Source organism: Mesorhizobium sp. LCM 4577 (assembly GCF_001854795.2).
GTDB lineage: Bacteria > Pseudomonadota > Alphaproteobacteria > Rhizobiales > Rhizobiaceae > Mesorhizobium > Mesorhizobium plurifarium.
This window is the reverse complement of record NZ_MDDU01000013.1, coordinates 342,516-400,186: the sequence shown is the minus strand read 5'-3', so window position 1 is coordinate 400,186 and position 57,671 is coordinate 342,516. Positions and strand designations below refer to the sequence as shown.

The following is a 57,671-nucleotide window of genomic DNA, read 5'->3' as shown; positions in this document are numbered from 1 at the left end:
TCTGCGCCACCGTCATCGACGGCACCAGGCTGGTCTCCTGGAACACCATGGCGATGCCCGCTTCAAGTGCTGCATGCGGCGAGGCGTAAGCCGTCTCGACGCCCTTGTGGAACATCCTGCCCGAAGTGGCGTCGACGACGCCGGCGATGATCTTGGTCAGCGTCGACTTGCCGGCGCCGTTTTCGCCGAGCAGGGCATGGATCTCGCCTTTCCTCAAATCGAACGTGACGTTCTTCACCGCCGGCACGCCGCGGTAGGTTTTCGTCACGTCCTCCAGACGAACGATCGGTTCCATCAGAAACCTCCCGTGATTGCGTCGAGCGCCAGCACGCAATCGCCGCCCTTCGAGCCGACGAACAGGCGGCCGTCCTTTTCCGCGACGCTGCAGATGCCGTGGCGCGTGCCGTTGGCGCGGCTGTGCAGGCTGAATTGCGGCTGCATGTCCCGGTCGAGCCTGACTACGAGCCCGTAGGAGCGGCTGGGCGACCACGGCTTGTGGATGCCCATGGTACGGATGCCGCCGCATTGCAGCGGCTCGAGGAAGCTGCGGTTGGAGGCCAGCGCCGGCGCGATCCAGTAGGCCGGCGGCACCTGGTCGATCATGTCCTGGCGATAATGCGTTTCCTGCAGCACGAATTCGATCAGCCGGTTGCGCGGCGCAAACAGCGTCAGCCACGCCCCGCCGTCGCCGGCCGGCGCCAGTCGCGACGGATAGCCGGGAAGATGCGTCAGCACCGTGGCGCGATTGCCGGTCGCGCTGAAGCGGACCAGCTGATGGCGCCAGCTCTCGCTGACCACCACATCACCGCCGGCAGGATAGAGCCCGTATGGGAAAGCGATGCCGTCGGCCGCCTTGCGAAAATCTCCGCCGGCCGGCCGCGCCCAAAGCGAGCCGGACGCGCCCTTCTTCATCAAGTCGGCCGCCCATTGCGACGGCGCGTGCTCACTGGAGCCATTGGCCAGCCACAGCGTGCCGTCATCCGCATAGGCGAGCGCCGTGATGCAGCGGATCCCGGCCGGCAGCGAAACCTCCTTGCCGGCAATGAGCAGCTTGCCGCTTTCCAATCCGACCGTGAGTTCGCCCGCTGGCGACAGCGCCAGCGCGGTGACGGAAGATTGAAAGGTCTCGACCACGATGGGCTCGGAACCGGCCGCAACAGTCAGGATGGCGTTGCCGCTGGAGACAAGCAGACGCCCGCCGGCCGCCAGCAGATTGTCCGGTTCCGTCAGTTCGGCGAAAGCAGGCAGGTCGTCCAGCCGCGTGTTGGGACGGAAGGCGCCGTCGAGCGGCGGTATGGTGACCGCCTTGCCGCGGAAGACATCCAGGATCGGATCGAGGATCATGGCTTCGCCCCCCAATAGGAAGCGGGGCTTGTCCAGTTCGGGTCCGCGCCGGCGATCTTGTAGCGCCCGATGCGGTTGTTGAGGATGCCGCCGACGAAAAGATAGCCCTTGTGCTCGCGCATCGAGGTCACCATCGGATGCGCGTTGCCGGAAAGATCGCCGAGCGTCTCGACGATGCCGCCCTTTTCGTTGAACTTCACCACGCCGCCGGTGTTGATGTTGGGAAACAGCCATTCGTCCTTCGGCAGGCGCCGCGTCATGCGTTTGCGCATGTCGGGATGGCGCAGCGACAGGTCGAAGCTCGGTGTCCGCATGCCGAGCCATGCCATCCAGTAATTGCCGTCCGACGCCCGGTTGATGTTATCGGGATAGCCCGGCATGTCGCGGATGACGCATTCGGCTGTGCCGGCCTTCGGCCCTTCCAGCCAGTAGCGGTGCACGCGGCAGGCCCAGCTTTCGGCGAAGAACAGCGACTTGYCGTCATGCGCCATGCAGACACCGTTGGTGTAGCGATAGCCGTCGAGCAGCGTCTTGGTCGAACCGTCCTTTGGGTCATAGACCAGAAGGCGACCGGTGGCGCGGTTCTCGATCGAGTCGAGCGCCCAATCGTGGGCGTCGTACCGCTTGGTGGAATCCGTGAAATAGATGCGGCCGTCGGGGGCTATGTCGCAATCGTTCGGGTCGCGCAGGCGCGCATCGTCGACGATCGAGGTCCAGGAGCGCGCCGTCTCGGCCGACAGCCGCTTCACATCCCGGTCCGGCGAGACGGAATAGAGCCCCATGGCGCCGACACAGCTGATCAGGTTGCCGTCCCGGTCGAAGGCCAAGCCCAGCGGAAAGCCGCCGATATGGGCAAAAACCTCGGAGCGCTTGTAGTCCGGCGCGAAGAAGCGGACGATCTCGCCATGGCGGGTGCCGCAATAGAGATGGTCGTCGCGGTCGAGGATGACGTCCTCGGGCCCTTCCAGCTCGCCCAGCCCGATATGGTCCGCGGCCGAGAGCCGATTGTCGAGTTCGTAGGATGTGCCGGAGCCGGGCGCGGCCGATTGCGTCTCGCCCATCTTGAGGTAGACCGGCGCGACATAGACCTCGTTCAGCACCTTATGGCGGTTCTTCAGCCAGCGGATGTCGATGGTGACGGCGACGGCCAGGAGGATGCCGAGCACCATCTGGTTGGTGCCGGTGCCGTAGCCCAGCCGAATCAGGCCGTTGGTCATGGTGAGCACGATGATCGCGCCCATCAGGCCCTTGACCACCGAGCCGCGTCCGCCGCCCAGGCTGACGCCGCCGACCACCGCCGCCGTCAGCGCCATGATTTCCAGATTGAGGCCGGTGCCCGGCCCTGCCCCGCTCAACCGGCAGGCGATGAGGAATCCGCCGATCGAGGCGCAGAAGCCGGAAAAGACATAGGTCATGAACACGGTGCGGCGCACCCGGATGCCGGCATTGTGCGCCGAGCGCCGGGAGCCGCCCACCGCCAGCACATGCCAGCCCGGCCGTGAGCGGGTCAGCGCGACATGCGTGACGATGGCAAGGATGATCGCCAGCCAGACCGAAACCGACAGGCCCCAGAACGTGCCGTCGCCGATGAAGTCGAGCACATCGGAGCTCGCTTGGGAAAGCTGCACGTCGGCGGCATAGGCAGTGACGAGGATGTCGAACAGCGCCCGCCCGAAGATGAAGGTGACCAGCGTGGTGAGGAAGGCGCGCAGCCTCAGATATCCGACCAGGTATCCGTTGATGGCGCCGAAGACGAGCCCGGCCGCAAGCGCCGCGGCCAGCGCCAGCCAGATGGATTGCTCGAGGATGAAGAAGACGTAGACGGCTGAGAAGCAAGACAGCGCGAAGATCGAACCGACCGAAAGGTCGATGCCGCCGCCCAGCATCACCACGGTCATGCCGATGACGACCAGCGAGAACTCGCCGAGCTGGCGGGTCGATTCCTGCAGCGAGGTGAGCTTGAAGAAGCCCGGAATGATCGAGCCGAACACGCCAAGCGTCGCCACCAGCGCCAGGAATGGGATGGCGTTGTCGGTCCAGCGTTTGGTCAGGATCTCGCCGACCAGATGGTCGGGCACGAGATTGTAGCGCCAGGCCTGGAGGCGTTCACGAAAAGTCATCGGCTACTGCTGTCACTCAATGGGAAAAGAGGTGGCCGGACCGATCCGGCCACCTCGTGGGATGCTCTCGGGCGGCGCGGCTTATTTCGCCGCCGCTTCGGCCTGCAGCGCCTTCAGGTCCCAGCAGCTGTCGGGCTTGAGATCGGCCTTGGTCGTCGCCTTCTCCAGCGTGTAGATGTAGGTGTGCGAGGTGCCGGCCGGCTGGCCGCTCTGCAGCAGGAACTTGATGATGGCGTTCATGTCGCCCGACTGGCGGGCAAGGTCGGTCATCACCACGGCGCCATAGGTGCCGTCCACGAGCTTGTCGCAATCGGCGGCCTTTTCGCCGCCGCCGGTGGTGACCAGGAACACCTTGCCGTCGAGCTTGGCGTCGCGGATCGCCGCCGAGGCGCCGGTGGCGTCGCCGTCCCAGAAGTCGATGATCGAGCAGATGTCGGGATGCTGCTGCAGCATCGTCGTCGTCACGTTGCGCGAGGTGGTCGCGTCCCAATTCGAATCCGGCTTTGCCACCACCTGGAAGTCGGGATGCTTCTCCAGCACTTTCATGATGCCGGCATACTGGTAGAGGCTGGACGAGTTCGCCTGGTCGCCCTGCACCAGCCCGATCTTCTTGGACGAATTCTCGCCGCAGCCCTTGATCGCCGCTTCGGCCTCGAGCTGGCCGAGCTTGTCCCAGTCGCTGCCGACAAATGCGTCGGCCGGGAAATTGGCCGGGTTGTCGACCAGCAGTACATAGGTGCCGGCGGCCTGCGCCTTCTTCATCAGCTTCGAATAGGAGTTGAGGTCCGGCGCGTGGATGATCAGAACATCAGGCCGGGTGTCGGAAGCGATCGCATCGGTGATCGCCTGCGCGCCGGCATCGACGACCCAGTTCGGGTCGCGGGTCTCGAACGTGCCGCCCCAGGCCTCCACCTCCTTCTTCAGGTAATGCGCCCAGCCCTGCGCCAGGTCGAAGCCCATCGCCAGCGGCACCAGCATGACGCGCTTGCCGTTGAGCGCCTTGGCATAGGCTGCGGGGCCCGGATCGTCGGCGGCAAAGCTCGGCGCCACGAAGGCGGTAACGGCGAGCGCCGTGGCGGCCGCCATCAATGTTCTGAGTAGTTTCATGTCACATCCTCTGGTTCGGTTTTCATTGCCGGCCGATCGTCGCGATCGCTCCGGGTACCCCCAGAGCAGATGGGCTGGCCCATCTGCTCTAAATGTCGCCTTGTTGCGCGGTCTGTTCGTCGCGCGGATTGATGATGCCGTCGACGATGATGGCCCCGAGCAGGATCGCCGCCTTGATCAGGTTCTGGTAGAGCAACGGAATGTCTATGATGGTCATGGCGTTGAGCAGGATGCCGATCAGCGCCGCCCCCACCAGCACGTTGCGCACCCCGCCCCTGCCGCCCGAAAGGCCGATGCCGCCGATCACCGCCACCAGCACGATGTCGTAGAGCAGCGTCGAGTTGACGATGCGGGTGTTGATCGAATGCAGGCTGGCCGCCGTCAAAAGCCCGGCGATCAGGGCCACAAAAGCCGAGAGCACGTAGCGCAGCACCAGCATGGGCCGCACCGGAACGCCGATGTTGCGGGCGGCGACCGGATTGTCGCCGGCGAAATAGATGAAGCGGCCCCATTTGGTGTAGCGCAGGAACAGGAAGACCAGGAAGGCCAACCCGGCGAAGACGAACACCTCGACCGGAATATCGAGGAAGCGGACGCCGCCGAGCAGCTCGACCCAATGTCCCCCAGGCACCGGCACGGCATCCTGCGTGATCAGTTGCGAGCGCACATAGCCGAACACGAAGGAGCCGGTGGCCAAGGTCACGAAGATCGCCGGCACGTCGGCATAGGCGACGAGGAAGCCGTTGAGCAGGCCGATGGCTAAAACGCCCGCCAGCACATAGAGGAAGGCCAGCCCATCCGAGGTTCCGGTGTTGAGCAGTTGCAGATACCAGGCGACCGACATCGCCATGATCGCCACGGCCGACAGGTCGATGCCGCGGCCGATGATGACGACCGCCATGCCGAGCGCCAGAATGCCGAGCACCGAGACCGAACGGACGATGGCGACCAGATTGTCGGCGGTCAGGAACCCGGGCAGGCCCAGCGCAGCGGCGGCGAACAAAAGGATGGCGATGGCAAAGACGATGCCCTCCTGATTAAGGCGCCTCCAGTTCGGCCAGCCGATCGCATTCATCGCTTATGTCTTTCGCCCCGATGGCAAGGCCTTGGCGGCCCCCATCCCGCACGAAAGCTAATCGGCTCAACAGCGGCTCGTCAAATGAATCCGCGTTCAAGACCCGCGCCTCTCCGACTATTTTCCGAGTGGACGCATCGATTGCCGTAACTGGCGCAATAGGCGGAAACTCTTGCGCTTTTTGGCAATACGTTGCCGCGATCGCGCGGCCGGCGGAAGAGCCTGTTCGACGTCGGCGGAGCCGACGCAATTTAACTCCGCGAAATACGCCCGGCGCGACGTCATTCGTTCGTGGAATGACTTGAAACTTCGGCCCGGATATCGGCCGGCAGAACCCGGAGAGGCATCGCCGCCGCGCGGAATTTGCGGGTTGGGACACGGCTACGTTGTCGGGAATGTTGGTCATGACGCTTTGGTTGAATAGCGTAAGGCCGAACCAGCTCAGAGCTTATCCAACAAACTTTCGTGTCGCCTCGCCGCCTGTTATGGAAGAGCGCGGGCCGGCCGAGGGAGATGCATGAAGCCCATCTATATCGACTACCTCAATGCTCTCGACATCGAGGCACTTGCCATGACCGACGCCGAGATCATCGGCGCCGTCGAAGCCGGTCTCATCGCCCAGGGCAATGGCCGGACCGTTATCGAGCCGCGCGTCCATCTCGAGCCGGATCCCTCCTTCCGCGGCCATTTCAACGTCCTGCGCGGCTATGTGGCGCCGCTCGACGCCGCCGGCGTGAAGATCGTCGGCGACTATGTCGACAACTACATGCATGGCCTGCCGTCGGAATTCGGCATCCTCAATCTTTTTGATCCGCGCACCGGCGCGCCGCGCGCCATCCTCGACGCCACCGTCATCACCGACATGCGCACAGGCGCCGTCACCGCCATCGGCGCCAAGCATCTGGCGAAGAAGTCGTCAAAGGTGCTCGGCCATATCGGCGCGCGCGGCACCGCCTACTGGAACGTGCGCCTGCTCGACCATCTCTTCGATTTCGACGAGATCCGCGTCCACTCACGCCGGCCCGAAAGCCGCGATAGCTTTGTCGCGAGGCTGGCCGCCGACCTCGGCAAGCCGGTCATGGCCGTGGCTGACTGGAAAAGCTGCGTCGAAGGCGCAGACATCGTCGTCGAAGCCTCGCGGCTGCCGGAACCGCAGCCGTTGCTCAAGACCGAATGGATCAAGCGCGGCGCGCTGGTCGTGCCCTACGGCACGATGAGCGCGGTCGAGCTGTCGCTTACCGACATCATGCAGAAGATTGTCGTCGACGACTGGGGCCAGTGCAAGGGCGGCAAATTCGGCTCGCTGCGCGCCCATGTCGAGACGGGGCGGCTTAGCGAGGCGACGCTGCACGCCGAACTCGGCCAGATCGCCGCCGGCCTCAAGCCAGGCCGGCAAAGCGATGGCGAGACGATCCTGTTCTGGCATCGCGGCCTCTCGCTCTCCGACATCGCGCTCGGCAAGGCCATGCTCGCCAAGGCCGGCGAAAACGGCATCGGCCAGAGGCTGCGCTTCGCATGAGCCCGCTCGTTCTCACCGGCGCCGGCGTCAGCATCGAGGATGTGGTTGCGGTCGCACGCAACGCCTGCAAGGTCGAGGTCACGCCGGCTGTCCTCGAAAAGCTCGACAAGGCTCGCCAGATCCTCGATGCCGCCGCGGCCGGCGGGCAACAGATCTACGGGCTGAACAGGGGCCTCGGCGCCAATCTCGTCACCGCGGTAGAAGGCGACGCGAGCGCCTTCCAGCGCCAGCTGATCGAAGGCCGCAGCGCCGCGGTCGGCGAGGTCCTGCCCGTGCCGGTGGTGCGTGCGGCGATGTTCGCCCGCCTTGCGATGCTCGCCGCCGGCGGCTCGGGCCTGTCGCCGCGCGTGTTCACGGCACTGGTCGAAGCGCTCAATGCCGGCGTGCATCCCGTGATGCCGTCGCTGGGCTCGATCGGCGCCGGTGACCTTCTGCTGATGACGGCGATCGCCCGCGTGCTGATCGGCGACGGCGAAGCCGAGTATCAGGGCCGCCGCATGCCTGCCGCCAAGGCGCTGATGATGGCGCGGCTTGCGCCCGTCACACTCTCGCCGAAGGACGGCCTATCGCTGATCAACGCCTCGGCGGTTTCCACCGGGACCGGAGCGCTGGCGCTCACCGATGCACTGTCGGCGCTCGACCAGCAGCAGCAGGCCGGCGCGCTGACGATGGAAGGCATCGGCGCCAACCGCACCATCCTCGACCCGCGCCAGCACCAGGCGCGCCCGGGCGCCTGCCAGCAGCTTGCGGCGAAGGCCCTGCGTGACCTGCTGGCGCGCGATGAAGCGCCGGCGCCGACCACCATCCAGGACCCTCTGTCGATCCGCTGCATGCCCTCGATCCACGGCGCGCTGATCCAGGCGATCGACCATGCCAGGCTTGCCGTCGAGATCGAGCTCAACGCCGCCGCCGACAATCCGCTTGTGCTGGCCGAGGACGAGCTGGTCATGTCGACCGGCAACTTCCACACTGCGTCGCTGTCGCTCGCCTTCGAGACGCTCGGCCTGGCGATCGCGCAATGCGCGGCGGCGTCCGCCGCGCGCTTCGTCCAACTCACCGGCTCGACCCGCCACGGCCTGCCGAAATACCTCTCGCCGGTTGGCGGCGCTTCTGCCGGCTTCGTTCCGCTGCAGAAGACGGTGACGGCGATCCTGGCCGCGATCCGTCACAAGGCCAATCCGGTGATGCTCGATTTCCTGCCGGTGTCCGAGGGCGTCGAGGATCACGCCACGCAGACGCCGCTCGCCGTCGCCAAATGCGCCGAGATGATCGTGCTGTGGCGGCGGCTGATCGCCTTCGAGCTGATGGCTGCGGCGCAGGCCGTCGATTTGCGCGAGGGACTGACGCTCGCGCCGGCCACGGGCGCGATCCACGCGGCCGTGCGCTCGCATGTGGCGATGCTCAAGGAAGACAGGCCGCTCGGCATCGACGCCGAAGCCCTTTATGCCGCTCTCGTCAGCGGAATTTGGCAAAGCCCACCGGCAACCGGTTGAAAATATTCAGGGCTTTGCATCCACCTTCTTCATGAAGAGGGTGAGCTCGTCCGGATCCATGTGCACGATGTGCCTGTCTTCCGGATAGGCGCCGCTGTTGACGTCGGCGACATATTCGGAAAACGCCGCGATGCGCTCCTGCTGCAGCCGGTCATATTCGGCGGCGAAGTTGCGGTAGACCTTCGAATGGCGCGGCATGTGACCGCGATTGGCGCCGAGAATATCCTCGGCGAACAGATATTGCGCGTCGCAGCCGGTGCCCGCGCCCATCGACAGCATGATCAGCGAAGTGCGCTCGGAGATCGCCTTCGCCACCTCCACCGGCACTACCTCGATCTCGGCGCCGATCGCGCCGGCAGCCTCCAGTTGCTTGACCGCGTCGAACACCTGCATGGCGGTGTCCGCGGTCTTGCCGACCGCCTTGAAGCCGCCGGTCCAGGTCGCGCGGGAAGGAATGAGGCCTACGTGACCAATCACCGGGATGGCGTCGTCGGCCATGCGCTTGATCGTCGCGTAGCCGGCGCTGCAATAGACGGCGTCGGCGCCGGCCTTGTAGAGCCGGAACGACCAGCGCACGAAATCGTCCGCCGTGCCGATCTCGAAGAAGTTCTCGCCCGGCATGGTGAAAAGGCTGGGCGCGGCATCGCGGTATTGCGGGTTGAGCACCAGTTCCGGCGGCACCGAGACGATGTCCACCCCTGCCCGCTCGGCGGCCTCGGCTTCCTCCAGAGTCAGCACGCGCAGCATTGTAAGCTGCCGCTTGCCCTTCATGGCGCGCAGATCGGCAACGGTCGGTCTCTTTCGGCTCATCGGTACATCCTGTTTTGTCTGGCGGCTTTCAGCCGATATCGATCATCACCTTACCGGCCTCGACCCTGACCGGATAGGTCTTGAGGTTGACGCAGACGGGCGCGCCCTTGGCCTCGCCGGTCTTGTAGTTGAACCGGCCATTGTGCTTGGGGCATTCGATGATGTCGTCCATCACCAGCCCGTCGGCGAGATGGGCCTTTTCATGCGTGCAGTACCCGTCGGTAGCGAAGAAGCCATCGTCCGGCGAGCGGTAGATCGCGAAGGTGCGGCCGCCATGATCGAAGCGGATCACATCCTCCTCGTCCACGTCGTCCACCGCGCATGCTTCGATCCACTCCGCCATCGTCCTTCTCCGGCCTTTCTTTTGGATTGCCGCGCGACGCCTATTCGGCGGCCGCGGCCGTTATGTCGAGATCATGGAATTCGCCGCGATAGGGCTTGGCCGTCGGCGGCAATTCACGCTTGAGATAATAGTCCTCATATTTCAGCTGCCTGAGCAGCACCGGCCAGACCTCGCGATAGGCATGCCACATCGACGGGTTCGCCACCGGCAGATCGTGCTTGATCAGTTCATGTAGCTTCGGCAGCGCGTGGTAGGGGACCATCGGGAACATGTGGTGCTCGACATGGTAGTTCATGTTCCAGTAGATGAACCGGCTGATCGGATTCATATAGACGGTGCGGGTGTTCAGCCGGTGATCGGTGACGTTGTCGGCGAGCCCGATATGCTGCAAAAGCCCCGTCARCACCATGTGCCAGGTGCCGTAGAGGCGCGGCAGGCCGATCAGCACCAGCGGTATCCATGATTTAAGCGCGATCGCGACAGCGATCGTCGCGACGTATACCGCCATGTGCCAGCGCGCCGCGGTCACCGCCTTGTGCTGCTCCATCTCTGGGATGTAGCTCTTCTCGTCGTCCGACAATGTGCCGAAGGCCTGGCGCACCAGCGTCGGCAGCGAATAGCGGAAGTCGAGGATGCCGGTGAAAGCCAAAGCCGCCTTGATGAGGTCCGGCGGCCGCATCACCGCGATCTCGGCGTCGCGGCCGACGATGATGGTGTCGGTGTGGTGGCGCGCATGGCTCCAGCGCCATTGCACCGGGTTGCGCATCAGCATGAACGAGGCGATGTGATAGACGACGTCGTTCATCCAGCGCGTGCGGAAGGCGGTGCCGTGGCCGCATTCATGCCAGCGCGAGTCGCTCGACGAGCCGTAGAGCACGCCGTAGACGAACAGGAACGGCACGATCCACCAGCTGCCCCAGAACCAGATGATGCCGGCCGCCGAGCCTAGGATCGCGGCGATCCAGATGATGGTGTCGCGGATCGCCGGCCCGTCGGAGCGCTGCATCAATTCCTTCATGGTCTTGCGCGCCACGTCGGTGTGGTACCACTCGGCCGACGCAAGTCCGGTCTCGATCGCCCGGCGCGTGCTTTCGCCGACAAGGCTGTAGTCGCGCTTCTTCGCCATCGTCACATCGGCCTCCAATCTTCACTGAGCGCTGGCAATCCGGTCCGCCGGCCGGAGGGCTTGCTATGGATAAATGTCGCGCTCATGCCCTGCCCGCCAGTCTTGGGAAATTGCCGGAGGGCTGAGGATAATCCTGCTCGGGCTGGCGGGCGATGGCCGCGATCCTTCGTTCCGCATCGGCAATCGCATCCTTGCCGTCGAGGACGCGGAACACCGCGTCATAGGCGCGGGTCTCGCCATGCTCCAGCCAGATCATCTCGCCGCGCTCGCGCGCGGCTAGATTGCCGAGCACATGGTGCGTCGAGGGCTCGATGCCAAGCGCATACTGCCCAGCCTCGAAATTCTGCCACTCATAGCAGCAGGGCAGTTGGTCCTTGCGGGTGACGACCTCGAAGCCGAGGCCAAGCCGGTCGTTGACGACGGCGACCGGCACCTCGCCCTTGCTGTCGGCGCCCATCTCATGCTGCCAGACCTGCTCGCTGAAGCCCAATTGCGGCGCCGGCACCGTGCGGTAGCCAACCTTCTGCGCTTCGTAGCGCTCGCCGGCATGCGCGGCCCAGACCACGTCGCGGATCGGCGCCAGATAGCGCGAGCCTTCGTCGAGCAGCGGATGCCCGACATTGACATGGTAGAAATACATATGCGGCGTGCGGTGGAAGCCGTGGTTGACGACGCGGTCCGAGAGCCGGATCTCGCTGCCGCCGACATCGGCCTCGATGCGGCGGATGAGATGCAGGTCCTCGCCGAACACGCTCGCCTGCTGGACGATCCCTTCCGCCCATAAGACGCAGCGGTCGCCGTCCCAGCTTTCGCCATAGCCGGAGAGCCGCGCCGGAATGGTGCCGATGCGCCCGTGCAGCGAATGCGTCACGGTCTTGCGTCCGGGATAATTGTAGTTTTCGGCCGGCACCTCGTTGCGGCCGAGAATATGGTCGAGGCCGCAGGTGACCAGCAGTCCGGAAAAGGACCGCCCCCAGGCGAAGCCGTCCTCGCCTTCATAGTCATGCAGGCCGGGGTTGCGGAAACCGCTCGGCGAATGCCAGCCGATCGCCTGGCCCTTGTACTCGCAATCGGCGATGTCGAGCGCGCGATCGACCAGCACGGTGAAGCGCAGCCCAGAGCCCGTCCGGAATTCGAGCATGCGGATGCCGCGCTCGACGCCGTCGCCGAGTGTCATCAGCCGCACCCCGGCGAATTGCGACAGCATGCCGGAGCGTTCGGCGACCTGCCGGCGCGAAAGCGTCTGACCGTAGAGCTTCACCATGCCGTCACTGCGCCCTTTTCATCAGGGCCGAAAGGTCGGCGCCGGTTATCAGGCTTTCCACGGTCAACAGGTCGGTGTCGGCGACGGTCTGCTCGGCGACGATCTCGCCGCGGCGCATGACGATGATGCGGTCGGCGACCTCGAAGACATGGTGGATGTTGTGGGTGATCAAGAGCACCGAATGCCCGGCCTCGCGCATCTCCTTGACGAAGCGCAGCACGCCATGCSTCTCCTCGACGCCGAGATTGTTGGTCGGCTCGTCGAGGATGATCACCTTGGCGGCGAACTGCATGGCGCGCGAGATGGCGATCGACTGCCGCTCGCCGCCTGACAGCGTCGAGACCAGGGCGTCGGCGTCGAGCTTCTTGGAGATGCCGACGCGCTTCAGCAACGCCGAGGCCGCGTCGCGCAATTTGGCGAGGTCGAGCGGCGCGAAGACGCCCAGCCATTTGAGATTGACCGGCTCGCGGCCGAGGAACAGGTTGCGCGCAATGCTGAGGTCGGGCGCAAGCGATGTGTCCTGATGGATGGTCTCGATGCCGAGGTCCATCGCCTCGCGCGTCGAGCGGATCGAGACCTTCTCGCCGCGGACATAGATATCGCCGCGATCGATCGGGAAGACGCCCGAGATCGCCTTGATCAGGGTCGACTTGCCGGCGCCGTTGTCGCCGAGCAGCGCCACCACCTCGCCTTCCTTGAGCGTCAGCGAGGCATTCTTCAGCGCGCGCACGCTGCCGAAGGATTTTTGCAGGTTCTGCAGCCGGAGCACTTCCTGCATCGTCGTCAGCTCCTTGCGGCGTTTTTCTGCAGCAAAGCGTGCAGGATGAGCATGGCGAGGATGATGACCCCGACGAAGATGTTGTAGGCGAGCCCGGGCACGCCGACGAGCACGATGCCGTTGCGGATCGCGCGCAGCATCAGCGCGCCGACGATGGTGCCGAGAATCGTGCCGCGCCCGCCCGTCAGCGCCGTGCCGCCGACCACGACCATGGCGATCACCTCGAGCTCATAGCCGGTTCCCGCCACCGGCGAGGCCGCCGAGATGCGGAAAGCGCTGATCATGCCGGCGAGACCGGCGAGCACGGAGGTCGCGATGAACAGCCAGATCTTGACCGCATCGGCCGGCACGCCGCGCGCCACCGCCGCGTTGCGGTTGGAGCCGATGGCGCTGATCCAGTTGCCGAGCTTCGCATAGCGCAGCACATAGACCGCAAGCAGYGAGAGCCCGATGAACCACCAGAGCGAGGTGTAGAAGCGGAAAGCGCCGATATTGAAGCTGCCGGCGAGCAGCGTCACGAAGAAGYCGGGCTGGTCCCAGGACTTCAGCGGAAAGCCCTGCGTGATGTAGAGCGCGGCGCCGCGCACGATGAGCAGCATCGATAGCGTCACCAGGAAGGAGGAGATGCCGATCTTGGTGACGATCACGCCATTGATCGCGCCGATCGCGATGCAGAGCAGCAGCCCTGCGAGCAGCGCCACGCCGATATCGACCCCGGTATTCTGCACCAGCAGCATCACCATCACCGGCGCCAGGCCGAACACCGCGCCGACCGACAGGTCGAATTCGCCGGCGGTCAGAAGCAGCGTCATGCCGAGCGCGATAATGCCGAGCTCCGGCAGGAACGCCATCATGTTGGAGATGTTGAGCGGCGACAGGAAATTGCCGTCGGCGACCGCGAACACCACCAGAAGCACGACGAGGATGACGAAGGAGGAGAATTGCGGCGAGCGCATCAGGCTCGACCTGCCTTTCGCGCGCCCCGCGCCATCTTCCGCTGTAACTGTCATGACTTGCTGAACCATGCTTTTCTGCATGGCGCCCGACGCTCGCGCGACGGGCGCCAGTTCTCTCACTTCTTGTCGTAGAGCTTCAGGATCGGCTCGACGCTGGAGGCGTCATAGAGGCCGAATGTGTGGATGTCGTAGCCGATCGGTTCGCCCGAAGCGGCGAGCCCGAGCAGCGCGACCGGCATGAAGCCTTGCGCCGAGGGGTATTGCCAGGCGGCGGCGTTGACGAACCCGTCCTTGACCGCCTGCGCCGTCTCCTTCGAATTGCCCCAGCCGACGACCGGGATCTTGCCGGCCGGGATGCCGGCGCCGTCGAACACCCGCTTGACGCTCGCCGCCACGGAATCGCCCAGCGCGATGATCGCCGGCGGATTGTTGGCGACCATGTAGTCGGTCATCTTGGCGATGATGCCGGCCGGATCGGTGCCRCAATCGACCACGTCATATTTGATGCCGAGCGGATCGAAGACGCTGGCGATGCCTTCCGTCTCGAGCTGCTGGTAGCTGGCGCCGGGCACCTCGACCGGCAGGAACACCTTGGCGCCCTGCTTCACCATCTTATGGTCGACGAGATATTTCGCCCAGATCGCGCCGGCTTCCCTGAGGTCGGCGCCGACATAGGCCTGGCGTCCGGTGGCCGGGTCGTCCGTGTTGAAGAACACGATCGGGATGCCGGCAGCCTTGGCGGCCTTGACCTCCTCGGTCCACAAGCCCGGTTGCGCCGAGGTGGTGGCGATGCCGTCCGGCTTGGCGGCAAGCGCCGAATTGAAAGCTTCCTTCTGCGCCGCCATATCGCCGCCGCTGAAGGAGATCTTGCAGGTCACCTTGAGCTGGTCACAGGCCTTCGTGGCGCCGGCGTTCCAGTCGATCCAGAACGCGTCGGACGGGCCGCCATGCGACAAGAGATAGAACGTCTTCTGGCCATCCGCGGCCTGCGCCGCCGAGCCGAACGCGACGCCCGCGAACACGGCCGCCGCGGCCGCCAGCTTCAATCCGAATTTCAACATCTCGTTTCCTCCACTCCCTATCTTGCGAATGCGGGCGCCGCCCCCGAAACGGGGCGGCGCCCGGCGATCTTAGAGGCCGTTGGCGCGCAGCTTCCCGTCGAGGAACTTCTTGGCGCGTGGCACGTCGTCTTCCGACAGATGCTCGATGATCATCGGGATGTTCGGATGCTTTTCGGCGAGACGCTGGAGGTAGAGGTCGTAGTTCAGCGAGCCGAGGCCCGGAGCCGGTAGCTCGATCTCGCCGACACCGCGGAAGGTGTGGCTTTCCATCGCGTCCGCATCGCCGATATCGGCATGCTTCTCGGACTTGTCGTCGCCGGAACGCTTCACGTCCTTGGCGTGCGCTATTTTGATCTTGTCGGTCAGCGTGTCGAAGACCTGGTTCAGGATCTGGTCCATCCGGTCGATGTTGTGGGTCTCGAAATAGTTGGTCGGGTCCATCAGCAGGCCGAGGCCGGGGTGGTCGACCTGCGCGAACATCTTCACCGTCTCCTCGACCGAGCCGACGACGTTGTTGACATAGGTTTCGAGCAGGAACACCGCGCCGTGGTCGTAAGCCGTCTGGGCAAGGTCGGCGATCACCTTGCGGCACTCTTCAAAACCTTCTTCGGTCTTGTTCTTCGGGTGATGCACCCAGTCGGACTCGGTGTTGTAGGTGCCGGTCTCCGAGATCACGTAAGGCGAGCCGAAATGGCGCGCGTTGCGGATGATCTCCTTGAGATAGCCGACGCGCTTCTCGCGCTCCGCCTTGTCCGGGTGGATGATGTTCGTATAGCCCGACACGCAGCAGACCGGCAGGTTGTGGTCGCGGAAGGTGTCGCGCACCTTCTTCGCCTTGTCCTTGGTGATCTGGCCGGCCGACAGATCGATATCCTTGAAGTGCAGATCGAGCTGCACCGTGTTGAAACCAAGCCCGCGGATCTTCTTCGCCGTCTCCTCGAGGCCGTAYGGGAAATAGCCCGTGAAAATACCTGCCTGCATCATGGTGTGAATTCCTCCCTGTAAGCGATTCAGTTGTCTGGTGTTTCGGTTGCGGTGATCAGATAGAGATTTCGGAAAGCTTGACCGTGCGGCCCGCCGCCATCGAGCGATAGCCTGCCTCGACCAGCGCCATGGTCTTGACGTTGTCTGCGACGGAGAGCGCCGGCGGCGTACCGGTCTTCACCGCGTGCTGGAGCTGCTCCATCACGCCGATGAAGGCATGCGGGAACCACATCGTCTCCCAGCTCGGGCTCATCCACTCGCCGCCAGTCGTCTCGGCCGAAGCGTAGGTCAGCGTCGAGGCCGCACCGGTCGGCCAGCCGATCGTGCCCTTGGCGACGCCCTTGGTGCCGTCGACGCGCCAGTTGATGTGCTGGTCGTCCTTGTAGCCCTCCTGGCGGGGGCCGGACCAAACGTCCTCCAGCGACACCGCAAGCACGCCCGACGGGAAGCGCAGTGTCGACACGGTGATGCCGTCGGAATGGTCGAACCGAGTGCGCGGGTCCTTGCGCGTCAGCGTCGTGATCTCGTCGGGATCGCCGAACAGGAAGCGCAGCACGTCGAGGTGGTGCACGCTCATATTGGCTAGCGTCAGCCGGTCGTAACCTTGAAGGAAGGTCTGYCAATGCGGGATCGCATGCATGTCGATCTGCGCGAAGACGATGTCGCCGAGCGCGCCGCTGTCGATGATCTGTTTCAGGACACGCATCGACTGGTCGTAGCGCATGTTCTGGTTGACCGAGAGGATCTTGCCGGACTTCGCCGCTTCGTCGCGGAGCTTGACGGCTTCCTCGACCGACAGCGCCAGCGGCTTCTGCGCCAGGATCGCCTTGATGTGCTTCTGCTTCAGCGCATGGCGGATCAGCGCCGGCTGCTGGTCCGGCGGAAAGGCCAGATCGATGATCTCGACGCTGGGATCCTCGATCAGCTGTTCCGGCGTGTCGTGAACGGTCGCAATGCCCCAGCGCGTCGCCACCTTCTCGGCATTCGCCTTGGTGCGGGAGGCGATCGCTACCACCGGGAAACCGGCTTCCTTGTAGGCCGCCAGATGGCACTCGGCCATGATCATGCCGGCGCCGACGCAACCGATCCGGTATTCCCTGGTGCGAACCTTGACGTCCGGCTCGAAGCCTTTTTCTGCCATCACTTCCTCCCGAAATTCTGTCCTTGCGGCCGCCGTCACAGCGCRCCTCCGTCCTGGTCGAAATAATGCACGCGACCCGGCTCGCAGGATATCGCCACCATCGCATCCGGCCTGATGTCGGGCTGGCCGCGCAGCAATGCTCTCAGCCGCGCCTGCCCGGCTTCTATGGTCACCACGGTGTAGCCGCCGAGCGGCTCGACCMCGAACACCCGCGCCGGGCGGCCGTCCTTCGTCCCGTTGTCCGTCCAGGGCCGGACCTTGATGTCCTCGGGCCTGAGTCCGATCTCGATCGCCTCGGCCGGCGCTTTGTCATCGGCGATGCGGATTGCGCCCTCGGCCGCTTCGATCGCACCCGCACCGCGCACCGACGGCAGGATGTTCATCATCGGCGAGCCGAGCATGCGCGCTACATAGGCGCTTGCCGGACGGTCGTAGATCTCCGCCGGCGCGCCGATCTGACGGATCCGGCCGTTTTCGAGGATGGCCATGCGGTCGGCGACCGACATCGCCTCTTCCTGGTCGTGCGTGACATAGATCAGCGTCTTGCCGAGCTCGCGCTGGATGCGCTTCAGCTCGACGCGCGTCTCCTCGCGCAGCCTGGCATCGAGCGCCGAGATCGGATCGTCCATCAGATAGGCGGCCGGGTCGCGCACCAGGGCGCGCGCGATCGCCACGCGCTGCCGCTCGCCGCCGGAAAGCTGCGCCGGCGGCTTGTGCAGGATATGGCCGATGTGAAGTTTTGTGGCGACGTCCGCCAGCCGCTTCTCGATCTCGGCTTCCGCCACTTTCCGCTCGACCAGCGGGAAGCGGACATTGTCGCGCGCGCTCATATGCGGGAACAGCGCCAGGTTCTGGAACACCATGGCGACGTTGCGTTCGGCCGGCGAGACGCTGTTGACCGGCTTGCCGCCGATCAGGATCTCGCCCTGATCCGGGGCTTCCAGGCCGAGCACAAGGCGCAGGATCGTCGACTTGCCCGACAGCGGCGGGCCGAAGAAGCAGAAGAACTCGTTGTCGTTGACGGTGAAGGAAGCATCGTCGACGGCAAGCGTGTTGCCGTAGCGTTTGGTGACATTGCGGAAAACGATATCGGCCATGGCTCAGCCCGCCTTCACTGCGAGGCCGGTGGAAGCATCGAAGACGCGCACCGACGAGGCCGGCGGCGCAAAGGTCGCCGTCTGCCCGACCGACAGCCCGACATCGTTCTCGAACACCGCCTTCACCGCGCTCTCGCCTTCGCCGAGATGGACGATGGTGCGCGCGCCTATGCGCTCGACGAAGCTCACCGGCATCGAGAGCCCGCGCTCGGCAAGCGCCACTTGCTCGGGCCGGAAGCCGTAGAGCACGTCGCCGCGCGCCGCGCGCACGGCCGAAGCCAGTTCACCCGGCAAGGGCGGCGTGACGCCAAGCGGTCCGAGATCGATCACCAGTCCGCGGTCACTTTCCGCCGGGCTGCCCTTGAGCAGGTTCATGCCCGGTGCGCCGATGAAGCGCGCGACGAAGACATTGGCCGGATTGTTGTAGACCTCGAGCGGCGTGCCGACCTGCTGCAGCACGCCATGGTCCATCACCGCGATGCGGTCGGCCATGGTCATGGCCTCGAGCTGGTCATGCGTGACATAGACCATCGTCTGCCTGAACTGGCGCTGCAGCTGCTTGAGCTCGGTGCGCATCACCGCGCGGAAGGCGGCGTCGACATTGGAGAGCGGCTCGTCGAGCAGGAAGATCGCCGGCTCCATGATCGCCGAGCGGCCGATCGCCACGCGCTGCAGGATGTTGACCGACAGCCTGTCAGCCTTGCGGTCGAGCAATGGCGTCAACTGCAGCATCTCGGCGATGGCGCCGACGCGGCGGTCGATCTCGGCCTTGGCGGCGCCACGCATCCTGGGCCCGTAGGCCAGGTTCTGCCGCACCGTCATATGGGTGAAGATGGCGTAGTTCTGGAAGACGAAGCCCACGCCGCGCCGTCCCATCGGCACGCCGGCCATGTCGCGCTCGCCGAACAGGATCTTGCCGCTGGTCGGCTCTTCCATGCCGGCGATCATGTTCATCGTCGTCGATTTGCCGCAGCCCGAAGGTCCGAGCAGCGCCATGAACTCGCCATCGGCGATCTCGAGGTCCATCGTCTTCAGCGCGGTGAAGTCGCCGAACTTCTTGACCAGGTTTTGCAAGTGGATCGCGCTCATGCCGGCTCCTCCCGGCTCTTCGACATGCGCTTCATGGCGTAGACCGCGACGATCGAGAGCACGATCAGGATAGCCAGCGCGATCGCCGCCACATAGCCCCAGATCAGGTCCTGCGTGGTGACCTTGTAGATATAGACGGAGATCGTCTCGGTGGCGACGCCGGGGCCGCCGCCGGTCATGATGTAGAGCGTGTCGAATATCTTGAAATTCTCGATCACCCGGATCGCCAGCGCGATAATGATGATCGTCTTCATCTTCGGCAACACGATCGTGGTGAAGCGCTGCCAGGCATTGGCGCCGAGCAGCGTCGCGGCCTTCATCTGGTCCTCCGGCACGCCGACCAGGCCGGCGAGCAGAATGAGGAACATCAGCGGCGTCCACTGCCAGATGTCGGCGATCATGACGGCGATCAGCGCCAGGGTCGGATCCGACAGCCAGGCGATGGTGACCGGCGCGCCAACGATCCGTGACAGGATGTCGTTCACCGGACCGCCCGACTGGAAAAGCATGAAGAACATGTAGCCGGCGACCGCGGGCACGACCATCATCGGCATCAAGAGGATCGAATAGAAGATGCGCTTGCCGGGAAAATCGTCGGCGAACAGCGTCGCCAGCGCGAGGCCCAGCAGGAACTCCGCCGGCACGCAGACCAGCATGACGATCGCGGTACGCTGCAGCGCGCTCCAGAAGCGCGTGTCGGCCGCGAGGTCTGTGTAGTTGGCGAAGCTGTTCCACATCTCCCAGGCGTTCCACCAGCCGACACCCGACAGCGGCGACCAGTCGGTGACGCTGATGTAGAGCTGCATCAGAAGCGGAAAGGCCGAGATGAACAGCACCAGGATCTGCGCCGGTAGGGTCAGGCGAAAGCCCAGCCGCGCGCCCTCGTCCCGCTGGGCCGGCTTGGCATGCACGGCGCCCATCTTGTCCTCCGCAATCGTCGCCGTCACCGCGCTCATTGCTTGAGCGCTCCGAAGGTCAGCCCACGCACCAGGTGACGCTGGATGGCGATGCCCATGATCACCGGCGGCACCGCCGCGATCAGGCCGAGCGCGGCCTTGGCGCCGTAGAGCTGTCCAGTCATCGAGGAGGACAACGACGCCATATAGACGGGGATCGTCACCCATTCGCGCGTCGTGAGCAGCAGCGCGATGAGATAATCCGACCAGTTGAGGATGAACACGAAGAGCGCAGCGCTTGCCAGAGGCGCGCGCATCATCGGCAGCGTGATGCGGGTGAAGACGCGCAGCCGCGAGCAGCCCTCGACGAGGGCCGCCTCCTCGATCTCACGTGGCATGTCGTCGAAGAAGGTCTTCATCAGCCAGAAGGCGAAGGGCAGCGTGACGATGCCGTAGATCAGCGCCAGTCCCCACCACGTGTCGTTGAGATTGAGGAACGCCCACATGATCATCACCGGGATCATGACGGCCATCGGCGGAAACAGCCGGAGCTGGATCAGCGCCAGCGGCAGGTTCTGGCCGGAGCCGAAGCGCGACAAGCCATAGGCTGCGGCGGTGCCCGCCGACATGGCGATCACGGTTCCGAACACCGCCGACAAGAGCGACGACAGGATCGGCTTCACCGCCGTGTGGTCGAGCGCGACGATCAGGTCGTTGGTTGAGTGGCCGAACACGAACTGGAAATTGGCAAGCGTCGGCTGCTTCGGCCACCAGGTCAGGTCGGCGCCCGTCGCCGACCACTCGCCGATCGGCTTGAAGGCCATCGACACCATCCACAGGATCGGCACCAGCGTCACCGCCATCGCCGCGAGGATCGCGGCGTAGCGGAATATCTCGAAAGGAACGGAACGCTTCATCTGGCTGCTTTGCTGGTGGCGTTAGGAAGGAGGGGAAGAGCTGACGCCCCTCCCCTCCGGTTCTGATCCAGGGAGGCGGATCAGCTGATCGGATCGAGAACGGTCGGCCAGGCCTCCTTGTTGGTCTTGATGGCTTCGAGGAGCTTGTCCTCGCCGATGCGGCGCGCGATCTTCTTCCACTCCCGCTCTGTGTCGGCCATCGCTTGCTCCGGCGTCTTGGCCTTGGTCAGCGAGGCCACGAGGTTCTCGTCGAGCGCATTGTGGAAGGCGGTGGCGCCGGGATAGTTGATGGTTGGCACCGTGCGCGCCACCGTCTCGCGCACCACGTCCATGTGGTAGGCGTGATAGGTCTGGCGTACCAGCGGATCGGCGAAGTCCGACAGCCGGAACGGATCGAGATAGCCGCCGGGATTGGCGCTCATCCAGGCATAGATGCGGGCCGAGCCGAGCCACTGCAGCAAGAGATAGGCCGCCTCCGGATTCTTCGACTGCGACGAGACCATGCCGGTCAGCGAGAACCAGAGCACCGAGCGGCTGATCAGCTTGCCGTCGATCTCGCGTCCCGGCGGCAGCATCGAGCCGATCTTGCCGGTGACGGCGGAATCCTTGTTGCCGGCATTGTCGAGGAATTTCGGCAGGTTGGAGAAGGCGCAGGTCATCGCCGCACCGCCCTTGGCGAAATTGCCATACTGCTCCGGCCAGCCCCACGAGATCGCGTCCGGCGAATGGTGCGCCAGCGAATCCACATATTCCTTCGTCGCCGCGATGCCTTGCTCGGAATTGATCAGCGGCTTGCCGTCGTCGCCGAACAGGAACTGGTTGGGCGAGGCCATCGAGACATAGCGCTGGTACCAGTTGGTGTAGCCCCAGCCCTGGTTGCGCAGATCGGTCGAGCCGAACAGGCCCTTGTCCGGCCGCTGGAAGAAGGCCGCGACATCGCCGTGCTGCTTCCAGGTCTTCGGCGGCGCAAGATCGTAGCCGTATTTGTCCTTGAACGCCTTCTGCTCGGCGGCGTCGCCGAACAGATCGGTGCGGTAGACCCAGGTCTGGAAATCGCCGTCCAGCGACACGCCATAGGTCGAGCCGCGATACTGGTTGAGCAGCGACACGCCCTTGGCGCCGTTGACGTAGCCCTGCTTCGGGTCGTCCCACTCCGGCTTGTGCTTGGCGACGAAGTCGTCGAGCTTGGCGATGCCGCCGGTTTCGGCGAGATCGCCAAGCCGGTTCCATTCGGTCGAGTAGATGTCGTAGGCCCCACCCTTGGTGGAGATGTCCTGCATCGTCTTGGTGAATTCCTGGCCGTTCGGCAGGCCGACGATCTCGATCTGGATGCCGGTTTCCTTTTCCCAGAGATCCTTGATCGACGGCGCGCCGGCCGGGAACGGCTTGGTCAGCTGGCCGATCGAGCCATCGGACAGGCCGAGCACGATCTTCGCCGGCGCCTTGCCGGCCGCCTTCAGCGCCTTGGCCGCCTCGACCGCTCGCCCTTCAGGCGTGTCGGGTCCGTACTGGTAGCGTTCGGCGCCGTCGAAGCCGGTCGGCCCGCCGATCATGCCGGGCGCCAGCGCATCAGCCGCGAAGGCGCGGCCGGGACGAATGAACTGCGGTGCAATACCGGTCGCGGCGACGAACACCGCGGCCTTTCCTCCGGACGCCAGCAGGCGGCGCCGCGACATGCGGATCAAATGAGACATCGAATTCCTCCCTCGGGGCCTGTTCCTCCATGGCCCGCGTGAGGGATATTGACGACAGCGCGTGAAGCCTGTCAACATCATAAATACTCAAAATACGTCATAAGATCGCAAATGAGGGAGAGAATGCAGTCCAACATACCCGGCACCTCGCACCTATTGCTTGGATTTGAGGGGTTCTTGCCGCGATCCGACCGGCTTGGCCCGACCTTCGCCGCCTTGTGTACCGCGCCGGCTTGCGCGCAAGCCAAGGGCGGTTACATCATTTCACATCAGAATCGCGGTCGCTGCTGAGGCGTTTTCCGGAACTGAGTGGACGCTGCGTGATTTTGATGCTTGCGATGAGGTGCTCGACGTGCGGTCAACCCTGACAGACATAGCCCGCGAAGCCGGCGTTTCTCCGGCCACGGTCGACCGTGTGCTCAACAACCGGCCGGGCGTGCGGGCCCGCACGCGCGAGATCGTCATCGAGATGGCGCAGCGCCTGGGCTACATCGCCGAAACGCCGAACGGCGCGCCGCAACGAACCGTGCCGGGGCAGACGATCCGGCTCGACTTCGCGCTGCCGGCCGGCACCAACTCCTTCATCAAGCTCTTGCACCGGCACATCGAGGCTCAGGCGTTGACCCGACCCGATCTCGACGTCCGCGTGACCACCATCGAAGGCTTCAACCCCGACCGGCTTGCCCGTTTGCTGCAGGATCTGCACGGCCAGACGCAAGGCGTCGGCGTCATCGCGCTCGACCACCCGACGGTGCGTGAGGCGATCCGCTCGCTCTCGGCGAGCGACATCAAGGTCGTGACCATCGCCTCCGACATCCTGCATGTGCCGCGGGTCGCCTATATCGGTATCGACAACCGCGCCGCGGGCCGTCTGGCCGGTTATCTCCTCAACCGCTTCATGGGCGCCGGACATCCGGGCAAGGTCGCGCTGTTCGCCGGCTCGCTTGCCTATCGCGGCCATGAGGAGCGCGAGATGGGCTTTCGCCATATCGTCGCCGAGGAATCTCCCAACCTCGAGATCGTCGAGATGCGTGAAATGCTCGACGACCGCGAAAAGGCTTATTCGGAAGCCTCGGCCCTGCTCGAACGCCACCCTGACCTCGCCGCGATCTACAATGTCGGCGCCGGCAACACAGGCATCGCCCGCGCGCTGAAGGAGCGCGGACGCGCGAAGGAGATCATCTTCCTCGGCCATGAGGTGACGGACGGCACCAAGGAGCTTCTGCTCGACGGCACGCTCGACGCGGTCATCGACCAGAACCCGCGCGTCGAGGCCAGGGAAGCGCTCAACATCCTCGCTCACTCCGTCAGGGGATTGCCCTACGAGCTCCACCAGCCGCGGCTGCAAGTGATTTTCCGCGAGAGCATCCCGGAGATTTGAGCCGCCTCTGCCTGGCTTCGAGCATCGGCGTGCTCAGGCCGCAATCAGCACCGTGCTGTCCGGCGACCAGCTGAGCACCACCGGCTGGCCCTCGGCCAGCCGCTCGGCGCCGGTGTTCTGCACGATCACCTTCAACGTCTGGCCATCGCGGTCGACGAAATAGGTGCTGTTGTTGCCGGCGAAGATGCGCTTCGAGACCTGGCCCTTGAGTGTGTTGGCATCGGCTGGATCGGGCTTCGCCCCGCCGGTTGAAATCCGGATGCGCTCGGGCCGGACTGCGCAGCTCGCCTTGGCGCCGGCCGGCACCGATGCGCCTGTCGAAGCCGCGATCGTCGTGCCGTCCGGCAGCTTGATCCCGGAGCCGGTGGCATTGCCGCGAAAGATGTTGGCGTCGCCGAGGAAGGTCGCGGCGAACTCGCTTTGCGGCCGGTCGTAGATCTCCTCCGGCGGCCCTTCCTGCACCAGCCTGCCGTCGCGCAGGATGCCGATGCGGTCGCTCATCGTCAGCGCCTCTTCCTGGTCGTGGGTGACAAAGATGGTGGTGATACCGATCTCGCGCTGGATGCGCTTCAGCTCGATCTGCATATCGACGCGCAGCGCCTTGTCGAGCGCGCCGAGCGGCTCGTCGAGAAGCAGCACGCGCGGCTTGGTGACGATGGCGCGCGCCAGCGCCACGCGCTGCCGCTGGCCGCCTGAGAGCTGATGAGGCTTGCGGGCGCCGAGCTTGCCGAGCTGCACGAGATCGAGCGCGCGTTGCACCTCCGCCGCGATCGCCGCCTTGGCCTCGCCGCGCACCGAAAGGCCGAAGGCGACATTGTCGGCGACGCTCATATTGGGAAACAGGGCATAGTTCTGGAACACCATGCCGATGCGGCGCTTCTCGACCGGCACGCGCTCGACGCTCTCGCCGCCGATGGCGATGCGGCCGGCATCCGGAAAATCGAAACCGGCGATCTGACGCAGCAGCGTGGTCTTGCCGCTGCCGGACGGACCGAGCAGCGCGTAGAAGCCACCATCGGCGAAATCGATCGAGACATCGTCCAGCGCCTTGTGCGCGCCGAAACTGCGGGAGACGTTCGCGACCTGGACGCCAGCCATTATTTCTCTCCGCCGAATTTGAAGAAGCGTGCCGTGAGCAGCATCAGCGCCATCGACACGACAATGATGATCGTCGAGACCGCATTGATCTCCGGGGTAAAACCCTTGCGGATCGCGGCATAGATCTCGACCGGCAATGTCGTCTGGCCGGGCGTCGACAGAAAGTAGGAGACGACGAACTGGTCGAACGACACGGCGAAGGCGAACAGCCCGCCGGCGATCACGCCGGGCATGATCCAGGGCAGCGTCACGCGCATGGTCACCTGCCACTGGTTGGCGCCGAGCGAGCGCGCGGCTTCTTCGAGCTCCGGCGCGAAGGTCTGCAGCCGCGCCGACACCACGACGATCACATAGGGCAACGCCAGCGCGACATGGCCGAGCAGGATAGCGATGAGCCCGCGGCCGATGCCGACGCCGAAGAAGAAGATCAGCATAGCCGTGCCGGTGATCAGCCACGGAATGGCGATCGGCGGGAAGAGCAGCACCTGCAGGACTTTCTTGYCGCGGAACTCGTAGCGGTAGAGCGCCAGCGAAGCCATCGAGCCGAGCACGGTCGAAATCAAAGTGGTGATGATGGCGATCTCGATGCTGTTCCAGGTCGCCGCGATCAGCTGGTCGTTCTGCCAGAGCGAGGCGTACCAGTCCGTCGTCCACTCGAACGGCAATTGGTAGAAGGGCGAGGCGTTGAAGGACATCGCCGCCATGATGATGATCGGCAGATAGAGGAAGCCGAGCAAAAGCACGATGTAGAAACGCCCGAGCCCTTCGAGGATGCGCGTCGTCGCCATCAGCCGGCCCTCCGCAGCACAGGTGCTGCCAGCGCCAGGATGATCAGCACGACCGCGAGCAGAATGAAGGAAAGTGCTGCGCCCAGCGGCCAGTTGAAGACGGCGACGAACTGGTCCTCGATGACGGTGCCGTAAAAAGTGCCGGTGCGGCCGCCCAGAATGCGCGGCTCCATGAAGGAGCCGACAACCGGCACGAAGATCAGCGCGGCACCCGCGATCAGCCCCGGCATCGACAGCGGGATGATCACCCGCCAAAGCACCTGCCGCCGCGAGGCGCCAAGTGAGCGGCCGGCTTCGATCAGCGAGTCGTCAATGGCCTGCAGCGTCAGATAGCAGGTCAGCACCATGTAGGGCACATAGGAGTGCACCAGGCCGATGATGACGGCCGGATAGGAATACATGAGGTCGATGTTGATCTTGAACGGCAGCACCGCGTTGAGCGCGGTGTCGAGGATGCCGCCTTCGCGCAGCACCATGGCCCAGGAGAAGATGCGCACCAGCCCGTTCGACCAGAAGGGCAGGATGACGAGCAGGAAGATCGCCTCGCGGCTGCGCCCTTTCAGCACCTTGGCCAGCACATAGGCCGCCGGGTAGCCGATGACGACGCACCAAAGTGTCACCTCGAGCCCGAGCCGCAGCGATGAAAGCAAAAGCCGCGAATAGAGGCTTTGTGAAAAGAAGGCCGCGTAATTGCCGAGCGTGAACGACCACTCTTTGCCCGCCAGCGGCAGGTCGGTCATGAAGGAGAAGAACACCATGGCCGACAGCGGCAGGAAGATCGCCAGCGTCAGCCACAGATAGGCGGGAAGGAGAAGCGGCAGCGCCGGCTTCAGTCCGCTTCGCGAACCGATCGCAAGCTCGTCAGCCATTCTGCCTCTCCTCCCCGAAAGACATCGATTACTTCACGTTGACCTTCAGCTCCTGCCACAGCGCCAGGTACTTTTCGCGCTGCTCGTCGGTGATCGGCGCCTGGAACTGGATGCGCTTGGCGACCTCGGGGCTGCCCATGACCTTGCGGTTGAAGGCATCCTCCGGCAGCGAGTCCACCGCCTTGGTGTTGGCCGAGACCGGCGCGCCGACCTTGGTGACCCATTCGACATAGAATTTCGGGTCGATCATGTAGTTGATGAAGGCCTCGGCGCCGGCGACGTTCTTGGAACCGACGGGGATTGAGAAGGCGTCGAGCCAAGCGACGGCCCCTTCCTGCGGAATGACCAGCGAGACCGGCAGCTTGAAATGCGTCTTGGCGCGGTCGGCCGAGCCGCTCCAATAGGTGCCGATATCGATCTGGTTGGAGGCGACCATCTGGTTCCAGTCGTTCTCGGAGCTCCAGAAGGTCTTGATCTGCGGCATCAGCGAGGTGAGCTTCGCCTTGACCGCGTCCATATCCTTGATGTCGTTGATGTTCTGACCCGAGGCGATCGCGCCGAACTGCACCGCCTCGACGGCGTCGTCGCGGATGATGACGCGGCCCTTATGCGCCGGGTCCCACATTTCGGCGATCGACGTCGGCGGCTTGTCGAAGGACTTGTCGTTGATGGCCAGAGCCGTCAGGCCCCACACCCACGGCACGCCATAGACCTTGCCGTCATGGTTGAGCATCGGCGAGCCGGCCTTGTCCTTGGCGATGTCGGCATAGTTGGAGAGCTTCGAGACGTCGATCGGCTGGATCAGCTTGCCGGCCATCGCCTGGTCGTTGAAGGCGGCATTGATCATCACGACGTCGTAGAGGCCGGGATTGGTGCGGATCTTGGTCAGCATCTCCTGTTCGGAGTTGAAGAAGTCGTTGACCACCTTGTAGCCGGTCGCCTTCTCGAAATTGGCGACCGCCCACGGCTCGTCGGCGCCATAACCTTTCCAGTTGAGCACATGCACTTCCTCGGCGGCTTGTGCTGCCAGCGTGAAGGCGGAGACGAAGACGGCGGTGGCCGTCAGGAAAGCGGTCAGTCTGGGCATGCGCATGTTCTTTTCCTCTCATTGTTCGCCCGGTTGACGGGCTTGTTAAGTTGCGGTCGTTTCCCCCCGGCCAGGCGCGGTCATCGCTTCGCCGCGCTCGGCCAGGAATTCGAGGATGTCCATGTCGGTCGGCGCCGAGGACCCGCCATGGCGGGTGACCGAAAGCGCGGCGGCCGCATTGGCGTAGCGTGCCGCCTCGCAAGGGGACATGCCGCGCGAAAGGCCGCTGACGAAGGCGCCGATATGCGTGTCGCCGGCCCCGTTGGTGTCGACCGCCTCCACCTCGAAACCCGGCACCGCGCGGGTGCCGCCGTCGGCCATGCGCACCAGGCAGCCATGCGCGCCGGCGCGGATGACGACGCCTTCGGCCCCCGTGCAGTGCTCGGCCAGCAACCGGATGGCCACGGTCTGGGCATCGCCGGCGCCGGCGATCTCGGCGGCCTCGTTGGTGTTGCAGCTCAGCCAGGTCGTGCGCGCCAGCACCCTGTCCAGGATCGGGCGCGGAATATCCGCGATCACCGGCGTTGGATCGAAGACGAAGGGAATGCCTGCCGGCAACGCTTCGATCCAATCGGCGAGCGCATCGCGGCTGCCGGGATAGCTCAGCGTGTAGCCCGAGGTGAAAACCCAATCGCCTGGAACGGCTTGCACCGGCTTCATCATGTCCGGCGTGAGCCGGCTTTCGGCGCCCGGCCAGGAGACGAAGGTGCGCTCCGCGTCACCGCTGATCATGGCGACGCAATTGCCGCTGTCCATCAAGGGCGACGGCGGCATCAGCGTCTCGATGCCTTCGGCGGCGAAGGCGGCGCGCAGGAAGTCTCCGTCCGGCCCGGTGCCGAGCTGGCCGCCGAACACCACCTTCATGCCGGTGCGGCCTGCCGCGACCATCATGTTGAAGCCGCCGCCGGCGACGCGAGCATAGCTCGACGCGGTCTTTTCCGTGCCGGCCGCCGGCAAGGCGTCGATACGGTAGACATAGTCGACCACCGCGCTGCCGACATGGACGAGCCGCCCGCTCACGCCGCGTCCTCCTTGCCTGAACCAGCCTTGGAGCGGCGCGCCGCGACCAGATCCTCAGCCAGCGCACGAACCTCCGCGATGTCGATGCCCTTCAGTTCCGCAATGCGATCCTGCGGCAGCTCCGACAGGCCGGCGCAGGCGCCGGCCATGCCGGCGGCAATCGCCCCGATCGTGTCGGTATCGCCACCGAGATTGGCGGCGATCACGGCAGCCCGCCAGGCATCGCCTTGCGCGACCTCCAGCACCGCGAATGCCGCAGGCACCGATTCCTGGCTGGCGACGCCGGTGCCGACGAGGTCGACGATCAGCTTGATGGCTTCCTTCTCCGCCTTGCCGCGGACAAGCTCCTGCGCCCAGAGGATGCGCGCGGCGATATCGCCGCCGGTGACCCAATGGCCAAGCGTGGCGCCAAGTCTCGCGGCCGCGACCCCATGACCGGAAGCGGCGCGCCAGTCGCTGCCCGAAATGCCAAGGCTGACTGCGGCGGCAACGGCACTGGCGGAAGCGATCGCGATGGATGTGTTGTGCGTGGCCCGGCAGGTTTCCGCCACCTTGGCGACCAGTGCCGCGAGCGGCTCCGGCGGCATCATGATACCGACCGGCGCGATGCGCATCGCAGCGCCATTGGTGTCGCCGCCGCGCCCGGCCTCTTCGGCCGGCACGCCGCTGTTGATGGCGTCGATGGCGCGCTTGGTCGACGGTCCAAGCAGGTCGTAGCTGCCGCGCGCCTTGACGTCGCGCTCCCAGTCGAGCAGCGCGTTGACCCAGCGCGCATGGTCGAAGCGGTCGCCGGACTCGACGAGGATGCGGCCAAGCAGCAGCGCCTGTTCGGTGTCGTCGGTGATAGCGCCGGCCGGCAGCCCCTTCGACACCGGGTGATCGGCCCTAGGCGCGACGAAACCCTCGACATGGCCGTAGAACGCGGCAATGCGGGCCGGCGAAAGCAACTGCGTCGGCATGCCCAACGCATCGCCAAGCGCCCCGCCGACCAGCGCGCCCATTGCACGATCCATCGCGTCAGCCGCCATGCTCAGAACTCCAGATGCAGCGCGAAATGCGCGGGGTTGAGCAGGCTGGTAACGAATYCGATGGCGCGTCCGTCGGCGGCGCGCGTCAGGCGACGCGTGCGCAGGAACGGCGTGCCGGGCGCGCAGGCGAGGATTGCCGCATCGGCCGCGCTCAGCATCTCGATGTCGACCCACTCCTCGCCATGGTCGGGAACAAGCCCTGCGCCGCGCAGCGTCTGGTGCAGCGTGCCTTCGCGCAGGCCGCGCAGGGGAATGTCCTCCAATTCGGGCGACAACGGCAGGCGGCTGCGCTCGATCGAGATGGCGTGGCCGTCATCGGCATTGGTACGGGCGCGGTCGACGGCGATGAAGGACGAACTCTTGACCCCGAGCCTGGCCGCCAGCTCGGCGTCCTCGATAATCTCGAGCCGCAGGGTGCGGGTCTCGGCATTGGCGCCCGCATTGGCCAGCGCGCGCGACCAGCCGATCGCGTCATCGACCGGCATGCCGTCGAAGGTCACGAAGGAGCCGATGCCGACCTTGGTGGTGATCAGCCCGCGGCTCGACAGTTCTTCCAGCCCCTTGCGCACCGTGTTGCGGCTGACGGAGAAGCGCTGGACGAGCTCGTTCTCGCTCTGCAGGCGGTCGCCGAAGCCAAGCACGCCGGAGCGTATCTCATGCTCCAGTACCGTCGCGATCTGCTCGGGCTTGCCCGTGCCGGGTGAGAGCTGCATCGCGCGACGGGCCATATCGATACCTGTCCAATGAACCTGTATAATCCTGTTCAATATCGTATCCGAAATGAAGCGTCAACGGTTAGCTCCTTCTCCCCGTCTCTATACGGGGAGAAGGTGGCGGCAGCCGGATGAGGGGCGGCGCCGATCTAAGACAATTGGCCGGCTACCGACGACGATCGCGGATCAAACGAAGAAGAATTCCTCCACCCGCCGCTTGGCCTGCCGCAGCACCGGCAGGATGTCGCGCTCCATCGCCTCGACCGAGAAACGCGCCGACTGCGTCGAGACGTTGATGGCGGCGACGGTACGGCCGCCGCGATCGGCGATCGGCACCGCGATCGAACGCAGGCCGAGCTCCAACTCCTCGTCGACGATAGCGAAGCCGTCCGCCCTCGCCCTGTCGATGGCTTTGCCAAGCGCGGCGCGGCCGGTGATCGTCTTCGGCGTCCGCCGCTCGATGGACGCTTCGGCAAGGAAGGTCTTCAACTCATCCGCCGGCAGGCCCGAAAGCAGCACCCGCCCCATCGAGGTGCAATAGGCTGGCAGCCGCGTGCCGACATCGAGCGCAACATTCAAGATGCGCCGTCCGGGGATGCGCGCGACATAGACAACGTCCTCGCCCGACAGCACCGCAGCGTTGCAGGCTTCGTCGAATTTCCCCGCCACCTCGCGCATGATGGGTGCGGCAAAGGTCCACAGCGATGCGCCGCCGAGCCATGTCCGCGCGACTGTCAAAAGACGCGGCGACAACGAAAACAGCCGGCCGGACTGCGTCGCATAGCCCGTGGCGACCAATGTCAGCAGGAAGCGGCGGGCGCCCGCGCGGGTGAGGTCAGCCTCTTCGGCCATCTCGGTCAGCGTCATGCCGCCCGGATGGCGCGCGAGGATTTCCATCACCGCCAAACCGCGTTCCAGCGAGCCGACATGGTCGCGTGAAATGGATTCCTCTTCCACGAACCTCTCCAGGCCAGCGTTGACTCAATCCAGAGGTTGGAGTTAAAAGTATCTCATATAAAACAGATGTTCGCAATACGAACTTTTTCACGGAGCCTCGAGATGGTCAAATTCCTGCCGCTGAAAGAGGCGGTCGCGGAAAATCTGCACGACGGTGATACGGTCGCCTTCGAGGGCTTCACCCATCTGATCCCGACCGCCGCCGCGCATGAGGCGATCCGCCAGGGCTTTCGCGACCTGACGCTGATCCGCATGACGCCCGACCTGATCTACGACCAGATGATCGRCATGGGCATGGCGAAGAAGGTCGTCTTCTCCTATGTCGGCAATCCAGGCGTCGGCCTGCTCAGGCGCGCCCGCGACGCCATCGAGAACGGTTTTCCGCGCTCAATCGAGGTCGAGGAGCACAGCCACGCCGGCATGGCCAATGCCTATGAGGCGGGCGCCGCCGGCCTGCCCTGCGCGGTGTTCCGCGGCTATCGCGGCGCCGGTCTCGCTGCGGTCAATCCCAACATCAAATCGGTCACTTGCCCCTTCACCGGCGAGGTGCTGGCCGCCGTTCCGGCGATAAGGCCGGACGTCACCTTCATCCACGCGCAGAAGGCGGACCGGAAAGGCAACGTGCTGGTCGAGGGCATTATCGGCATCCAGAAGGAGGCGGTGCTGGCGGCAAAGCGCGCCGTCGTGACGGTCGAGGAAGTGGTCGACGATTTCGACGACCTCCACCCCAACCTCACCGTGCTGCCAAACTGGACGATCGCGGCGATTTCCATTGTGCCGGGCGGCTCGCATCCCTCCTACACGCATGGCTACTATGAGCGCGACAACGCCGCCTATCTCGAATGGGACGAGATCGCCGCCGACCGCGACCGCTTCCAGGCGTGGATGCAGAAGAATGTCATCGAGAGCGGCGCGGACGACTTTGCCGGCCGCGTCGAGCGTCTGAGGAAAGCCGCATGAGCGACGCGAAGGATATGGGCTTCACCCCGAACGAGATGATGACGATCGCCGCCAGCCGCGCCTTGAAAAGCGACGATGTCTGCTTCGTCGGCATCGGCGCGCCGTCGGCCGCCTGCAACGTCGCGCGGCTGACGCACGCGCCCGACATCACCTTGATCTACGAGAGCGGCACCATCGGCACCGCGCCCGACGTGCTGCCGCTCTCGATCGGCGACGGCGAATTGTGCGAGACCGCGGTCGCCACCGTCGCGGTGCCGGAGATGTTCCGCTACTGGCTGCAGGGCGGCCGCATCTCGATCGGCTTCCTTGGCGCCGCCCAGCTCGACAAGTTCGGCAACATCAACACCACCGTCATCGGCGACTACGCGCATCCCAAGACCCGCCTGCCCGGCGGCGGCGGYGCGCCGGAGATCGCCACCTCGTCGAGGCAGGTCTACATCACCATGGCCCAGTCGAAGCGCGGCATGGTCGAGAAGATCGACTTCTTCACCTCCTTCGGCCATGGCGACGGCGGCGATCATCGCAAGCGCCTCGGCATCGACACCGCCGGGCCGACGCTCTTGATCACCGACCTCGCCATCTGGAAGCCCGACCCGGTGACCAAGGAGTTCACCGTCGTCTCGTTGCATCCGGGCGTCAGCCGCGAGCAGGTGCAGGAAACCTGTGGCTGGACGGTCAAGTTCGCTGAGGCCCTTGACGAGACGCCGGCGCCGACGGAACTCGAGCTGAAGACATTGCGCGACCTGCAGGCCCGCACCAAGGCGGCGCATCAAGGGACCGCCAAAGGGAAAGCTGCATAAATGACTGAAGCCTTCATCTGCGACTACATCCGCACGCCGATCGGCCGCTTTGGCGGTTCGCTGTCCTCCGTCCGCGCCGACGATCTCGGCGCCATCCCGTTGCGGGCGCTCGTGGAACRCAACAAGGGCATCGATTGGGCAGCGATCGATGACGTCGTCTATGGCTGCGCCAACCAGGCCGGCGAGGACAACCGCAACGTCGCGCGCATGGCACTGCTGCTTGCCGGCCTCCCGCAGGACATTCCCGGTTCGACGGTCAATCGCCTGTGCGGTTCCGGCATGGATGCCGTCACCATCGCCGCGCGCGCCATCAAATCAGGCGAGGCGGAGCTGATGGTCGCCGGCGGTGTGGAATCGATGAGCCGGGCGCCCTTCGTCATGCCGAAGGCCGACACCGCCTTCTCGCGCAATGCCGAGATCTACGACACCACCATCGGCTGGCGCTTCGTCAACCCGCTGATGAAGAAGCAGTATGGCGTCGATTCCATGCCGGAGACCGGCGAGAACGTCGCCGAGGATTTTTCCGTCTCCCGCGCCGACCAGGACGCCTTCGCCGTGCGCAGCCAGGACAAGGCGGTGGCCGCGCAGGCCAATGGCCGTCTGGCGAAGGAAATCACGCCGGTGACCATCCCGCAGAGGAAAGGCGACGCGGTCGTCGTGTCGAAGGACGAACATCCCCGCGCCGGCACGACGGTCGAGACGCTGGCCAAACTGCCGACGCCGTTCCGCCAGGGCGGCACGGTGACCGCTGGCAATGCCTCCGGCGTCAATGACGGCGCGGCGGCCCTCATCGTCGCTTCGGAAGCGGCTGCGAAGAAGCATGGGTTGACGCCGATCGCCCGTATCCTCGGCGGCGCCGTCGCCGGCGTTGCGCCGCGCATCATGGGCATCGGACCGGCGCCGGCCACCAAGAAGCTTTGCGCCCGCCTCGGCCTGACGCCGGAACAGTTCGACGTCATCGAATTGAACGAAGCCTTCGCCTCCCAGGGCATTGCCGTGCTCCGCCAACTCGGAATCTCCGAGAAGGCGGAGCATGTGAACCCCAATGGCGGCGCGATTGCGCTGGGTCATCCGCTCGGCATGTCCGGCGCGCGCATCACCGGCACGGCGGCGCGCGAGCTCAGCGAGCGCGGCGGCAAACTGGCTCTGGCCACCATGTGCATCGGCGTCGGCCAGGGCATCGCCATCGCGCTTGAGCGCGTCTGAGCACGGCGGCCGATCAGTAAGGCAGACCGACGTAGTTTTCGGCCAATGCCGTGGAAGCGGCCTTGGAATGTACCAGGTAATCGAGCTCGGCTTCCTGGATGCGCTGGCCGAATTCGCCTGTCTCCGGAAAACGGTGCAGCATCGTCGTCATCCACCAGGAAAAGCGCACCGCTTTCCAGACACGCGCCAAAGCCTTGGCTGAATAGGCGTCGAGCCCGGCTTGCGACCTCTCACGGTAGAATTCGCGAAGTCCGGCAAAGAGATAGCGCACGTCGCTGGCGGCGAGGTTGAGGCCCTTGGCGCCGGTCGGCGGCACGATATGGGCGGCATCGCCGACCAGGAACAGTTTTCCGAAGCGCATCGGCTCGGCCACGAAGGAGCGCAGCGGCGCGATCGACTTCTCGAAGGACGGCCCGATGATGACGGCGCCCGCTATATGCGGCGGCAGGCGGCTGCGCAACTCGTCCCAGAAGCGGTCGTCCGACCAGTCCTCGACGCGTTCGTCGGCAGGAACCTGCACATAGTAGCGGCTGCGCCGCGGCGAGCGCATCGAGCAGAGCGCAAAGCCTCGCTCGTGATTGGCATAGACCAGCTCATGGTCGGCCGGCGGCACTTCGGCCAGCACGCCCAGCCAGCCGAACGGATAGTGCCGCTCGAACGTCTTCAGCGCGCCTTCCGGCACCGACCTGCGGCTGACGCCGTGATAGCCGTCGCAGCCGGCGATGAAGTCGCAGTCGATGCGGTGCGTGAGGCCGTCCTTGTCGTAGGTGACGAAGGGCGCAGCGCCGTCGAAACCATGCAACGCGACATTCGAGGTTTCGAAGAAAGTCACCAAGCCCGCCGCTTCGCGTTTCTGCATCAGATCGAGCGTCACCTCCGTCTGGCCATAGACGGTGACATGCTTGCCGCCGGTGAGCGCGGTCATGTCGATGCGATGCGCGCGGCCGTCGAAGGCGAGCGAGATGCCGGCATGCTGCAGCCCCTGCGCATGCAGCCTGTCCGCCGCGCCCGCTTCGCCGAGCAGGTCGACCGTGCCTTGTTCGAGCACGCCGGCGCGAACGCGGCCGAGCACATGCTCGCGGCTGGATCGCTCGAGGATGATCGTCTCGACCCCGATCGCGGCGAGCAACTGGCCGAGCAGCAGGCCGGACGGCCCCGAGCCAACGATGACGACCTGCGTGCGCATCAGTGTCCGAGGCTCTCGATCTGCGCGCTCAGCTCGGCCGCAAGCCGCAGCGCGGCCGCGGTCGCCACGACCATTTGCGGCAGGATGAGCCATTCCAGCGTCCAGGCCGCGCCCGAGCGCTCCTGCTCATGCAGCAGCGCCTGGTGCATGCCGGAAAGCTGGACGGCATTGAAGCGCGCCAGCGCCACCAGCGCCTCCGCCTTCACCGGATTCTGCTTGTGCGGCATCGCCGACGAACCGCCACCGCCGGACAGTTTGATCTCGGACCCCATCTGCGCCATCAATGCGACGTCCTGCCCGAATTTGCCGAGGCTTCCGGTAACCAGCGACAGCCAGGAGGCGAACTCGGCGAGCGCGTCGCGCTGGCTGTGCCATTGCGGCGCATCGGCAAGACCGAGCTTCGCGGCAAGCGCGGCGCGGACGGCGGCGGCTTTGTCGCCGAGCTTTTCCAGCGTTCCGGCGGCACCCCCGAATTGCAGCACCAGCAGCCGGCCGGAGAGCTCTTTCAAGCGTTCCTGGTGACGTTCGAGCGGCGCCCGCCACGAAACGATCCGATCCCGTGCGGTTATTGGAATTGCCGGCTGCATGCGCGTCATCGCCATGAGTTCCAGGTTTTCGAACTCCAGCCCCAGCCCGGTGAGGCGCACGACATTCTCGCCGAGCAGCAGGCCGATATGGTCGACGACCTGTCGCAAGCGCAGCACAAGCGAGGTGTCGATGACATCCTGACTGGTGGCGCCGAAATGCACATAGGCATCGTGCGGCGTACCGACCGCGGTTTTGATCTGCCGAACCAGTTCCGGCACCACGACGCCATCCCTGGCGACACCGGCACGCAGCTTCGCCGTATCCGGTCGGAACGATCCCAAGGCTTTCGCAATCGCCGCCCCCGCATCACGCGGGATGACACCCAGCTCCGCTTCCACCTCGGCCAGCGCCCGCTCGAAACCGAGCATCGCGGCGATGTCGGCTTCGACGGAAAAATGCCTGGCCGCCTCCTCGTCGCCGAGCAGGCCGGAAAGCAGCGGATGATCGAAGGGCGAAACGGTCATGGCGGCCACGGTCAGCTGTCGAAGAAGACCGTCTCCTTTTCGCCCTGCAGGTGTATGTCGAAGACGTAGGCATCGCCCTGGCGCTCGGCGATCAGCGTCGGCACGCGCAGGCGATGTTCGATGCAGGCAAGGATCGGGTCCTCGGCATTGGCCTTTTCCTCGTCCGAGAAATAGAGGCGCGTATGCAGGCCGAGATTGATGCCGCGCGCCACGATCCACAGCGTGATGTGCGGCGCCATCAACCGGCCGTCGCGGAACGGCACGCGACCCGGCTTGATCGTCTGGAACAGGCAGACGCCCGTTTCCATGTCGGTCGGCTGCCGGCCCCAACCCAAGAAGTTCGGATCGGCCGTGCCGCGCAACTCGGCGGGCGAATTGTACAACCCGGCGGCATCCGCCTGCCAGATCTCGATCAGCGCGTCCTTGAGCGGCGTGCCGGTGCCGTCGAGCACGCGGATACGCAATTCGATGCGCTCGCCCCTGGTCTCACCGTTGAGCATCGTCGAGCCGAGGTCGCTCGCATAGACACCGCCGATGCCGCAGAAATTGGGTGTCAGCCCGATATGCACATAGGGGCCGGCGGTCTGCGAAGGGCTCTCCTTCAACCGGTCGAGCGACTGCGCCATCAATTGCCCTCCGGCCTGTTCTCGAACAGCGTCGAGCGRCGCCCGCGCAGCACGATGTCGAACTTGTAGGCGAGCGCGTCCATCGGGATGGTCGACTGCATGTCGAGCGCAGCGATCAGCGCCTCGATCGCTTGCTTGTTGGAAATTCCRCCGACGATCGGGCAGCGCCAGATCAGCGGATCGCCCTCGAAATACATCTGTGTGATCAGCCGCTGCGCGAAGCCGTGGCCGAACACCGAAAAATGGATATGCGCCGGCCGCCAGTCGTTCGGACCGTTCGGCCAGGGATAAGGCCCGGGCCTGACGGTGCGAAAGGCGTAGCCGCCGTCCTCGCCGGTGATCGTGCGGCCGCAGCCGCCGAAATTCGGGTCGAGCGGGGCGAGATAGCCGTCCTTCTTGTGGCGGTAGCGGCCGCCGGCATTGGCCTGCCAGAATTCGAGCAGCACGCCGGGGACACCGTTGCCGCGCTCGTCCAGCACACGCCCATGGACGATGATGCGCTCACCGAGCGCGCTCTCGCCGGCTTTGGCGAAATTGTGGATCAGGTCGTTGTCGAGCTCGCCGAGCATCGTGTGCCCGAACACCGGTCCGGTCAGTTCCGACAGCGTGTTGTCGAACGACAAAAGCGCCTTTTGCGGCGAGCGCAGCACCGAGCTCTTGTAGTTCGGCGTGAAGGCCGGCGGATGCCATTGGCGGTCGCGCTGGAAGAAGGCACCGGTTTCCGGCGCCCGGTTGGTTCCTCGCTCAGCCATGGGCGGTCTTGGCTCCGTCCATCTGCGCGAACACCTCCTTGGCGATCTTGAAAGCGCGGTTGGCGGCCGGCACGCCGGCATAGATCGCGACATGCAGAAAGGCCTCGCAGATATCGTCGCGCGTGGCGCCCGTGTTGGCGGTGGCGCGCACATGCATGGCCACTTCCTCGTCATGGCCGAGCGCCGCAAGCAGCGCCAGCGTCACGATCGAGCGCTCGCGCTTCGACCAGCCGGGCCGTGCCCATACCGTTCCCCAGGCGGCTTCGGTGATCAGCTGCTGGAACGGCCGGTCGAAATCGGTCGCGGTATCCTCGGCGCGGTCGACATGGGGATCGCCGAGCACGGAGCGGCGAACCTCGAGACCGGTCCGGTAGCGGTTCTTCGTGAGATCATCCATGAGCAGACTTTCCCTCGGGCAACGAGGCGACGAAATCGCGGATCAAGCTGACGAGCGCTTCGGGCTGCTCGATRCACGGGATGTGCGCGGCATCGCGGATCACTTCGAAACGCGCGCCGGGGATCAGGCCGGCCAGCGAGCGGACAAGATCGGGCGGCGTCGAGCCGTCCTGGTCGCCGACGGCGCAGAGCGTCGGCACAGCGATGCGCCGCGCGCTATCGGTGAAATCTGCATCGCGCACCGCCATGCAGGTGCCGATGTAACCAGGCAGCGCCTGCCGGGTCAGCATGTTGCGGCAGCCGGCCAGATCGGCCGCGCGCGCGGCGTGGAATTCCGGCGTGAACCACACTTTCATGATGCCGTCGGCGATCGCCTCGATGCCGTCGCGCTCGACGGTTGCGATACGCGTATTCCAGCTCTCGGCCGTGCCGATCTTATGCGCGGTGTCGCTGAGGATGAGCGCCTCGACGAGTTCGGGCCGGCGGGCGCAAAGCCGCTGCGCGACCATGCCGCCGACGGAGAGGCCGAAGAGCACGACCTTGTTGAAGCCGAAGTGGTCGATGAGGCCCGCAAGATCGTCGACATGGTCGTCGATGGAACGCGCGCCGCTGCCGATATCCGACAGACCATGGCCACGCTTGTCGTAGACCAGCATCGGCATTTCACCGGTGAGCTTTGCCACGACGTCGTCCCAGATGCGGAAGTCGGTGCCCAGCGAATTGATGAAGATGATCGGACGCGACGTGCCCGTCGCCTTGATGAAGCGGTGATGCAGCGTGACGCCGCCTATGCTGACGAATGGCACGATTTCGATCCTCCAAACCCACATTGCACGAGCAGTTTGGTTCGGTAAAATGATATTTTGCGGCGTTTCATTAACTCTGAGGTTATCGAACCATGGCCGAAAGCCGAATCCGCTTCCGCCATCTGCAGGCGTTTCTCGCGGTCGCGCGGCAAGGCAGTGTCGCGCGCGCCGCCGACTTCCTGCATGTCAGCGCACCGGCCGTGACCAAGACCTTGCGTGAGTTGGAAGAAGCGCTCGGCGTCGCGGTGGTCGAGCGCGACGGCCGCGGCATCCGCGTCACGCGTCTCGGCGAGATCTTCCTCGGACATGCCGGCTCGGCGATCTCGGCGCTGAAGCGCGGCGTCGATTCCGTGCGCCAGGACGGCGCCCTCAACCGCGACCCGATCCGCATCGGCGCGCTGCCGACCGTATCGGCGCGTGTGATGCCGCTCGCCATGAACCTGTTCCTCGAGGAAAACACCGGCGCCGCGCTCAAGATCGTCACCGGCGAGAACGCGGTGCTGCTCGAGCAGTTGCGCGTCGGCGCGCTCGACCTCGTCGTCGGCCGCCTCGCGGCCCCGGAGCATATGACCGGCTTCTTCTTCGAGCACCTCTATTCCGAGCAGGTGCTGTTCGTGGTGCGGGCAGGACATCCCCTGTCGGAACCAGGAACAGACATCTTCGCGCGGCTCGACGACTTCCCCGTCCTGATGCCGACGCGGGAATCCGTCATCCGGCCTTTCGTCGACCGGCTCTTCATCACCAATGGCATGACCGCGCCGGCCACGGAAATCGAAACCGTTTCCGATTCCTTCGGCCGTTCCTTCATGCGCCAGAGCAACGCCGTATGGATCATCTCGGCCGGCGTCGTCGCCAACGAGATCGCCAGCGGCGCCTTTGTCGCCTTGCCGGTGGACACGGACGAGACCAAGGGGCCGGTGGGCTTGACGATGCGCACCGACACAGCGCCCTCGCCTGCCTTCACCATCCTCTTGCAGACGATCCGCGAAGCGGCGCGGCACCACGCCTGACGATCGGGTCGGCAGTCCGAATTTCACTAACCCATAGGTTAATGAAACACCGTAAAATATCATTTTACCGAACCAAACCGCTAGTGCAATGTGACCTCCGGAGGATCGAAAGCCGTGCTGTCCGGCCGCAAGCGGAAGACCCGTTTGCCGTCGTGTCGAACGGCGACTGAGGGAGGAGCAGATGTCTCATAGTATCGGCAGCAAGCCCGCCATATCGGGCATTTCACGACGCCAGTTCATCGCCACGTCGATGGGCGGCGGCGCGGCACTTGCATTCGGCCGCGGCAAGGCCTTCGCGCAGGCCGCCGACACGCTCAAGGTCGGCTTCGTCAGYCCGCGCACCGGCCCGCTTGCCGGCTTCGGCGAGACCGACGGCTATGTGCTCGACCTCGCCCGCAAGGCCCTGGCCAGCGGCATCGAGCTCGGCGGCAACAAATACAGCGTCGAGATCCTCGATCAGGACACGCAGTCGGATCCGTCGCGCGCGGGCCAGCTCGCCAAGGACCTGATCAACAACCAGGCGATCGACCTGATGCTCGCGGTCTCCACGCCGGAGGTCATCAATCCGGTCGCGGACGCCTGCGAGGCCGCCGGCGTGCCCTGCCTGTCGACGGTCATGCCCTGGGAGGCCTGGTATTTCGGCCGCGGCGCCAAGCCCGGCGCGCCCTCGCCGTTCAAATGGACCTATCATTTCGGCTTCGGCGTCGGCGAATTCTTCAAGACCTACATTTCGCAGTGGAACCTGATCGAGACCAACAAGAAGGTCGGCGTCATGTATCCCAACGACGCCGACGGCAACGCCATCCGCGCAAACCTGGCGCCGCTTCTGGCCAAGCAGGGTTTCACGATCGTCGATCCCGGCGCCTACGAAACCGGCACTACCGACTATTCCTCGCAGATCGCGCTGTTCAAGCAGGAAGGTGTCGAGATCTTCAACTCCTTCCCGATCCCGCCCGACTTCGCCGCCTTCTGGCGTCAGGCCGCGCAGCAAGGCCTGACAAGRCAGATCAAGATCGCCCAGGTCGCCAAGACCGGCCTGTTCCCCTCGGACATAGAGGCGCTCGGCGATCTCGGCATGAAGATTTCCAGCGCCGCCTATTGGCACAAGGCCTTCCCGTACAAATCGCCGCTGACCGGCGTTTCGGGAACGGAGCTTGCCGACGGCTATGAGGCGACAAGCGGCAAGCAGTGGACGCAGCAGCTCGGCGCCTCGATGTCGCTGCTCGACGCCGGCTTCGAAGCGCTGAAGGCGAGCACCGACGCCAAGGACAAGGCAGCGGTCGCCAAGGCGCTGAGCACGCTGAAGACCGAGACGATGATCGGCAAGGTCGATTTCACCAGCGGCCCGGTCGCCAATGTCTCGCCCGGCCCGATCATCGGCACGCAATGGGTCGCCGCCAAGGAAGGCTCGAAGTTCCCGCTCGACTATGTCGTGACCGAGAACGCCACCGACCCGAACGTGCCGGTCGGGGCCAAGCTCCAGCCTTACAACGGCTGATCAAGTCGAGGACCGCATCGTGAACGCCACGCCCAACGGTGCGATCCTCAGCGCCGCCGGCATCCACAAGCGCTTCGGCGCGCTTGTGGTGCTCGACGACATCGACTTCGCCATGGGCGCCGAAGAAGCGGTCGGCATCGTCGGCCCCAACGGCGCCGGCAAGACGACGCTGCTCAGCGTGCTCTCCGGCGCCTATCCGCCAAGCGCCGGAACGATTGCCTTCAAGGGCGATGACGTGACGGCGCTGCCGGCAACGCAGCGCTGCCGGCTGGGCCTCGTCCGCACGCACCAGGTGCCGAAACCCTTCGGCGGCATGACCGCCTTCGAGAATGTCTTCGTCGCCGCCTCGCACGGCGCCGGACTCGGCCGCGACGAGGCTTACGAGGAAGCGCTCGGCTCGCTGAAGCTCTGCGGCATGCTCAGTGTCGCCAACCGCCGTGCCGAGACGCTCGGCCTGCTCGACCGCAAGCGGCTGGAGCTGGCCCGCGCGCTCGCCGCGAAACCGACCCTGCTTCTGCTCGACGAGATCGGCGGCGGCCTTACCGACGGCGAGGCCGGCGAGCTCGTCGAGACCATCCGCGAATTGCGCCGCCGCGGGATAGGCATCGTCTGGATCGAGCATATCGTCCACGTTCTTTTGCAGGTGGCCGAACGGCTGATCTGCATGGATGCCGGGAAGATCATCGCCGATGGCGAGCCGCAAGCGGTGATGGCCGACCCGCAAGTGATCAGCGCCTATCTCGGCGGAGGCCCGAAATGAGCCTGCTGTCAGTCGAGGATCTGGTCGTCCGCCATGGCCTGCTGCAGGCGGTGCGCGGCGTCAGCTTCGACGTCGCACGCGGCGAGACGCTGGCGCTGGTCGGCGCCAACGGCGCGGGCAAGACCACCTTGCTGCGCGCGATCGCCGGCGCGCATCAGGCAGCCTCGGGCCGCGTGGTCTTCGACGGCGCCGACCTTTCCGGCGTGCCCTCGCATGAACGTGTCCGCAAGGGCATCGCCTTGGTGCCCGAGGGCCGGCGCCTCTTCGTGCAGATGACGGTGGAGGAAAACCTTCTGCTCGGCCGCAGCGCCGGCCGCGCCGGCGACTGGAGCGTCGAGCGCGTGCTCGAAACCTTCCCCAACCTCAAGCCCCGCCGCCATGCCAGGGCCGGACATCTCTCCGGCGGCGAGCAGCAGGCGACCGCGATTGGCCGCGCGCTGATGAGCAATCCCGACCTGCTCCTGCTCGACGAAGTCTCGCTCGGTCTCTCGCCGTTGATCGTCGACCGCGTCTATGCCTCGCTGCAGGAGCTGATCAGTTCCGGCACGACGATCATCCTGGTCGAGCAGGATCTCAACCGCGCGCTCTCTGTCTCCAGCAAGGTCATCTGCATGCTGGAGGGCCGGATCGCGCTCGCCGGCGACAGCATGACCGTTTCGCGCGACGAGGTGACCAAAGCCTATTTCGGCCTGCACCGGAAAGGCGCCGGAGGCGTGCCGGCATGATGAACCAGATCGTCCAGGGCATCCTGCTCGGCGGCTATTACGCGCTGATCGCCTGCGGCCTCTCCTTCATGTTCTCGGTGATGCGCATCATCAACCTTGCGCATGGCAGTCTCGCCGTGCTGTCGGCCTTCGCGCTGTGGCTGCTCGCCTCGCGCTTCCACATCCCGCCCTTCCTCGGCCTCGCCATCGTGCTGCCGTTGATGGCGGTGATCGGCTGGGCCTTGCAGCGATTCCTGCTCGAGCGCAGCGCGCGCGGCGGCGCGCTGCTGCCGATCCTCACCACCTTCGGCCTTGCGATCGTCATCGACAATGTCCTGTTCGAACAGTTCGGCGCCGACACGCGCTCGCTGGCGCCCTTCATCGGCAGCCTGTCCTACGATTCCTGGGAATGGCCAGGCAGCCTCTATGTCGGCAAGCTTGCGGTGATCATCTTCGTCACCGCCGTCGTCCTGCTCGGCGGACTGCAACTGTTCCTCACCCGCACCGGCCTCGGCCGCTCGATCCGCGCCACGTCGGAAGACCCGGATACGGCAGGCCTGGTCGGCGTCGACGCGCGCCGCGCCAACGCCGTCGCCGCGGCCATCGCCATGGTCACGGTCGGTCTTGCCGGYGCCTTCCTCGGCATGCGCGCTACCTTCGATCCCTATGCCGGCGCGACGCAGCTACTGTTCGCCTTCGAGGCGGCCGTCATCGGTGGCGCCGGCTCGCTCTGGGGCACGCTGATCGGCGGCATTGTCCTGGCGCTCGCCCAGACGCTCGGCGCGAAGATACACCCGCAAGGCTTTCTCATCGGCGGCCATGTCGCGTTCCTGATCGTACTGTTCATCCGCCTCTATACCTCCGGCCTCGGCCTGCGCGGCTTGCTGCGCCTCTCCACCGGGAAGGCGTCATGAACGCCGCCTCCCCTGTCATCGAACGCGGCACCGCCGCCTCGCGCATCGCCGGCATCGGTGTCGTTGCCATCGTCCTGCTGCTCGCCCTTGCGCCGCAGTTCCTGTCGGCGGGCGCTGTCGATCGCATGACCGCGCTGTTCATCTATGTCATCCTCGCCGCGATGTGGAATGCGCTGGCCGGCTTCGGCGGTCTGGTCTCGGTCGGCCAGCAGGTGTTCTTCGGCCTCGGCGCCTATTTCGCCATCCGGCTTGCCAATGCAGGCCTCGACCCGTTCGTCGCGCTCTTCGTCTCGGCGGTCATCGTCGGCGCGGTCTCCTGGCCGATCTCGCTGTTCATGCTGCGCCTGAAGAACGGCGAATTCGCCATCGGCATGTGGGTGATCGCGGCGCTCACCCATCTCCTCGTCAATCTCGACCGGCTGATCCAGGGCGAGACCGGCACGTCACTGATCTCGCTCAACGTCTACGATGCATCGACGCGCAGGCTGACCATCTACTGGCTGGCGCTGGCGTCGATGATTGCGTTGCTTGCGATCCTGTTCGGCCTGCTGCGCGGAAGCACCGGCGCCGCCATCCGCGCCATCCGCGACAACGAGGATGCGGCAGCCTCCGTCGGCGTGCGCGTCATCGGCACCAAGCGGCTGCTCTTCGTGCTCGCGGCCTTCGGCATCGGCGTCGCCGGCGCGCTATGGCTGGCGACCGCCATCACCTTCCAGCCCAAAACCTATTTCAACGTGCAGTGGACCGCCTACATGATCTTCATGGTGCTGGTCGGCGGCATCGGCACCTTCGAAGGCGCCATCCTCGGCGCGCTGCTCTTCTTCCTCATCGAGACCTGGTTCGGCGGCACCGGCGTCTGGTACCTGATCGGGCTCGGCGCCACGGCGCTGGTCTTCTCGCTGCTCTTGCCGCGCGGTCTCTGGGGCACGCTCGAGGAACGCTTCGGCTGGCGCCTGCTGTCTGTCGGCTACCGCGTCAGGCTTCCCACCAGCGTGGCGGATCCGACCGGCGAGACCATTTCACCAGCACCCACTGCGGCACACAGGGAGAAGGCATGAGCATGCTGTTCGGCAAGACGATCCTCATCACCGGCGTCGCCTCGGGCATCGGCGCGCGCACGGCGGAACTGGCGGGCCAGCTCGGCGCCGATGTGATCGGTGTCGATCTGCGCGAGCCGGCCGGGCGTCAAGGCGTCTTCGTCCAGGCCGACATTTCGTCAAAGGCCGGCGTCGACGACCTCGTCGCGCGGCTGCCGCAGCGCATTGACGCGCTCTGCAACGTCGCCGGCCTCTCCGGCAACACAGGTGCGGCGCCGACGCTTGCCGTCAACTTCTACGGCCTGCGCGCGCTCTCCGAAGCGATGGCGCCGAGGCTTCGAGAAGGCGGCGCCATCGTCAACGTCGCCTCGATCGCCGGATATGGCTGGCGCGCCAATCTGAACCGCGCCGCCTCGATGATCAGCGTCGAAGGGTTTCCCGATGTGGCCAAGGTGATTGCCGACCACGCGGTGAAGAACGAGGAAGGCTATCCCGTCTCGAAGGAGCTCTTGCTCCTGTGGACCTTCCGCGCCGCGCACCAGGACCTGTTCAAGAGCCGTGGCATCCGCGTCAACGCAGTCAGCCCCGGCCCGGTCGAGACGCCGATCCTGAGACAGTTCCGCGCGGTCCTCGGCGATTCCAAGGTCGACAGCGATATCGCCCGCGTCGGCCGCGCCGGCACGTCGGGCGACATTGCGCCGGCCGTGCTGTTCCTGTGCTCGGACGGGGCGCGTTGGATCAATGGCGCCAATGTGCCCGTTGACGGCGGCCTCGAAGCGTCGATCAACGCGGAAGTGCTTGGCTTCTAACATCCAGTTTGCAACGCTTCATTGGGAGCGAGGGGAGAAACCCATGGACATTGGACTTCTGATCGACGGCGACGAGCGGGCGGCAACGGGCAAAGCCTCGTATGAGCGCCTGGATCCCTTCACCGGCAAGCTCGCGACGCGCGCCGCCGCCGCAAGCATCGCCGACGCCAACGCGGCCGCCGATGCCGCGGCCGCTGCCTTCGACGCTTGGTCGAAGACCGGGCCTGGCGAACGCCGGGCGCTGCTCTTGAAGGCGGCCGACGTCATGGCTTCCAAGGTCGGCGAGTTCACCAAGCTGATGATGGAAGAGACCGGCGCCACCGGCCCCTGGGCCGGCTTCAATGTCATGCTGGCGTCCAACATGCTGCGTGAGGCGGCCGCGATGACCACGCAGATTGCCGGCGAGATCATCCCGTCCGACAAACCCGGCACGCTCGCTATGGCGATCCGCCAGCCGGCCGGCGTCTGCCTCGGCATCGCGCCGTGGAATGCGCCGGTCATCCTCGGCACGCGTGCGCTGGCGATGCCGCTCGCCTGCGGCAACACGGTGGTGCTGAAGGCGTCCGAAATGTGCCCCGGCACGCATCGCCTGATCGGTCAGGCGCTGGTCGAGGCCGGCCTGCCCAAGGGCGTGGTCAATGTCGTCACCAACGACCCGAAGGACGCCGCGGCAATCGTCGAGGCGCTGATCGCGCATCCGGCGGTGAAGCGCGTCAACTTCACCGGCTCGACCAAGGTCGGCCGCATCATCGCCGAGCTCTCCGGTCGCCACCTCAAGCCGGCCCTGCTCGAGCTCGGCGGCAAGGCGCCGCTCGTCGTGCTTGACGACGCCGACATCGATGCGGCCGTGAATGCCGCTGTTTTCGGCGCCTTCATGCACCAAGGCCAGATCTGCATGTCGACCGAGCGGCTGATCGTCGACGAGACAATCGCCGACGAGTTCGTCGCCAAGCTCGCCGCGCGCGCCRCACAATTGCCGGCCGGCGACCCGCGCGGCCATGTCGTGCTCGGCTCGCTGATAAGCAGCCAGGCGGCGGATAAGATGGAAGAGCTGACCGCCGATGCGACCGCCAAGGGTGCCAAGCTTGCCGCCGGCGGCAAGCGGACCGGCACGGTCGTGGAAGCCACGCTCCTCGATCACGTGACGCCCGCCATGCGCGTCTATTCGGAAGAGTCCTTCGGCCCGGTGAAGCCTGTCATTCGCGTGAAGGGCGAAGACGAGGCCGTGCGCGTCGCCAACGACACCGAATACGGCCTGTCCTCCGCCGTCTTCAGCCGCGACATCCGCCGCGCTTTTGCCGTTGCCGCGCGCATCCAGGCCGGCATATGCCACATCAACGGCCCGACCGTCCACGACGAGGCGCAGATGCCGTTCGGCGGCGTGAAAGGCTCCGGGTACGGCCGCTTCGGCGGGAAGGCCTCGATCGCCGAATTCACCGACCTGCGCTGGGTGACGATCGAGGATCCGGGTCAGCACTACCCGTTCTGACACTTCAGCCCAGCGTCAACCCCGCCTTCCTCGCTTCCTCGCGCAGGAACGGCAGGCCGACCTCGATGACGTCGCGCGGATCTTCCGCCACCGGCCGCCACACGGCGAGCCCGCCGGCGATGTCGACATCGACATGGTTCATGCTTTCGAGCGTGATCGCGCCCTGATAGCCGATGTCGGCGATCGCCTTCATGCAGGCCACCCAGTTGAGCATGCCGCGCCCCGGCACGCCGCGATTGGCTTCCGACACATGCACATAACCGAGATAGGGCGCTGCCGCCTCGAAACCGGAAGCAAAACTCTCCTCCTCGATATGCATGTGGTAGGTGTCGAGATGGATGAAGATGTTTTCGGCGCCGACCCGCTCGATGATCCGCGCCGCGTCGATGCCGCGGTTGATCAGATGCGTCTCGTAGCGGTTGCAGGGCTCGATGCCGAGCTTCAGGCTGCGCGACTTCGCCGATTTCGCCGCGCGTTCGAGGAAGCGGCACATGCCGTCGATCTCGCGCTGCGTCGGCGCCCGTCCGGTGGTCTTGCCGATCGTGCCGTAGGTGACGCCGCCCAGCGCCTCGGCGCCCACCTCGTTGCAGACCTTGAAGGCCGGCTGCAGGAAATCGAGCGCTTCGTCCGGCCGCTCGACCACGTCAAGCGCGCGCGGCAGGCCGAGCGACGGGATAAGCTCGACGCCATAGTGGTTGGCAAAGCCGCGCGTGCGCTTGGTGTCGATCTCCTCGGGACGCAGCAGCGGGATCTCCATCAGGCCGATGCCGAGCTCCTTCAGTCTGTCCATCTGCGGCTCGATGCGGGCGAGGTCCCAGACCGGAGCGATGGCGAAAGTGTGCAGTCCGAAGGTGTTCATGTCAGCCTCGTTGTTCATGCGCCGCCGCTGCGGCCGTATCGCCGCCGCCGACGATGCGGCTGACGACTTCGTTCATGTTGGTGTTGGCGGTGACGAGATCGGCATCCGCCCGCCCGTGGCGCAGCACCACGATACGGTCGGTGACTGACAGCACGTCGTTCAGCCGGTGCGAGATCAGGATGACGGCGATGCCTTCCGACTTCAGCCGCCGGATGAGGTCGAGCACACTCTGCACCTCGCGCACGGCAAGTGCTGCGGTCGGCTCGTCCATGATGACGAGCTTGGGATTGAAGGTGAGCGCACGCGCGATCGCCACGGTCTGCTGCTGGCCGCCGGAGAACGAACCGACCGACCGGTTTATCGACGGCAGATGCGCGCCCAATCGCTCGATCATCTTCGACGCCTGGCGATCCATCTCGCTTTTGTCGACGAAGCCCGGGAACAGGCCGAACAGCCGCTTCGTCGGCTCGCGCCCCAGGAAGATGTTGGAGGCCACGTCCTGCTGCTTGGCCAGCGACAGATCCTGGTAGATCATCTCGATGCCGAGCTGGCGGCGCTGGCCAGGGTCGAGGGCAAGAATGTCCTTGCCGTCGAATTCGATCGAGCCCGAGTCGGCACGGTAGATGCCGGTGATGGTCTTCATCAGCGTGGATTTGCCGGCGCCGTTGTCGCCGACCAGTCCGACCACCTCGCCGGCCGCGACGGCGAGATCGACGCCATGCAGCACGTCGACCGCGCCAAAACTCTTGCGGATGCCGCGAAGCGAAAGCAGGGTCATACGCGCGACTCCTTCCGCACCTGGTACTGGTCGATGAAGACGGCGAGGATCAGCACGGCACCGATGGCCATCTGCTGGTAGTAGGATTGCACCGCAAGCAGCGTCAGCCCGTTCTGCAGCACGCCCATGATCAGCGCGCCGATCATCGTGCCGAGGATCGAGGCGCGGCCGCCGAACAAATTGGTGCCGCCGATGATCGCCGCCGTGATCGCGGTAAGCTCGTAGTTGATGCCGGCGGTCGGGTCGCCAGYGTTGACGCGAGCGGTGAAGAGCAGGCCCGCGAGGCCGGCAAGCGCGCCCGAAAGCGTGTAGATGATGCGGCGGTGGTGCTCGACGCGGATGCCCGCGGCACGCGCCGCACCCTCGCTGTCGCCCAGCGCCAGCGTGTGGCGGCCGAAGCGCGTATAGGCGAGCACCGCATGCGCCACGATCGCCGTCAGCACGAAGATAATCACCGGCATCGGAATGCCGAAGGGCCGCCCCTGGCCGATATAGACGATCTCGGGCGGCAGGCCGTAGATCGCCCTGCCCTGCGAGATGACCAGCGCCAGGCCGCGCGCCAGGCCCAGCATGCCGAGCGTGACGATGAAGGCCGGCACGAAAGCGCGGGTGACCAGTTGCCCGTTGATGTAGCCGGCGATCGCGCCCGCGAGGATGCAGGCGATCACCGCGAAGACCGACGGCCAACCGAGATTGACCGCCACGAAAGCGCCGGCGACGCCGGCCAGACCCATCACCGAGCCGAGCGACAGGTCGAGCCCGCCCGAGCCGATGACGAAAGTGGCGGCAATCGCCAGCACGCCGATCGTCGAGGTGGCCAGCAGGATGTTGAGGAAATTGCTGAGCGACAGGAAATAGGGCGACAAAAGCGCCATCGCCGTGCCCAGCGCAAGAAGCACCACCAGTGACTCCAGCCTGATGTGGAGCCTTTCGACGGATGCGCGTTGCACCCGAGCCCAGAAGCCGGGCTGTTCAGAAGCCATGTCTTTGCACCTTCGAGAGAGGGCGGTAAGGCAGTAGGCAGTAGGGGTTAGGCAGTAGGGAAAATATGGGAGCGATCCGAGCGGTCGAACCCGCGTGCTTCCCCCTACTGCCTACTGCCTACTGCCTATTCCCTATTCCCTATTTCCTCACTTCACATATTGCAGCATCGGCTCCTTGCCGGCGTCGATCACGTCCTTGGTCAGCACCAAGGTCGGCACCGCGATGCTGTCCTCGACCTTGTCGCCGGCGAGAGCCTTCTTGACGTTCTCGACCGCCTGCTTGCCGACCAGATAGGGAAGTTGCGCCACCGAGGCGTTGAGGCGGCCTTCCTTGATCGACTTCACCGCGTCCGAATTGCCGTCGACGCCGATGATCGTCACCTGCGGCCCTTTGCCGGCGGCGTAAACCGACTCCACCGCGCCAAGCGCCATGCCGTCATTAGCGCAGAAGATGGCGACGAGATCGGGATGCGCGGTCAGCGTGTCGGTGGCGATCGAGGCGGCCTTGCCGCGATCCCAGTCGCCCGGCAGCGAGGCGACGATCTCGAGGCCCGGCGCCAGTTCCTTCAGCTTGTCGGCGAAACCCTTGGCGCGCTTCTCGCCGGTGATGTTGCCGGAGAGGCCTTCGATGACCAGCACCGGACCCTTGGCGTCCTTGCCGAGCTTGTTGGCCAGATATTCGGCGCCCTGCGCGCCGGCGGCGATGTTATCGGAGCCGATGTGGAAGGTGACCTTGACGCCCTCCTTGTCGAGCACCGCCTGGTCGAGATTGTTGTCGAGGTCGACGATCTTGATGCCGGCCTCCTGCGCCGACTTCAGGCAAGGCAGGAGATTGGTCGAGTTGATGGCGGCGGTGATCATCGCCACCGGCTTGCGCTCGAGCATCGTGTTGCAGAGATTGAGCTGCGGCTCGGCCGCCTGGTCGCTCTCGGCCGCCTGCTGGAAGTACTTCACCCCGGCTTCCTTTGCGCCGTCCGCGACGCCCTGCGCCATCGCGCCCCAGAACGGATTGGCCAGCGTCTTCATCAGCACGCCGTATTCTCCGTCCTCGGCCTTGGCGGCGCCGACGGCGGAGAACGCAAGCGCGACGCCCACGGCAAGTGTAAATCGATTTATCTTCAAGAAATGCGATATCATTCGATCCTCCGTTGATCCTTGGCGCCGGATGCCTCGGCCAGGGCCGGCGCATGCTTCCGTTCACGACAATGGGGGCTGTTGTCGGTCTCCTCCCCCGGAATGCGGGCCGCTGCCTGGCGAGCCAACGGATTCCCGCATCAACACCTGGCAGGGTTCGAGCCGCGCCGTGGGTGGTCCCACGGCGCCCTCGACCCTGCGAAACAAAAGGTTCATCGCCTCGCTGGCGATCTGGCGCACCGGCTGCACCACGGCCGCGATCGCCGGCCATGTCACCTGCATCCATTCCGCATCGTCGAAGCCGACCAGCGAGATGTCGTTCGGGCAATGCCAGCCGCGCCGGCGGAACTCGGACAGCGCGACAAGCGTGCCCTTCAAAAGCAGCGAATAGACGGCGGTCGGTCGCTCTCCCCTGGCAAAGTAATCGCGCAGCGAAGCCCTGAGCGGCTCGACGCTGACTTCCGAGGTGATGACATCGATGCGCACCGACGGGTTGAGCGCCAGCGCCTGTGTGCGAAACCCTTCCAGGCGCGCCCGCACCGTCGCTGCCTGCTCGGCAAGGCCGATGACCAATATATGGCTGTGCCCATTGCCGACCAGCATCCGCGCCACTTCGGCGCTGGCGGCGGCGCTGTCGGCCGATACCGTATCGAAGGCGTCATCCGAGAGCACGCGGTCGATCAGCACGCCGRTCATGCCGTTGGCTTTCATGAAATCGGCGGCCGGTCCGTGCTCGTTGCGCACCGGCGCCAGCACCACGCCGGCGACGCGCCAGTCATGCATGCGGGCTAGGATCTCCTTCTCGCGCGCTTCCGATTCACGGCTCGACGCGGCGACCAGCGTGTAGCCGCGCTGCTCGGCAAGGCCCTCCAGCTCGGTGACCATCGAACCGAAGAATTCGCTTTCGAATTCCGGCATGATGGCGCCGATGATGCGGCGTTTGGCGCGGCGCATATCGGAGGCTAGAGGATCGACGCGGTAGCCCAGGCGTTCGACGGCATCGAAGACGCGCTGCGCGTTTTCAGGCTTCACGGTTGTGACGCCGGCCAGCACCTTGGAGACGGTGGCTGCCGACACGCCGGCATGGCTTGCCACGTCGTGGATCGACGGACGCCGCTGCCGAACTTCCTGTTGCGCCATTGACCTCCTCCCGAGGGCAGGCAGCCGATTTTGCTGCCTCGCTAATCTAATCGATAAATCGATTTTTCGTTCTTGTAAATCGTTTCACCGGGAGTAAGACTGGAAAGATGCGATTGACGCGATCCAATCGTGTCCCGGGAGGAAAACATGTCCGACAAGACCTTGCCGCTGGTGATCAGCGCGCCCGAACCACGCACGCTCGACCTGATCTTCACGCCGCCGCAACTGGCGCTGTTTCGCAGGAAATATCGCATTGTCGAGACAACGCCGGAAGGCCTCGCAAAGTTGCCGCCGGATGTACTGGCCGAAGCGCGCTACATCGTTGGCCAGCCGCCCATAGCCTCGGAAACGCTACAGAAAATGACGGCGCTGCGCTGCATCTTCAATGTCGAGACCAACCTCCTCAACAACATGCCCTACGAGACACTGTTCGCGCGCGGCATCCATGTCGTCACCACGGGCCTGGTCTTTGCCGAACCGGTAGCCGAACTCGGCCTCGCCATGGCGCTGAACCTCGCGCGCAACATCGTTGATGCCGATCTCGCCTTCCGGCAGGGCGAGGAATTGTGGGGCGGCGACGGCAACCAGACCGCGCGCCTACTTTCGGGTGCTGATGTCGGCATCATCGGCTTCGGCGATCTCGGCCGCGCCCTCAACCGCCTGCTGACCGGCTTCCGTACCCGCACGAAGGTCTATGATCCGTGGCTGCCGCCGTCGATCCTGGTCGACAATGGCGTCGAGCCGGCCTCGCTGGACGAGGTGCTGTCGCAAAGCGATTTCGTATTCGTCGTCGCTTCCGTCACCAGCGAGAACCAGGGTTTTCTCGGCGCCGATGCTTTCGCCAAGATGCGCAAGGGCGCGGCCTTCATCCTGCTCAGCCGCGCCGGCGTCGTCGATTTTCCGGCGCTGATGAAGGCTGTGAAAAGCGGCCACATCGTTGCGGCGAGCGACGTCTTCCCGGAGGAGCCGCTGGCAAAGGACCATCCCGTCCGCGCCCTCCCCGGCTTCCTGCGTTCGGCGCATCGCGCCGGCGCGCTCGACATCGCCTTCAAGCGCATGGGCGACATGGTGCTGGAGGACATGGACCTCGTCGACCGCGGCTTGCCGCCGCTGCGCTCCAAGCGCGCCGAACGCGAGACCGTGTCGCGCATGCGCTCCAAGCCGGTCGACAGGAATTAAGGCTGGCTCGACCACCGACCAGCCAGCACGCACGTGTTCGGAACCGGCTGGATCGTTCGCTTCCGCGGCCCGAACCATGAGCAAACTCGGTTTCGCCGCGGTTGCAGGGTGGGTGCGGCAGCTGGCAGCCAAGTAAATCATCCCTTCCGATTGCGGTCTCCGACAATTCAACGTGATCGTTGACAAGGGTGCCAGTTCAGTAATAAGTTCGGTGACAGAACGAATTAATCAGAGGCCCGATGTGAGCGACCTGCCGCGCATTTCCCGCCAGTTCTCGCAGCGCTCCGTCATGGAGGCGATCGTCCAGGGCGGGCCCATATCGCGGGCCTCGATCTCCAAGCTCACCGGCCTGTCGAAGCAGACGATCTCGGAAATCGTGCRCGGCCTCGAGCAGGAAGGTTGGGTGCAGGAGACCGGGCGCACCAGCGGCCATGTCGGGCGCACCGCCGTCACCTACGAGCTTGTCCACGACGCCGCCTACATCATCGCCGTCGACCTGGGCGGCACCAAGGTGCGCGTAGCGCTGACCGACCTCGCCTGCCAGATCTTCGCCGAAGCGGCGACGCCGACCGATCCGCGCGGCGGCCAGTTCATCATCGACCAGATCGCGGCGCTTGCCTTCCAGGCAGCGGCCAGGGAGCGCATCCCGCGCAAGAAGATCCGCCTTGCCGTCATCGGCGCGCCGGGCGCGCCGGACCCCGCGACCGGCCGCATCCTGCTCGCGCCCAACATCGCCGGCTTCGACGCCATGAATGTGCTCGACGCGTTCGAGAAGGCGCTCGGCGTCGCGGTGATGATCGAGAACGACGTCAACCTCGCCGTGCTCGGCGAGAATTGGCTGGGCCAGGGCCAGGGCATCGACAATCTCGCCTATATCGCGCTGGGCACCGGCGTCGGCAGCGGCCTTATGCTCGGCGGCCATCTGGTGCGCGGCGCCACCCATGCGGCGGGCGAAATCGGTTTCATGCCGATCGGCGCCGATCCGTTCGCGGCGGAATCGCTGCGCACCGGCGCTTTCGAGCGGGCGGTGGCGACGCACGCGATGACCGAGCGCTACAGATCCCTGACCGGCGCGCAGGTCACGGTTCCCGCGATCTTCGAGAACGCGGCAATGGGCGACAAGGCCGCGCTCGCCGTGCTCGACGAAACGGCGCGCTATCTGGCGCAAGGCATAGCCGCGATCGCCGCCGTCGCCAATCCGGAAAAGGTCATACTGGGCGGCTCGATCGGCCTCAGGCCCGAGATCCTCTCACGCGTCAAAGCATTGATATCGCTCTGCTTCCCCTACCCTGTCACGGTCGAGGCCGGCGAGCTGGGCGCGCGGGCGGCACTCATCGGCGCTGCCGCGATCGGCCTTGGCCAGCTGCACAACACGCTGTTCGGCGTCGACGCGCCGGATGGCCGCATTTCACTTCCCACCGCCCAGGCGGCTGCCCTGAAGGAGGTCGTGCTGTGACCAGCGACATCACAACCCGGCTGCGCGCCGTTCTCGATACCGACCAGGCGCTGRCTCTGTTCAGGGGCGCGATCGGCCGCGAGAGCATCACCGGCAACGAAGCGAACTTCGTCGGCTTCCTCGAAGCGAAGATGCGCGAGCTGGGGCTGAGCAGCTTGAGCCGGACGGATTTCCTGCCTGGCAGGCCGAACATCTGGGGCGAGCGCAAGGGAACTGGCGAAGGCAAGCGCCTGCTCTTCATCGGCCATACCGACACCGTCCACGTCGACGGCTGGCGCGAGCATTGGGCCGGCACCGAGCGCGAGGACCCGTTCGGCGCGCCCATCATCGACGGGGCGGTCTGGGGCCGCGGCTCCGGCGATCTCAAGGCAGGCATCACCGCCTCGCTGGCGGCGCTCTCGCTGCTCGACAAGGCCGGCATCCGCCTCAAGGGCGACGTCGCCTTCGCTTTCGTCGGCGACGAGGAAAGCGGCCAGCCCGGCACCGGTGTCTCCGCCGGCATCAAGCATTTTGTCGGCCGCATCGAAGCCGGCGAGGTCGCGGCGCCCGATTTCACCGTCTATGTCGAGCCAACGCGGCTTGCCGTCTACGCCGCGCAGATCGGCTTCTTCATCACCGACATCACGATCACCGGCAAGTCGGCCTATTTCGGCGTGCCGGAGCTCGGCAAGGATGCGTTGCGCGCCGCGCATGCCGCCATGACGGCGCTGTGGAAACACTCGGATGAGGTGGCGGCCCGCGCCGAGCATAAGCACATCGGACGCGGCTTCCTGCTGATCACCGGCCTTACCGGCGGCGGCTATATCGCCGTGCCCGAGCGATGCACGCTGTCGCTGATCCGCAAGCTCCTGCCGGGCGAGGACCTCGACACGGCCGCCGCCGAGATCGAGGCCGCGGTGCGCGGCGCCATCACCGATCCGGAGATCACCGTGGAGTTCGCCTATCCGGCAGGACGCGATCACGGGCTGGGCGGCACCGCCGCCGAGATCGACGAGACGCGTGCCGAAGTCGCCATGCTTTCGCAGTCGATGGCAGGCGCCATGAGCGGACGCGGCGTGATCGAGGGCGCGCCCTTCTGGTCGGAATCCTCGTTCTTCGTCAATCGTCTCGGCATTCCCGCCGTCTATTGCGCGCCGGGCGACATCCGCAACTGCCACACTTTCGAGGAGCACGTCGATGTCGAGGAATACCTCGCCGGCATCGTCGGCTTCGCAGCCTTCATGGCCCGCTATTGCGGCGTGGCCGACTGAACGTCCAACGAAGCAGAAAATGGGAGACTAAGAACATGCTGATGAAGAAATGGATTGCCGCCTTGGCAGGCGGATTGATGCTCGCCGCCGGCGCGGCTCACGCGCAGACGGTCGGACCGCAGGGCGAGACCGCCACCCCGAGCTCCGGCGTGACGCTGAGCGATGCCGACATCGCGGCGCTGAAGGACARGGGCTACAAGGCAGCCCTCCTGTGGCACACCTCTTCCGACTTCACCAATGCGGTGACCGCGGGCGCCACCGACGAGTTCGCCAAGGCCGGCATCTCGATCGCGGTCAAGACCGACGCGCAGTTCGACGCCGCCCGCCAGCGCAGCGATATCGAGACCGCTTTAGCCGCCAAGCCGAACATCATCCTGGCCCTGCCGCTCGATCCGGTCACCTCGGCCGAAGCCTTCCGCCAGGCGGTCAAGGACGGCGTCAAGCTGGTGTTCCTGTCGAACCTGCCCAAGGATTACAAGCAAGGCGCCGACTATGCCTCGATCGTCACCGACGATCTCTACCAGATGGGCAAGCAGGCGGCCGACGCCATGGCCAAGGCCATCGGCGGCAAGGGCAAGGTCGGCTACATCTTCCACGACGCCAACTATTACGTCACCAACCAGCGCGACCAGTCCTTCAAGAAGACCATCGAGAAGGACTACCCCGACATCAAGATCATCGCCGAACAGGGCATCTCCGACCCGGCCCGGGCCGAGGAACTGGCCAATGCCATGCTGCTGCAACATCCCGATCTCGACGGCATCTACGTGACCTGGGCCGAGCCGGCCGACGGCGTGCTTTCGGCGCTGYGCGGCGCCGGCAACAAGCATACCAAGATCGTCACGCTCGACCTTGCCGAGCCGGTCGCGCTCGACATGGTCAAGGGCGGCAACGTCGCCGCACTTGTCGCCGACAAGGCCTATGAGCTCGGCCGCGCCATGGCCGCCTCCGGCATGAAGTCGCTGCTTGCCCAGCAGACGCCGGCCTTTGTCGTCGCGCCGGCGCTGACCGTGACCAAGGAGAATGTCTCCCAGGGCTGGAAGGACTCGCTCAACCGTGACGCGCCGCAGTCGGTGCTCGACGCGGCGAAATGAAGCCGACGCCCCGGCCCGGCTTGCCGGGCCGGGGCTCT

56 protein-coding genes (1 of these 56 only partly in view) are annotated in these 57,671 nt (G+C 65.4%); 18 read left to right on the top strand and 38 right to left on the bottom strand.

Annotated elements, in window-relative coordinates:
- The 5 genes from LCM4577_RS17165 to LCM4577_RS17145 all read right to left on the bottom strand — a co-directional run.
- Positions 1–295, bottom strand: partial view of a sugar ABC transporter ATP-binding protein gene (locus LCM4577_RS17165; protein ID WP_040984087.1) — the beginning only. Its footprint begins 1,202 nt before the window's first position; the window shows 295 of its 1,497 coding nt (coding positions 1–295); the start codon lies at positions 293–295; its stop codon lies off the left edge, out of view.
- On the bottom strand, positions 295–1,344 hold the full coding sequence (locus tag LCM4577_RS17160; RefSeq protein WP_071072404.1) for a hypothetical protein: 1,050 nt from the start codon (positions 1,342–1,344) through the stop codon (positions 295–297). The genes LCM4577_RS17165 and LCM4577_RS17160 overlap by 1 nt, the downstream gene beginning before the upstream one ends.
- Positions 1,341–3,464, bottom strand: coding sequence for an ABC transporter permease subunit (locus LCM4577_RS17155; protein WP_071072402.1), 2,124 nt, complete (start codon positions 3,462–3,464; stop codon positions 1,341–1,343). The genes LCM4577_RS17160 and LCM4577_RS17155 overlap by 4 nt, the downstream gene beginning before the upstream one ends.
- Before the next feature lie 81 nt (positions 3,465–3,545).
- Positions 3,546–4,571, bottom strand: coding sequence for a sugar ABC transporter substrate-binding protein (locus LCM4577_RS17150; RefSeq protein ID WP_040984081.1), 1,026 nt, complete (start codon positions 4,569–4,571; stop codon positions 3,546–3,548).
- 88 nt (positions 4,572–4,659) lie between these two features.
- A complete protein-coding gene (locus tag LCM4577_RS17145) occupies positions 4,660–5,646 on the bottom strand; it encodes an ABC transporter permease (protein ID WP_040984079.1) in 987 nt (328 codons plus the stop codon).
- Positions 5,647–6,163: 517 nt separating this feature from the next.
- On the opposite strand from LCM4577_RS17145, the gene LCM4577_RS17140 reads away from it, so the two are divergent.
- Positions 6,164–7,165, top strand: coding sequence for an ornithine cyclodeaminase family protein (locus LCM4577_RS17140; protein WP_071072400.1), 1,002 nt, complete (start codon positions 6,164–6,166; stop codon positions 7,163–7,165).
- Entirely contained in the window at positions 7,162–8,658 is a 1,497-nt protein-coding gene (gene hutH / locus LCM4577_RS17135; RefSeq protein WP_071072398.1) for a histidine ammonia-lyase, read from the top strand. The genes LCM4577_RS17140 and hutH overlap by 4 nt, the downstream gene beginning before the upstream one ends.
- Positions 8,659–8,664: 6 nt before the next feature.
- Here hutH and LCM4577_RS17130 read toward each other — a convergent pair whose 3' ends face one another.
- The 14 genes from LCM4577_RS17130 to LCM4577_RS17065 all read right to left on the bottom strand — a co-directional run bounded on the left by LCM4577_RS17130 (position 8,665) and on the right by LCM4577_RS17065 (position 22,814).
- Positions 8,665–9,468 carry a 3-methyl-2-oxobutanoate hydroxymethyltransferase gene (locus LCM4577_RS17130; protein WP_071072396.1) on the bottom strand — a complete coding sequence of 268 codons (804 nt, stop codon included), beginning with the start codon at positions 9,466–9,468 and terminating at the stop codon, positions 8,665–8,667.
- Between the two features lie 28 nt (positions 9,469–9,496).
- Positions 9,497–9,811, bottom strand: coding sequence for a MocE family 2Fe-2S type ferredoxin (locus LCM4577_RS17125; protein WP_071032169.1), 315 nt, complete (start codon positions 9,809–9,811; stop codon positions 9,497–9,499).
- 40 nt (positions 9,812–9,851) lie between these two features.
- Complete coding sequence (locus LCM4577_RS17120) at positions 9,852–10,937, bottom strand: fatty acid desaturase family protein (protein ID WP_071032235.1); 1,086 nt, start codon at positions 10,935–10,937, stop codon at positions 9,852–9,854.
- 82 nt (positions 10,938–11,019) lie between these two features.
- Positions 11,020–12,201 (bottom strand): aldose 1-epimerase family protein, encoded by a 1,182-nt coding sequence (locus LCM4577_RS17115; RefSeq protein ID WP_071072394.1) that lies wholly within the window; start codon positions 12,199–12,201, stop codon positions 11,020–11,022.
- A 4-nt stretch (positions 12,202–12,205) separates the two neighbouring features.
- A complete protein-coding gene (locus tag LCM4577_RS17110; protein ID WP_071072392.1) occupies positions 12,206–12,979 on the bottom strand; it encodes an ATP-binding cassette domain-containing protein in 774 nt (257 codons plus the stop codon).
- A 5-nt stretch (positions 12,980–12,984) separates the two neighbouring features.
- Complete coding sequence (locus LCM4577_RS17105) at positions 12,985–13,989, bottom strand: ABC transporter permease (RefSeq protein ID WP_071072545.1); 1,005 nt, start codon at positions 13,987–13,989, stop codon at positions 12,985–12,987.
- 62 nt (positions 13,990–14,051) lie between these two features.
- A complete protein-coding gene (locus tag LCM4577_RS17100; RefSeq protein ID WP_071032173.1) occupies positions 14,052–14,996 on the bottom strand; it encodes a substrate-binding domain-containing protein in 945 nt (314 codons plus the stop codon).
- A 69-nt stretch (positions 14,997–15,065) separates the two neighbouring features.
- On the bottom strand, positions 15,066–15,980 hold the full coding sequence (locus tag LCM4577_RS17095; RefSeq protein ID WP_041007761.1) for a sugar phosphate isomerase/epimerase: 915 nt from the start codon (positions 15,978–15,980) through the stop codon (positions 15,066–15,068).
- A 55-nt stretch (positions 15,981–16,035) separates the two neighbouring features.
- Positions 16,036–17,121 (bottom strand): Gfo/Idh/MocA family protein, encoded by a 1,086-nt coding sequence (locus LCM4577_RS17090; RefSeq protein WP_071072390.1) that lies wholly within the window; start codon positions 17,119–17,121, stop codon positions 16,036–16,038.
- Positions 17,122–17,156: 35 nt separating this feature from the next.
- Complete coding sequence (locus LCM4577_RS17085) at positions 17,157–18,218, bottom strand: ABC transporter ATP-binding protein (protein ID WP_071072389.1); 1,062 nt, start codon at positions 18,216–18,218, stop codon at positions 17,157–17,159.
- A 3-nt stretch (positions 18,219–18,221) separates the two neighbouring features.
- The gene (locus tag LCM4577_RS17080) at positions 18,222–19,307 is read right to left on the bottom strand and encodes an ABC transporter ATP-binding protein (RefSeq protein WP_071032177.1); all 1,086 of its coding nucleotides are present in this window, start codon (positions 19,305–19,307) and stop codon (positions 18,222–18,224) included.
- Complete coding sequence (locus tag LCM4577_RS17075; RefSeq protein ID WP_071072387.1) at positions 19,304–20,263, bottom strand: carbohydrate ABC transporter permease; 960 nt, start codon at positions 20,261–20,263, stop codon at positions 19,304–19,306. The genes LCM4577_RS17080 and LCM4577_RS17075 overlap by 4 nt, the downstream gene beginning before the upstream one ends.
- A complete protein-coding gene (locus LCM4577_RS17070) occupies positions 20,260–21,120 on the bottom strand; it encodes a carbohydrate ABC transporter permease (protein ID WP_040984053.1) in 861 nt (286 codons plus the stop codon). Before LCM4577_RS17070 ends, LCM4577_RS17075 begins: the two co-directional genes overlap by 4 nt.
- Positions 21,121–21,200: 80 nt before the next feature.
- Positions 21,201–22,814: an extracellular solute-binding protein gene (locus LCM4577_RS17065; protein WP_071072385.1), complete on the bottom strand. Its 1,614-nt coding sequence runs from the start codon at positions 22,812–22,814 to the stop codon at positions 21,201–21,203.
- Between the two features lie 352 nt (positions 22,815–23,166).
- Between LCM4577_RS17065 and LCM4577_RS17060 the strand changes: the two genes are divergently transcribed.
- On the top strand, positions 23,167–24,195 hold the full coding sequence (locus tag LCM4577_RS17060; RefSeq protein WP_071072543.1) for a LacI family DNA-binding transcriptional regulator: 1,029 nt from the start codon (positions 23,167–23,169) through the stop codon (positions 24,193–24,195).
- A 33-nt stretch (positions 24,196–24,228) separates the two neighbouring features.
- Here the strand turns inward: LCM4577_RS17060 and LCM4577_RS17055 are convergent, their stop codons facing one another.
- From LCM4577_RS17055 to LCM4577_RS17020, 8 genes are all read right to left on the bottom strand, one after another.
- Positions 24,229–25,293 carry an ABC transporter ATP-binding protein gene (locus tag LCM4577_RS17055; RefSeq protein WP_071072383.1) on the bottom strand — a complete coding sequence of 355 codons (1,065 nt, stop codon included), beginning with the start codon at positions 25,291–25,293 and terminating at the stop codon, positions 24,229–24,231.
- Positions 25,293–26,081, bottom strand: a complete 789-nt coding sequence (locus LCM4577_RS17050; RefSeq protein WP_071072381.1) for an ABC transporter permease — start codon at positions 26,079–26,081, stop codon at positions 25,293–25,295. Before LCM4577_RS17050 ends, LCM4577_RS17055 begins: the two co-directional genes overlap by 1 nt.
- On the bottom strand, positions 26,081–26,950 hold the full coding sequence (locus LCM4577_RS17045) for an ABC transporter permease (RefSeq protein WP_071072379.1): 870 nt from the start codon (positions 26,948–26,950) through the stop codon (positions 26,081–26,083). The genes LCM4577_RS17050 and LCM4577_RS17045 overlap by 1 nt, the downstream gene beginning before the upstream one ends.
- A 28-nt stretch (positions 26,951–26,978) precedes the next feature.
- Complete coding sequence (locus LCM4577_RS17040) at positions 26,979–28,043, bottom strand: ABC transporter substrate-binding protein (RefSeq protein ID WP_071072374.1); 1,065 nt, start codon at positions 28,041–28,043, stop codon at positions 26,979–26,981.
- Positions 28,044–28,082: 39 nt separating this feature from the next.
- Positions 28,083–29,057 carry a PfkB family carbohydrate kinase gene (locus tag LCM4577_RS17035; RefSeq protein WP_071072372.1) on the bottom strand — a complete coding sequence of 325 codons (975 nt, stop codon included), beginning with the start codon at positions 29,055–29,057 and terminating at the stop codon, positions 28,083–28,085.
- Complete coding sequence (locus LCM4577_RS17030; RefSeq protein ID WP_071072371.1) at positions 29,054–30,085, bottom strand: ADP-ribosylglycohydrolase family protein; 1,032 nt, start codon at positions 30,083–30,085, stop codon at positions 29,054–29,056. The genes LCM4577_RS17035 and LCM4577_RS17030 overlap by 4 nt, the downstream gene beginning before the upstream one ends.
- A 2-nt stretch (positions 30,086–30,087) precedes the next feature.
- Positions 30,088–30,813, bottom strand: coding sequence for a GntR family transcriptional regulator (locus LCM4577_RS17025; RefSeq protein ID WP_071072369.1), 726 nt, complete (start codon positions 30,811–30,813; stop codon positions 30,088–30,090).
- A 171-nt stretch (positions 30,814–30,984) separates the two neighbouring features.
- Positions 30,985–31,755 carry an IclR family transcriptional regulator C-terminal domain-containing protein gene (locus LCM4577_RS17020; protein WP_071072367.1) on the bottom strand — a complete coding sequence of 257 codons (771 nt, stop codon included), beginning with the start codon at positions 31,753–31,755 and terminating at the stop codon, positions 30,985–30,987.
- Between the two features lie 102 nt (positions 31,756–31,857).
- Between LCM4577_RS17020 and LCM4577_RS17015 the strand changes: the two genes are divergently transcribed.
- The 3 genes from LCM4577_RS17015 to pcaF are packed head-to-tail and all read left to right on the top strand — an operon-like array spanning position 31,858 to position 34,721.
- On the top strand, positions 31,858–32,715 hold the full coding sequence (locus LCM4577_RS17015; protein WP_071072365.1) for a CoA transferase subunit A: 858 nt from the start codon (positions 31,858–31,860) through the stop codon (positions 32,713–32,715).
- Entirely contained in the window at positions 32,712–33,515 is an 804-nt protein-coding gene (locus LCM4577_RS17010; RefSeq protein ID WP_071072363.1) for a CoA-transferase subunit beta, read from the top strand. The genes LCM4577_RS17015 and LCM4577_RS17010 overlap by 4 nt, the downstream gene beginning before the upstream one ends.
- Positions 33,516–34,721, top strand: coding sequence for a 3-oxoadipyl-CoA thiolase (gene pcaF, locus LCM4577_RS17005; protein WP_071072361.1), 1,206 nt, complete (start codon positions 33,516–33,518; stop codon positions 34,719–34,721). It begins immediately after the preceding gene.
- 13 nt (positions 34,722–34,734) lie between these two features.
- On the opposite strand, the gene pobA is transcribed toward pcaF, so the two are convergent.
- Genes pobA through pcaD form a run of 6 tightly spaced genes read right to left on the bottom strand, consistent with a single transcriptional unit; the run spans position 34,735 to position 39,539 of the window.
- The gene (pobA, locus tag LCM4577_RS17000) at positions 34,735–35,907 is read right to left on the bottom strand and encodes a 4-hydroxybenzoate 3-monooxygenase (protein ID WP_071072359.1); all 1,173 of its coding nucleotides are present in this window, start codon (positions 35,905–35,907) and stop codon (positions 34,735–34,737) included.
- Complete coding sequence (locus tag LCM4577_RS16995) at positions 35,907–36,959, bottom strand: 3-carboxy-cis,cis-muconate cycloisomerase (RefSeq protein WP_071072541.1); 1,053 nt, start codon at positions 36,957–36,959, stop codon at positions 35,907–35,909. Before LCM4577_RS16995 ends, pobA begins: the two co-directional genes overlap by 1 nt.
- A gap of 11 nt (positions 36,960–36,970) precedes the next feature.
- Complete coding sequence (gene pcaG, locus LCM4577_RS16990; protein WP_071032192.1) at positions 36,971–37,585, bottom strand: protocatechuate 3,4-dioxygenase subunit alpha; 615 nt, start codon at positions 37,583–37,585, stop codon at positions 36,971–36,973.
- Positions 37,585–38,337, bottom strand: a complete 753-nt coding sequence (gene pcaH / locus LCM4577_RS16985) for a protocatechuate 3,4-dioxygenase subunit beta (protein WP_071032193.1) — start codon at positions 38,335–38,337, stop codon at positions 37,585–37,587. Before pcaH ends, pcaG begins: the two co-directional genes overlap by 1 nt.
- A complete protein-coding gene (pcaC, locus tag LCM4577_RS16980) occupies positions 38,330–38,734 on the bottom strand; it encodes a 4-carboxymuconolactone decarboxylase (protein WP_071072358.1) in 405 nt (134 codons plus the stop codon). Before pcaC ends, pcaH begins: the two co-directional genes overlap by 8 nt.
- Entirely contained in the window at positions 38,727–39,539 is an 813-nt protein-coding gene (gene pcaD / locus LCM4577_RS16975; RefSeq protein WP_071032238.1) for a 3-oxoadipate enol-lactonase, read from the bottom strand. Before pcaD ends, pcaC begins: the two co-directional genes overlap by 8 nt.
- 92 nt (positions 39,540–39,631) lie before the next feature.
- On the opposite strand from pcaD, the gene pcaQ reads away from it, so the two are divergent.
- From pcaQ to LCM4577_RS16935, 8 genes are all read left to right on the top strand, one after another.
- Positions 39,632–40,549 (top strand): pca operon transcription factor PcaQ, encoded by a 918-nt coding sequence (gene pcaQ, locus LCM4577_RS16970; protein WP_071072356.1) that lies wholly within the window; start codon positions 39,632–39,634, stop codon positions 40,547–40,549.
- A gap of 181 nt (positions 40,550–40,730) precedes the next feature.
- Positions 40,731–42,047, top strand: a complete 1,317-nt coding sequence (locus LCM4577_RS16965; RefSeq protein WP_071032196.1) for an ABC transporter substrate-binding protein — start codon at positions 40,731–40,733, stop codon at positions 42,045–42,047.
- Positions 42,048–42,132: 85 nt separating this feature from the next.
- Positions 42,133–42,807: an ABC transporter ATP-binding protein gene (locus LCM4577_RS16960; protein WP_274534961.1), complete on the top strand. Its 675-nt coding sequence runs from the start codon at positions 42,133–42,135 to the stop codon at positions 42,805–42,807.
- Positions 42,804–43,532: an ABC transporter ATP-binding protein gene (locus tag LCM4577_RS16955; RefSeq protein ID WP_071072354.1), complete on the top strand. Its 729-nt coding sequence runs from the start codon at positions 42,804–42,806 to the stop codon at positions 43,530–43,532. The genes LCM4577_RS16960 and LCM4577_RS16955 overlap by 4 nt, the downstream gene beginning before the upstream one ends.
- Positions 43,529–44,425, top strand: coding sequence for a branched-chain amino acid ABC transporter permease (locus tag LCM4577_RS16950; RefSeq protein ID WP_071032198.1), 897 nt, complete (start codon positions 43,529–43,531; stop codon positions 44,423–44,425). Before LCM4577_RS16955 ends, LCM4577_RS16950 begins: the two co-directional genes overlap by 4 nt.
- Entirely contained in the window at positions 44,422–45,483 is a 1,062-nt protein-coding gene (locus tag LCM4577_RS16945; RefSeq protein WP_071072352.1) for a branched-chain amino acid ABC transporter permease, read from the top strand. The genes LCM4577_RS16950 and LCM4577_RS16945 overlap by 4 nt, the downstream gene beginning before the upstream one ends.
- 2 nt (positions 45,484–45,485) lie before the next feature.
- A complete protein-coding gene (locus LCM4577_RS16940) occupies positions 45,486–46,271 on the top strand; it encodes a coniferyl-alcohol dehydrogenase (protein ID WP_071032239.1) in 786 nt (261 codons plus the stop codon).
- Positions 46,272–46,314: 43 nt separating this feature from the next.
- Positions 46,315–47,760: an aldehyde dehydrogenase gene (locus tag LCM4577_RS16935; RefSeq protein ID WP_071072350.1), complete on the top strand. Its 1,446-nt coding sequence runs from the start codon at positions 46,315–46,317 to the stop codon at positions 47,758–47,760.
- A gap of 4 nt (positions 47,761–47,764) precedes the next feature.
- On the opposite strand, the gene LCM4577_RS16930 is transcribed toward LCM4577_RS16935, so the two are convergent.
- From LCM4577_RS16930 to LCM4577_RS16910, 5 genes are all read right to left on the bottom strand, one after another.
- The gene (locus LCM4577_RS16930; RefSeq protein ID WP_071072348.1) at positions 47,765–48,619 is read right to left on the bottom strand and encodes a sugar phosphate isomerase/epimerase; all 855 of its coding nucleotides are present in this window, start codon (positions 48,617–48,619) and stop codon (positions 47,765–47,767) included.
- Between the two features lies 1 nt (position 48,620).
- A complete protein-coding gene (locus LCM4577_RS16925; RefSeq protein ID WP_071072346.1) occupies positions 48,621–49,397 on the bottom strand; it encodes an ATP-binding cassette domain-containing protein in 777 nt (258 codons plus the stop codon).
- Positions 49,394–50,380 (bottom strand): ABC transporter permease, encoded by a 987-nt coding sequence (locus LCM4577_RS16920; RefSeq protein WP_071072345.1) that lies wholly within the window; start codon positions 50,378–50,380, stop codon positions 49,394–49,396. The genes LCM4577_RS16925 and LCM4577_RS16920 overlap by 4 nt, the downstream gene beginning before the upstream one ends.
- Positions 50,381–50,527: 147 nt before the next feature.
- A complete protein-coding gene (locus tag LCM4577_RS16915) occupies positions 50,528–51,517 on the bottom strand; it encodes a substrate-binding domain-containing protein (protein ID WP_071032203.1) in 990 nt (329 codons plus the stop codon).
- Between the two features lie 60 nt (positions 51,518–51,577).
- Complete coding sequence (locus LCM4577_RS16910; RefSeq protein ID WP_071072343.1) at positions 51,578–52,654, bottom strand: LacI family DNA-binding transcriptional regulator; 1,077 nt, start codon at positions 52,652–52,654, stop codon at positions 51,578–51,580.
- A gap of 147 nt (positions 52,655–52,801) precedes the next feature.
- Here LCM4577_RS16910 and LCM4577_RS16905 point away from each other — a divergent pair, with 147 nt between their 5' ends.
- The 4 genes from LCM4577_RS16905 (at position 52,802) to LCM4577_RS16890 (ending at position 57,633) form a co-directional block, all read left to right on the top strand.
- Positions 52,802–53,833, top strand: coding sequence for a hydroxyacid dehydrogenase (locus LCM4577_RS16905; protein WP_041007708.1), 1,032 nt, complete (start codon positions 52,802–52,804; stop codon positions 53,831–53,833).
- Positions 53,834–54,074: 241 nt separating this feature from the next.
- Complete coding sequence (locus LCM4577_RS16900; RefSeq protein WP_071072341.1) at positions 54,075–55,289, top strand: ROK family transcriptional regulator; 1,215 nt, start codon at positions 54,075–54,077, stop codon at positions 55,287–55,289.
- Positions 55,286–56,539 (top strand): M20 family metallopeptidase, encoded by a 1,254-nt coding sequence (locus tag LCM4577_RS16895; protein WP_071072340.1) that lies wholly within the window; start codon positions 55,286–55,288, stop codon positions 56,537–56,539. The genes LCM4577_RS16900 and LCM4577_RS16895 overlap by 4 nt, the downstream gene beginning before the upstream one ends.
- 35 nt (positions 56,540–56,574) lie before the next feature.
- The gene (locus tag LCM4577_RS16890) at positions 56,575–57,633 is read left to right on the top strand and encodes a substrate-binding domain-containing protein (protein ID WP_071072338.1); all 1,059 of its coding nucleotides are present in this window, start codon (positions 56,575–56,577) and stop codon (positions 57,631–57,633) included.
- Positions 57,634–57,671: the final 38 nt, after the last annotated feature.

Bases quoted from the DNA above. Each gene is read 5' to 3' on its own strand.
- LCM4577_RS17160 (WP_071072404.1), bottom strand. From the start codon at position 1,344: ATGATCCTCGATCCGATCCTGGATGTCTTCCGCGGCAAGGCGGTCACC.
- LCM4577_RS17150 (WP_040984081.1), bottom strand. From the start codon at position 4,571: ATGAAACTACTCAGAACATTGATGGCGGCCGCCACGGCGCTCGCCGTT.
- LCM4577_RS17145 (WP_040984079.1), bottom strand. From the start codon at position 5,646: ATGAATGCGATCGGCTGGCCGAACTGGAGGCGCCTTAATCAGGAGGGC.
- LCM4577_RS17140 (WP_071072400.1), top strand. From the start codon at position 6,164: ATGAAGCCCATCTATATCGACTACCTCAATGCTCTCGACATCGAGGCA.
- hutH (WP_071072398.1), top strand. From the start codon at position 7,162: ATGAGCCCGCTCGTTCTCACCGGCGCCGGCGTCAGCATCGAGGATGTG.
- LCM4577_RS17130 (WP_071072396.1), bottom strand. From the start codon at position 9,468: ATGAGCCGAAAGAGACCGACCGTTGCCGATCTGCGCGCCATGAAGGGC.
- LCM4577_RS17125 (WP_071032169.1), bottom strand. From the start codon at position 9,811: ATGGCGGAGTGGATCGAAGCATGCGCGGTGGACGACGTGGACGAGGAG.
- LCM4577_RS17115 (WP_071072394.1), bottom strand. From the start codon at position 12,201: ATGGTGAAGCTCTACGGTCAGACGCTTTCGCGCCGGCAGGTCGCCGAA.
- LCM4577_RS17080 (WP_071032177.1), bottom strand. From the start codon at position 19,307: ATGAGCGCGATCCACTTGCAAAACCTGGTCAAGAAGTTCGGCGACTTC.
- LCM4577_RS17075 (WP_071072387.1), bottom strand. From the start codon at position 20,263: ATGAGCGCGGTGACGGCGACGATTGCGGAGGACAAGATGGGCGCCGTG.
- LCM4577_RS17070 (WP_040984053.1), bottom strand. From the start codon at position 21,120: ATGAAGCGTTCCGTTCCTTTCGAGATATTCCGCTACGCCGCGATCCTC.
- LCM4577_RS17065 (WP_071072385.1), bottom strand. From the start codon at position 22,814: ATGTCTCATTTGATCCGCATGTCGCGGCGCCGCCTGCTGGCGTCCGGA.
- LCM4577_RS17055 (WP_071072383.1), bottom strand. From the start codon at position 25,293: ATGGCTGGCGTCCAGGTCGCGAACGTCTCCCGCAGTTTCGGCGCGCAC.
- LCM4577_RS17045 (WP_071072379.1), bottom strand. From the start codon at position 26,950: ATGGCTGACGAGCTTGCGATCGGTTCGCGAAGCGGACTGAAGCCGGCG.
- LCM4577_RS17040 (WP_071072374.1), bottom strand. From the start codon at position 28,043: ATGCGCATGCCCAGACTGACCGCTTTCCTGACGGCCACCGCCGTCTTC.
- LCM4577_RS17030 (WP_071072371.1), bottom strand. From the start codon at position 30,085: ATGGCGGCTGACGCGATGGATCGTGCAATGGGCGCGCTGGTCGGCGGG.
- pobA (WP_071072359.1), bottom strand. From the start codon at position 35,907: ATGCGCACGCAGGTCGTCATCGTTGGCTCGGGGCCGTCCGGCCTGCTG.
- LCM4577_RS16995 (WP_071072541.1), bottom strand. From the start codon at position 36,959: ATGACCGTTTCGCCCTTCGATCATCCGCTGCTTTCCGGCCTGCTCGGC.
- pcaG (WP_071032192.1), bottom strand. From the start codon at position 37,585: ATGGCGCAGTCGCTCGACCGGTTGAAGGAGAGCCCTTCGCAGACCGCC.
- pcaC (WP_071072358.1), bottom strand. From the start codon at position 38,734: ATGGATGATCTCACGAAGAACCGCTACCGGACCGGTCTCGAGGTTCGC.
- pcaQ (WP_071072356.1), top strand. From the start codon at position 39,632: ATGGCCGAAAGCCGAATCCGCTTCCGCCATCTGCAGGCGTTTCTCGCG.
- LCM4577_RS16955 (WP_071072354.1), top strand. From the start codon at position 42,804: ATGAGCCTGCTGTCAGTCGAGGATCTGGTCGTCCGCCATGGCCTGCTG.
- LCM4577_RS16945 (WP_071072352.1), top strand. From the start codon at position 44,422: ATGAACGCCGCCTCCCCTGTCATCGAACGCGGCACCGCCGCCTCGCGC.
- LCM4577_RS16940 (WP_071032239.1), top strand. From the start codon at position 45,486: ATGCTGTTCGGCAAGACGATCCTCATCACCGGCGTCGCCTCGGGCATC.
- LCM4577_RS16930 (WP_071072348.1), bottom strand. From the start codon at position 48,619: ATGAACACCTTCGGACTGCACACTTTCGCCATCGCTCCGGTCTGGGAC.
- LCM4577_RS16925 (WP_071072346.1), bottom strand. From the start codon at position 49,397: ATGACCCTGCTTTCGCTTCGCGGCATCCGCAAGAGTTTTGGCGCGGTC.
- LCM4577_RS16915 (WP_071032203.1), bottom strand. From the start codon at position 51,517: ATGATATCGCATTTCTTGAAGATAAATCGATTTACACTTGCCGTGGGC.
- LCM4577_RS16905 (WP_041007708.1), top strand. From the start codon at position 52,802: ATGTCCGACAAGACCTTGCCGCTGGTGATCAGCGCGCCCGAACCACGC.